54 protein-coding genes and 1 riboswitch (1 of these 55 running past the window's edge) are annotated in these 56,611 nt (G+C 53.6%); of the genes, 48 read left to right on the forward strand and 6 right to left on the reverse strand.

What is annotated here, in order from left to right; all coding sequences use genetic code 11:
* From Q5911_RS04770 to Q5911_RS04850, 17 genes are all read left to right on the forward strand, one after another.
* A protein-coding gene (locus Q5911_RS04770; protein WP_281724581.1) for an amino acid ABC transporter permease crosses the window boundary here: on the forward strand, positions 1–280 show its 3' portion. 371 nt of this gene lie to the left of the window's left edge; the window shows 280 of its 651 coding nt (coding positions 372–651); its start codon lies off the left edge, out of view; it ends in the stop codon at positions 278–280.
* A gap of 16 nt (positions 281–296) precedes the next feature.
* On the forward strand, positions 297–986 hold the full coding sequence (locus Q5911_RS04775; RefSeq protein WP_076777224.1) for an amino acid ABC transporter ATP-binding protein: 690 nt from the start codon (positions 297–299) through the stop codon (positions 984–986).
* Between the two features lie 222 nt (positions 987–1,208).
* Entirely contained in the window at positions 1,209–2,636 is a 1,428-nt protein-coding gene (purF, locus tag Q5911_RS04780; RefSeq protein ID WP_076777225.1) for an amidophosphoribosyltransferase, read from the forward strand.
* Between the two features lie 68 nt (positions 2,637–2,704).
* Entirely contained in the window at positions 2,705–4,138 is a 1,434-nt protein-coding gene (purB, locus tag Q5911_RS04785) for an adenylosuccinate lyase (protein WP_076777226.1), read from the forward strand.
* A gap of 261 nt (positions 4,139–4,399) precedes the next feature.
* Positions 4,400–4,510: riboswitch (glycine riboswitch) on the forward strand.
* Between the two features lie 189 nt (positions 4,511–4,699).
* Positions 4,700–5,080, forward strand: coding sequence for a GrdX family protein (locus Q5911_RS04790; RefSeq protein ID WP_076777227.1), 381 nt, complete (start codon positions 4,700–4,702; stop codon positions 5,078–5,080).
* 73 nt (positions 5,081–5,153) lie between these two features.
* A complete protein-coding gene (locus Q5911_RS04795) occupies positions 5,154–6,434 on the forward strand; it encodes a glycine/sarcosine/betaine reductase component B subunit (RefSeq protein WP_226394168.1) in 1,281 nt (426 codons plus the stop codon).
* Between the two features lie 19 nt (positions 6,435–6,453).
* A complete protein-coding gene (gene grdB, locus Q5911_RS04800; protein WP_303181384.1) occupies positions 6,454–7,764 on the forward strand; it encodes a glycine reductase complex selenoprotein B in 1,311 nt (436 codons plus the stop codon).
* A 32-nt stretch (positions 7,765–7,796) separates the two neighbouring features.
* Positions 7,797–8,741, forward strand: coding sequence for a thioredoxin-disulfide reductase (gene trxB / locus Q5911_RS04805; RefSeq protein WP_303181385.1), 945 nt, complete (start codon positions 7,797–7,799; stop codon positions 8,739–8,741).
* A 43-nt stretch (positions 8,742–8,784) separates the two neighbouring features.
* The gene (gene trxA / locus Q5911_RS04810) at positions 8,785–9,102 is read left to right on the forward strand and encodes a thioredoxin TrxA (protein ID WP_033124535.1); all 318 of its coding nucleotides are present in this window, start codon (positions 8,785–8,787) and stop codon (positions 9,100–9,102) included.
* A gap of 54 nt (positions 9,103–9,156) precedes the next feature.
* Entirely contained in the window at positions 9,157–9,627 is a 471-nt protein-coding gene (grdA, locus tag Q5911_RS04815) for a glycine/sarcosine/betaine reductase complex selenoprotein A (RefSeq protein ID WP_081957934.1), read from the forward strand.
* Positions 9,628–9,695: 68 nt separating this feature from the next.
* The gene (gene grdC, locus Q5911_RS04820) at positions 9,696–11,234 is read left to right on the forward strand and encodes a glycine/sarcosine/betaine reductase complex component C subunit beta (RefSeq protein ID WP_303181389.1); all 1,539 of its coding nucleotides are present in this window, start codon (positions 9,696–9,698) and stop codon (positions 11,232–11,234) included.
* 13 nt (positions 11,235–11,247) lie between these two features.
* Entirely contained in the window at positions 11,248–12,399 is a 1,152-nt protein-coding gene (gene grdD, locus Q5911_RS04825; RefSeq protein ID WP_076777230.1) for a glycine/sarcosine/betaine reductase complex component C subunit alpha, read from the forward strand.
* A 165-nt stretch (positions 12,400–12,564) separates the two neighbouring features.
* Complete coding sequence (locus tag Q5911_RS04830; protein ID WP_303181393.1) at positions 12,565–13,797, forward strand: GNAT family N-acetyltransferase; 1,233 nt, start codon at positions 12,565–12,567, stop codon at positions 13,795–13,797.
* Entirely contained in the window at positions 13,794–14,279 is a 486-nt protein-coding gene (locus Q5911_RS04835) for a threonine/serine exporter family protein (RefSeq protein WP_242957691.1), read from the forward strand. Before Q5911_RS04830 ends, Q5911_RS04835 begins: the two co-directional genes overlap by 4 nt.
* A gap of 84 nt (positions 14,280–14,363) precedes the next feature.
* The gene (locus tag Q5911_RS04840) at positions 14,364–15,119 is read left to right on the forward strand and encodes an SIR2 family NAD-dependent protein deacylase (protein ID WP_242957692.1); all 756 of its coding nucleotides are present in this window, start codon (positions 14,364–14,366) and stop codon (positions 15,117–15,119) included.
* Positions 15,112–16,572, forward strand: coding sequence for a glutamate--tRNA ligase (gltX, locus tag Q5911_RS04845; RefSeq protein ID WP_303181400.1), 1,461 nt, complete (start codon positions 15,112–15,114; stop codon positions 16,570–16,572). Before Q5911_RS04840 ends, gltX begins: the two co-directional genes overlap by 8 nt.
* A 3-nt stretch (positions 16,573–16,575) precedes the next feature.
* Entirely contained in the window at positions 16,576–18,438 is a 1,863-nt protein-coding gene (locus Q5911_RS04850) for an ATP-dependent helicase (RefSeq protein ID WP_303181401.1), read from the forward strand.
* Here Q5911_RS04850 and Q5911_RS04855 read toward each other — a convergent pair.
* On the reverse strand, positions 18,435–18,734 hold the full coding sequence (locus tag Q5911_RS04855; protein WP_226394164.1) for a DUF1292 domain-containing protein: 300 nt from the start codon (positions 18,732–18,734) through the stop codon (positions 18,435–18,437). The genes Q5911_RS04850 and Q5911_RS04855 overlap by 4 nt on opposite strands.
* A gap of 197 nt (positions 18,735–18,931) precedes the next feature.
* Here Q5911_RS04855 and Q5911_RS04860 point away from each other — a divergent pair, with 197 nt between their 5' ends.
* From Q5911_RS04860 to Q5911_RS04875, 4 genes are read left to right on the forward strand one after another with little or no spacing between them, the layout of a single operon-like run.
* Positions 18,932–19,954, forward strand: a complete 1,023-nt coding sequence (locus tag Q5911_RS04860; protein WP_281724591.1) for a sugar ABC transporter substrate-binding protein — start codon at positions 18,932–18,934, stop codon at positions 19,952–19,954.
* Between the two features lie 21 nt (positions 19,955–19,975).
* Positions 19,976–21,670 (forward strand): alpha-amylase family glycosyl hydrolase, encoded by a 1,695-nt coding sequence (locus Q5911_RS04865; RefSeq protein WP_303181403.1) that lies wholly within the window; start codon positions 19,976–19,978, stop codon positions 21,668–21,670.
* A gap of 3 nt (positions 21,671–21,673) precedes the next feature.
* Positions 21,674–22,354 (forward strand): TraX family protein, encoded by a 681-nt coding sequence (locus Q5911_RS04870; RefSeq protein WP_076777238.1) that lies wholly within the window; start codon positions 21,674–21,676, stop codon positions 22,352–22,354.
* A gap of 60 nt (positions 22,355–22,414) precedes the next feature.
* Positions 22,415–23,038 (forward strand): DUF5662 family protein, encoded by a 624-nt coding sequence (locus Q5911_RS04875; protein WP_242943643.1) that lies wholly within the window; start codon positions 22,415–22,417, stop codon positions 23,036–23,038.
* 46 nt (positions 23,039–23,084) lie between these two features.
* On the opposite strand, the gene Q5911_RS04880 is transcribed toward Q5911_RS04875, so the two are convergent.
* On the reverse strand, positions 23,085–23,564 hold the full coding sequence (locus Q5911_RS04880; RefSeq protein WP_076777239.1) for an S-ribosylhomocysteine lyase: 480 nt from the start codon (positions 23,562–23,564) through the stop codon (positions 23,085–23,087).
* A gap of 456 nt (positions 23,565–24,020) precedes the next feature.
* On the opposite strand from Q5911_RS04880, the gene Q5911_RS04885 reads away from it, so the two are divergent.
* The 3 genes from Q5911_RS04885 to Q5911_RS04895 are packed head-to-tail and all read left to right on the forward strand — an operon-like array spanning position 24,021 to position 26,264.
* Positions 24,021–24,656: a histidine phosphatase family protein gene (locus Q5911_RS04885; RefSeq protein ID WP_303181407.1), complete on the forward strand. Its 636-nt coding sequence runs from the start codon at positions 24,021–24,023 to the stop codon at positions 24,654–24,656.
* Positions 24,657–24,684: 28 nt separating this feature from the next.
* Entirely contained in the window at positions 24,685–25,689 is a 1,005-nt protein-coding gene (trpS, locus tag Q5911_RS04890; RefSeq protein ID WP_076777241.1) for a tryptophan--tRNA ligase, read from the forward strand.
* A gap of 44 nt (positions 25,690–25,733) precedes the next feature.
* Entirely contained in the window at positions 25,734–26,264 is a 531-nt protein-coding gene (locus Q5911_RS04895; protein WP_303181409.1) for a hypothetical protein, read from the forward strand.
* Between the two features lie 89 nt (positions 26,265–26,353).
* Here Q5911_RS04895 and Q5911_RS04900 read toward each other — a convergent pair whose 3' ends face one another.
* Positions 26,354–27,541, reverse strand: a complete 1,188-nt coding sequence (locus Q5911_RS04900; protein ID WP_303181411.1) for a ribose-phosphate pyrophosphokinase — start codon at positions 27,539–27,541, stop codon at positions 26,354–26,356.
* A gap of 122 nt (positions 27,542–27,663) precedes the next feature.
* Here Q5911_RS04900 and Q5911_RS04905 point away from each other — a divergent pair, with 122 nt between their 5' ends.
* The 4 genes from Q5911_RS04905 (at position 27,664) to Q5911_RS04920 (ending at position 32,131) form a co-directional block, all read left to right on the forward strand.
* Positions 27,664–28,977, forward strand: a complete 1,314-nt coding sequence (locus tag Q5911_RS04905) for a DUF512 domain-containing protein (protein ID WP_303181413.1) — start codon at positions 27,664–27,666, stop codon at positions 28,975–28,977.
* 65 nt (positions 28,978–29,042) lie between these two features.
* On the forward strand, positions 29,043–30,371 hold the full coding sequence (gene der, locus Q5911_RS04910; protein WP_076777245.1) for a ribosome biogenesis GTPase Der: 1,329 nt from the start codon (positions 29,043–29,045) through the stop codon (positions 30,369–30,371).
* Between the two features lie 2 nt (positions 30,372–30,373).
* The gene (gene plsY / locus Q5911_RS04915) at positions 30,374–31,021 is read left to right on the forward strand and encodes a glycerol-3-phosphate 1-O-acyltransferase PlsY (RefSeq protein WP_076777246.1); all 648 of its coding nucleotides are present in this window, start codon (positions 30,374–30,376) and stop codon (positions 31,019–31,021) included.
* Positions 31,022–31,120: 99 nt separating this feature from the next.
* A complete protein-coding gene (locus Q5911_RS04920; protein WP_442913474.1) occupies positions 31,121–32,131 on the forward strand; it encodes an NAD(P)H-dependent glycerol-3-phosphate dehydrogenase in 1,011 nt (336 codons plus the stop codon).
* A 279-nt stretch (positions 32,132–32,410) separates the two neighbouring features.
* Here the strand turns inward: Q5911_RS04920 and Q5911_RS04925 are convergent, their stop codons facing one another.
* Positions 32,411–33,301, reverse strand: a complete 891-nt coding sequence (locus Q5911_RS04925; RefSeq protein ID WP_303181416.1) for a LysR family transcriptional regulator — start codon at positions 33,299–33,301, stop codon at positions 32,411–32,413.
* A 193-nt stretch (positions 33,302–33,494) separates the two neighbouring features.
* On the opposite strand from Q5911_RS04925, the gene Q5911_RS04930 reads away from it, so the two are divergent.
* The 10 genes from Q5911_RS04930 (at position 33,495) to Q5911_RS04975 (ending at position 44,617) form a co-directional block, all read left to right on the forward strand.
* Positions 33,495–34,334: a sugar phosphate isomerase/epimerase family protein gene (locus Q5911_RS04930; protein WP_076777249.1), complete on the forward strand. Its 840-nt coding sequence runs from the start codon at positions 33,495–33,497 to the stop codon at positions 34,332–34,334.
* A 202-nt stretch (positions 34,335–34,536) separates the two neighbouring features.
* A complete protein-coding gene (locus Q5911_RS04935; protein ID WP_303181418.1) occupies positions 34,537–36,462 on the forward strand; it encodes an oxidoreductase in 1,926 nt (641 codons plus the stop codon).
* A 50-nt stretch (positions 36,463–36,512) separates the two neighbouring features.
* Positions 36,513–37,388: a shikimate dehydrogenase gene (locus Q5911_RS04940; RefSeq protein ID WP_226394155.1), complete on the forward strand. Its 876-nt coding sequence runs from the start codon at positions 36,513–36,515 to the stop codon at positions 37,386–37,388.
* 31 nt (positions 37,389–37,419) lie between these two features.
* The gene (locus Q5911_RS04945) at positions 37,420–38,697 is read left to right on the forward strand and encodes an MFS transporter (protein ID WP_076777251.1); all 1,278 of its coding nucleotides are present in this window, start codon (positions 37,420–37,422) and stop codon (positions 38,695–38,697) included.
* Between the two features lie 167 nt (positions 38,698–38,864).
* Positions 38,865–39,365, forward strand: coding sequence for a TRAP transporter small permease (locus Q5911_RS04950; RefSeq protein WP_076777252.1), 501 nt, complete (start codon positions 38,865–38,867; stop codon positions 39,363–39,365).
* Complete coding sequence (locus Q5911_RS04955; protein WP_303181419.1) at positions 39,366–40,658, forward strand: TRAP transporter large permease; 1,293 nt, start codon at positions 39,366–39,368, stop codon at positions 40,656–40,658.
* An 18-nt stretch (positions 40,659–40,676) separates the two neighbouring features.
* Positions 40,677–41,702: a TRAP transporter substrate-binding protein gene (locus tag Q5911_RS04960; RefSeq protein ID WP_087173200.1), complete on the forward strand. Its 1,026-nt coding sequence runs from the start codon at positions 40,677–40,679 to the stop codon at positions 41,700–41,702.
* Between the two features lie 123 nt (positions 41,703–41,825).
* Complete coding sequence (locus tag Q5911_RS04965; protein ID WP_303181422.1) at positions 41,826–42,500, forward strand: response regulator transcription factor; 675 nt, start codon at positions 41,826–41,828, stop codon at positions 42,498–42,500.
* Positions 42,500–43,849, forward strand: a complete 1,350-nt coding sequence (locus Q5911_RS04970) for a sensor histidine kinase (protein ID WP_303181424.1) — start codon at positions 42,500–42,502, stop codon at positions 43,847–43,849. The genes Q5911_RS04965 and Q5911_RS04970 overlap by 1 nt, the downstream gene beginning before the upstream one ends.
* 165 nt (positions 43,850–44,014) lie before the next feature.
* The gene (locus Q5911_RS04975) at positions 44,015–44,617 is read left to right on the forward strand and encodes a PepSY domain-containing protein (RefSeq protein WP_076777256.1); all 603 of its coding nucleotides are present in this window, start codon (positions 44,015–44,017) and stop codon (positions 44,615–44,617) included.
* 119 nt (positions 44,618–44,736) lie between these two features.
* Here Q5911_RS04975 and aroD read toward each other — a convergent pair whose 3' ends face one another.
* Positions 44,737–45,504 (reverse strand): type I 3-dehydroquinate dehydratase, encoded by a 768-nt coding sequence (gene aroD, locus Q5911_RS04980; protein ID WP_076777257.1) that lies wholly within the window; start codon positions 45,502–45,504, stop codon positions 44,737–44,739.
* Between the two features lie 18 nt (positions 45,505–45,522).
* The gene (locus Q5911_RS04985; protein ID WP_076777258.1) at positions 45,523–46,422 is read right to left on the reverse strand and encodes a shikimate dehydrogenase; all 900 of its coding nucleotides are present in this window, start codon (positions 46,420–46,422) and stop codon (positions 45,523–45,525) included.
* A gap of 175 nt (positions 46,423–46,597) precedes the next feature.
* Here Q5911_RS04985 and spoIVA point away from each other — a divergent pair, with 175 nt between their 5' ends.
* The 10 genes from spoIVA to Q5911_RS05035 all read left to right on the forward strand — a co-directional run bounded on the left by spoIVA (position 46,598) and on the right by Q5911_RS05035 (position 56,391).
* The gene (gene spoIVA, locus Q5911_RS04990; protein ID WP_303181426.1) at positions 46,598–48,070 is read left to right on the forward strand and encodes a stage IV sporulation protein A; all 1,473 of its coding nucleotides are present in this window, start codon (positions 46,598–46,600) and stop codon (positions 48,068–48,070) included.
* Between the two features lie 167 nt (positions 48,071–48,237).
* A complete protein-coding gene (locus Q5911_RS04995; RefSeq protein ID WP_226394151.1) occupies positions 48,238–48,936 on the forward strand; it encodes an ABC transporter ATP-binding protein in 699 nt (232 codons plus the stop codon).
* Positions 48,933–50,501, forward strand: coding sequence for a putative ABC exporter domain-containing protein (locus tag Q5911_RS05000; protein ID WP_303181428.1), 1,569 nt, complete (start codon positions 48,933–48,935; stop codon positions 50,499–50,501). The genes Q5911_RS04995 and Q5911_RS05000 overlap by 4 nt, the downstream gene beginning before the upstream one ends.
* Before the next feature lie 35 nt (positions 50,502–50,536).
* The gene (locus Q5911_RS05005) at positions 50,537–51,013 is read left to right on the forward strand and encodes a methylglyoxal synthase (RefSeq protein WP_076777262.1); all 477 of its coding nucleotides are present in this window, start codon (positions 50,537–50,539) and stop codon (positions 51,011–51,013) included.
* Between the two features lie 45 nt (positions 51,014–51,058).
* Entirely contained in the window at positions 51,059–51,769 is a 711-nt protein-coding gene (locus Q5911_RS05010; RefSeq protein ID WP_442913475.1) for a class I SAM-dependent DNA methyltransferase, read from the forward strand.
* A gap of 85 nt (positions 51,770–51,854) precedes the next feature.
* Positions 51,855–52,742: an Hsp33 family molecular chaperone HslO gene (gene hslO, locus Q5911_RS05015; protein WP_076777263.1), complete on the forward strand. Its 888-nt coding sequence runs from the start codon at positions 51,855–51,857 to the stop codon at positions 52,740–52,742.
* A 15-nt stretch (positions 52,743–52,757) separates the two neighbouring features.
* Positions 52,758–54,689: an NAD(+) synthase gene (locus Q5911_RS05020; RefSeq protein WP_303181432.1), complete on the forward strand. Its 1,932-nt coding sequence runs from the start codon at positions 52,758–52,760 to the stop codon at positions 54,687–54,689.
* Positions 54,686–55,579: a hypothetical protein gene (locus Q5911_RS05025; RefSeq protein ID WP_303181434.1), complete on the forward strand. Its 894-nt coding sequence runs from the start codon at positions 54,686–54,688 to the stop codon at positions 55,577–55,579. Before Q5911_RS05020 ends, Q5911_RS05025 begins: the two co-directional genes overlap by 4 nt.
* Positions 55,560–55,991, forward strand: coding sequence for a C-GCAxxG-C-C family protein (locus tag Q5911_RS05030; protein WP_226394148.1), 432 nt, complete (start codon positions 55,560–55,562; stop codon positions 55,989–55,991). The genes Q5911_RS05025 and Q5911_RS05030 overlap by 20 nt, the downstream gene beginning before the upstream one ends.
* 46 nt (positions 55,992–56,037) lie before the next feature.
* Positions 56,038–56,391 carry a hypothetical protein gene (locus tag Q5911_RS05035; protein ID WP_303181435.1) on the forward strand — a complete coding sequence of 118 codons (354 nt, stop codon included), beginning with the start codon at positions 56,038–56,040 and terminating at the stop codon, positions 56,389–56,391.
* Positions 56,392–56,611: the final 220 nt, after the last annotated feature.

Below are 56,611 nucleotides of genomic sequence, written 5' to 3' on the forward strand. Positions count from 1 at the left end.
GGGCTACAGCAAGTCCCAGACCTTTATGAGGATCATCCTGCCCCAGGTCATCAAGCGGGTGATGCCCTCCATCACGAACGAGGCCATCACGCTTGTGAAGGACACATCTCTTGCCTTCACCCTGTCTATCATGGAGCTGTTCAACCAGGCCAAGGCCCTTGCGGCCCGGGAGACCAACATGATCCCCTACGCCATAGCGGCCCTGATCTACTATGTGTTCTGTCTCCTTGTGGCCTTTGTCATGGAGCAGGCGGAGAAAAAGATGAGTTATTACCGGTAGGGAGAAGGAGGCAGTTATGAGTCTGTTGGAAATTAACAATTTAAAGAAGAGTTTTGACGGCCTGGAGGTGCTGAAAGACATCTCGCTCCAGGTCAGACAGGGGGAAGTGCTGGGCATCATCGGCCCCTCCGGGTCGGGAAAGTCTACCCTCCTGCGGTGCGCCACCGGCCTGGAGACACCGGACAGCGGCGAGATACACTATGAGGGGACCTTCGGGCTTGTCTTTCAGAACTTTAATCTGTTTCCGCACTATTCTGTTATAAAAAATATTACGGACGCTCCCATCAAGGTCCAGAAGAGGGATAAGGAGGAGGTCTTTGCGGAGGCCAGGGCCCTCCTTGCGAAGATGGGGCTCTCCGACAAGGAGAAAGCCTACCCCTACCAGCTCTCCGGCGGACAGCAGCAGAGGATCTCCATCGCCAGGGCGCTGGCCATGAATCCGGATATCCTCTTCTTTGATGAGCCCACCTCGGCCCTGGATCCGGAGCTGACAGGGGAGATCCTGAAGGTCATCCGGGATCTGGCAGCAGAGCACATGACCATGGTCATTGTCACACATGAGATGAATTTTGCCAGGAACGTGGCGGATCAGATCATTTTCATGGACAAGGGGGTCATTGCCCAGCAGGGGACGCCGGAGGAAGTTTTTGGTTCTTCTAACGAAAGAATGCAGGAATTCCTTGGAAAATTAGGAGAAAACTTATAAATCGCGGCTGATTGTTTAGTAATACTAATAAATATGCCGGAAAATAAATAATGAGTGCTTATCTTTGACGGGCGGGGAGGAATGTTGCTTTTCTCCCCGCCTTGTATTATACTTTTATGGGTAAATCAGCGGGATTTCCCGGAAACCTGACAATGTAAAACAACAGGCAGCGCCCGCCTGCGGTGCATGGCGCTGTGAGGATAAGGAGCGAGAGAAACATACATGGATAACTTTGAAAAAGTGACAACAGGTCTTGGAGAAGAATGTGGTGTTTTCGGTGCTTATGATATGGATGGGGGCGATGTAGCCCCCACTGTCTATTATGGGCTTTTTGCACTGCAGCACAGAGGACAGGAGAGCTGCGGCATCGCAGTGACAGACACCTGCGGAGAGCGGAAGATGCGGTCAAAGAAAGGGCTGGGGCTTGTCAATGAAGTGTTTGACGAGGAAGCCCTCCATGCCCTCCACGGCAATCTGGGCGTGGGCCATGTCCGTTACTCCACGGCAGGGGGATCCAGGGCGGAGAACGCCATGCCTCTGGTCATCAACTATGTGAAAGGTGTCCTGGCCATCGCCCACAATGGAAACCTGACCAATGCGGTGGAGCTGCGGCATGAGCTGGAGCACACCGGGGCCATCTTCCAGACCACCATCGACTCGGAGGTGATCGCCTACCACATTGCCAGAGAGCGCCTGCAGGCGCCCAATGTGGAGGGGGCAGTGAAAAATGCCATGAAGAAGATAAAGGGGGCCTACGCACTGGTGGTCATCTCGCCCAGAAAGATGATCGGGGCAAGAGATCCCTTCGGCCTGAAGCCCCTGTGCATCGGAAAGAGGGACAACACCTATATCCTGGCTTCCGAGAGCTGCGCCCTGGCTGCCGTTGACGCGGAATTTGTGCGGGACGTGGAGCCGGGCGAGATCGTGTCCATCACAAAGGACGGCATCTCCTCCGACAAGAGTATGGCCATCGATCCGGCCAGGCACGCCAGATGCATTTTCGAATATATTTATTTTGCCAGAATGGACAGCACCCTGGACGGTGTGAACGTGTACCATGCCAGGATCACAGCCGGCAGGGCGCTGGCCCAGTCCTACCCGGTGGAGGCGGATCTTGTGGTAGGGGTTCCGGATTCGGGACTTGTGGCCGCAAGGGGCTACTCAGAGCAGTCCGGTATTCCGGTGGGGATGGCCTTCCACAAGAACAGCTACGTGGGACGGACTTTTATCAAGCCAAAACAGAGCGAGCGGGAGTCCAGCGTGCGCATCAAGCTGAACGTGATCCCGGAAGTAGTACGCGGGAAAAGGATCGTCATGGTGGACGACTCCATCGTCCGGGGCACCACCTGCGCCAACATCATCCGCATGCTGAAAAAGGCGGGGGCCACGGAGGTACATGTGAGGATCAGCTCACCCCCCTTCCTGTATCCCTGTTACTTTGGAACGGATGTGCCCTCCAATGAACAGCTGATCGCGCACTCCCACACGACAGAGCAGATCCGGGAGATGATCGGAGCAGACTCCCTCGGCTACATGGAGATCGAAAAGCTGAAGGACATGGTGGGAGAGCTGGGATACTGTGATGCCTGCTTTACAGGAAATTATCCCATGGAAGTGCCCGGGCGGGATGTCTCCCTGGCATTTGAATAGAAGCTGTGCTAGAATGAGAGAAAGAGAACAGAAACTATTTTTATGAGCAGAGAAAGGAAAGAAAATCTATGAGTCACGACAGATATGTAAGCCCGCTCTCCGAGCGGTATGCCAGCAGGGAGATGCAGTACATTTTTTCTCCTGATATGAAATTCCGCACCTGGAGGCGCCTGTGGATCGCCCTGGCGGAGACGGAGAAGGAACTGGGACTTCCTATCACAGATGAGCAGATCGAGGAACTGAGGAGCCACGCGGACGATATCAATTACGATGTGGCAAAAGAGAGAGAAAAACTGGTGCGCCACGATGTTATGTCCCATGTCTATGCCTACGGCCAGCAGTGCCCCAAGGCAAAGGGCATCATCCACCTGGGAGCCACATCCTGCTACGTGGGGGACAATACGGACATCATCATCATGTCCGAGGCCCTGAAACTGGTCCGCACAAAGATCGTGAACGTGATAGCAGAGCTGGCTGATTTTGCTGAACAGTACAAAGATCTTCCCACTCTGGCCTTCACGCACTTCCAGCCGGCCCAGCCCACCACTGTAGGAAAGAGGGCAACGCTCTGGCTCCAGGAGTTTATGATGGATCTGGAGGATCTGGAGTACGTGCTGGGAAGCCTGAAGCTTCTGGGATCCAAGGGGACCACGGGAACACAGGCCAGCTTCCTGGAACTCTTTGACGGAGACCAGGAGACCATCGACAAGATCGATCCCATGATCGCAAAGAAGATGGGCTTTGAGGCCTGCTATCCGGTATCCGGCCAGACCTATTCACGGAAAGTGGACACAAGAGTGCTGAACGTGCTGGCGGGGATCGCTGCCAGCGCCCACAAGATGTCCAATGACATCCGGCTTCTGCAGCACTTAAAAGAAGTGGAAGAGCCCTTTGAGAAGAACCAGATCGGCTCCTCTGCCATGGCCTACAAGAGAAACCCCATGCGCAGCGAGCGGATCGCTTCCCTTTCCAGGTACGTCATGGTGGACGCGCTGAATCCGGCTGTCACCTCTGCCACTCAGTGGTTTGAGAGAACGCTGGATGACTCTGCCAACAAGCGTCTCAGCGTGCCGGAAGGCTTCCTGGCCATTGACGGCATCCTGGACCTGTGCCTGAACGTGGTGGACGGGCTTGTAGTCTACCCCAAGGTCATCGAGAAGCACCTTATGGCAGAGCTTCCGTTCATGGCTACAGAGAACATTATGATGGACGCTGTGAAGGCTGGAGGAGACCGCCAGGAGCTGCATGAGCGCATCCGGGAGCTCTCCATGGAAGCAGGAAAAAATGTGAAAGAGAAGGGACTGGAGAACAACCTTCTGGAGCTGATCGCGGCAGACCCGGCTTTCGGGCTTAGTCTGGATGAGCTGAAAAAGACTATGGATCCTGCAAAATATACAGGCCGTGCCTCTGTGCAGGTGGACAAGTACCTGGCAGATGTGGTCCGTCCTATGCTGGAGAAGAACAGAGACCTTCTGGGCGTGAAGGCAGAGATCAACGTATAAAGAGTGCAAAAAGGGTGGGAAACAGAGAAATTCCCGCCCACTTTTTACTTGCTGCGATCTCTCATGGCAAAAAAAGGAGATAGACAAAATAGTAACAAAAATTGAGTCTGAAAATTGTGCAAAACATACAAAAATAACTTCTTGTTCTTGAGGGTATTGCAAAAAAACCACAACTAAGGTAGTATAAATGTGTCATTGATAGACATGATAGATCATCCATATTTATAGATGAGATATATGAGACATACAACTGCATAAGGACGATCTCTTTCACGAGAGAGCTGACAGCGAGCAGCCGCCGAAGAGGCAAGCCGAGGGACAAAGCGCTGGTCCACTGGTGAAACTTTCAGGCAAAAGGATTGGAAGAGGGACGAATTCTGAATATGTTGCAGAAGGATGAGCAGAGGACAGCTGTTCAGACATCAGCAGGGTAGACAGAGCGGGGCGGCATACACAAGGAAGTGTTTGCGACGTCCCTTTTTTATTGGGCATATATCCGGCAGAGCGCGCCGGCGACGCCCCTGACCGGCTCTTGGCCGGGCAGATGAAAGGAGACAAAAGATGGACAGCTATATGATCCTGACTAACAATCCGCTTGCAGCCCGCAAACTGGAGGGGCGCAGGACGGTATGTTATATATCTGTTCCCTATGAGGAACTGCTCAGAGAGGCAGAGAAAAAGATCTGCCAGGGCCACAGGCTTTTGTCGCATCCTCTGTCAGGGAGCGTAAAGCCAAAGGAGACACCGTACAAATCGATCATGCTGAGCGGGAAAAAAGAGGAGGTGGACCCGCAGTCCGTCAGAATGATCGAGGCGGCCATACAGACCTGTGAGAAATTCACAGACCGTCAGAAAAGTTACGGGCAGGAAGTATATGAAGATTTTCAGCTCATTGACTGGACACTGCTGGAAAGCGCGATGGAGTCGGCGGACGTATGGTAGAACCGACAGTAAGAGGCAGGAAGAAGCTGCAGAGAAACACAGCATAAAAAGGATTGCAAGGAGGTAATGAGACGTGAGATTAGAAATGGGCCACATTTACATCAAGGATATCCAGTTTGCGGATGAGAGCAAAATTCAGGACGGTGTCCTTTATGTAGCAAAGGAGGAGCTGGAAAAGACAGCTCTGGAAGATGAGAAGATCAAGGGAGTGTCTTTTGACATTGCCCGCCCGGGCGAGTCTGTCCGCATCACACCTGTGAAGGACGTGATCGAGCCCAGAGTAAAAGTGGAAGGAAGAGGAGGCGTATTCCCGGGAGTGATCTCCAAGGTAGACACAGTGGGAAGCGGAAAGACATACGCACTCAAGGGCATGGCTGTAGTGACAGCGGGACGCATTGTCGGCTTCCAGGAAGGCATTATCGACATGACAGGGCCGGGAGCACAGTACACACCCTTCTCCCAGACACTCAACCTGGTGATGGTGTGCGAGCCGGTTGATGATATCAAACAGCATGACTATGAGAAGGCAGTCAGATTTGCCGGATTCAGAGTGGCGGCCTACATTGGGGAACTTGCCCGCAGCCTGACACCGGATGAGACAAAAGTATATGAGACATGCACCATCAAGGAGGGACTGGAGAAATATCCGGAGCTCCCCAGAGTTGCCTATGTGCAGATGCTGCAGAGCCAGGGGCTTCTCCACGACACCTATGTGTACGGAGTGGACGCAAAGAAGATCGTTCCCACGATCTTAAGCCCCACAGAGATCATGGACGGCGCTATCGTGTCTGGAAACTGTGTGTCCGCATGCGACAAGAATCCTACCTATGTACATCAGAACAACCCGGTTGTGCACGACCTGTTTGAAGAGCACGGAAAGACTCTGAACTTTGTGTGCCAGATCATCACCAACGAGAACGTGTACCTGGCAGACAAGCAGCGCTCCTCCGACTGGACGGCTAAGCTGTGCAAGATGCTGGATCTGGACGGCGTCATCGTATCCCAGGAAGGATTCGGAAACCCGGATACAGACCTGATCATGAACTGTAAGAAGATCGAGGCAGAGGGCGTGAAGACAGTCATCATCACAGACGAGTACGCCGGACGGGACGGAAAGTCACAGTCTCTGGCAGATGCGGACGCGGCTGCAGACGCCGTTGTCACAGGCGGAAACGCAAACGAAGTGATCATTCTGCCTAAACTTGACAAGGTGATCGGCACACTGGACTATGTGACAAAGATCGCAGGTGCCAGCGAGGAGACGCTCCGGGAGGACGGATCTTTGGAGGTGGAGCTCCAGGTTATCACAGGAGCTACCAACGAGACAGGATTTAACAAGCTGAGCGCAAGATAGAAGGGAGGACATACAGGAAATGAGTAAGATCAAAGTTGTACATTATATCAATCAGTTCTTCGCTAATATCGGCGGAGAGGAGAAAGCGGACTACCCGGCAGAGATCCGCGTGGGTGAGGTCGTAGGACCCGGACTTGCGTTCAATATGAACTTTAAGGACGAGGCGGAGATCATTGCAACGATAGTGTGCGGTGACTCCTATTTCAATGAGAACCTGGAGAAGGCAAAGGCAGACATCCTGGCCATGGTAAAGGAGCAGGCTCCGGACGTATTCATCGCAGGACCGGCTTTCAATGCAGGACGCTACGGCGTGGCCTGCGGCACCATCGCGGCAGCTGTCCAGGAAGAGCTGGGCATCCCTGCAGTGACAGGAATGTACGTGGAGAACCCGGGCGCGGATATGTTTAAGGATCAGGTCTACATGATCTCCACAAAGAACAGCGCAGCAGGCATGAGAGCGGCAGTGGGCAAGATGGCTCCCCTGGCCCTGAAGCTGGTAAGAGGCGAGAAGATCGGCGCTTCCTGCGAGGAAGGGTATATGCCGAACGGCGTCAGGGTAAACTTCTTCGAGAAGGAGAGAGGTTCAAAGCGCGCTGTGAACATGCTCCTTAAGAAGCTGGCGGACAAGCCTTTCGAGACAGAGTATCCCATGCCCAGCTTTGACAAGGTGGCTCCCAATCCGGCAGTGAAGGATCTGGCCCACGCAAAGATCGCCCTTGTCACATCCGGCGGTATTGTTCCCAAGGGAAATCCGGACCACATTGAGAGTTCCAGTGCTTCCCACTACGGTGAGTACGATATAGCAGGCGTCATGGATCTGACAGCCGAGACATACGAGACGGCTCACGGCGGATACGATCCGGTCTATGCCAATGAGGACGCAGACAGGGTGCTTCCTGTGGACGTGCTCAGAGACATGGAGAAGGAAGGAAAGATCGGCGAGCTTCATCATCTCTTCTATACAACAACAGGAAACGGTACAGCCGTTGCATCTGCCAAGGCTTTTGCGGACGAGTTTTCACAGAAACTGAAGGCGGACGGCGTGGATGCAGTTATCCTGACCTCCACATGAGGCACCTGTACTCGTTGCGGTGCAACGATGGTGAAAGAAATTGAGAGGGCTGGCATTCCGGTAGTACACATCTGTACAGTAACACCGATCTCCATGACCGTAGGAGCCAACAGGATCGTTCCGGCTATCGCGATCCCCCATCCCCTTGGTAATCCGGCCTTAAGCCACGAGGAGGAGAAAGAACTCCGCCGCCATATCGTGGAGAAAGCCCTGACAGCTCTCACAACAGAGGTGGACGGCCAGACCATTTTCGATTAAAATGAAAACAAAAAGAAAAGGAGATGTTACCGATGAGCAAAGTTTATGACGTGATCATCCTGGGCGCAGGCCCCGGTGGTCTGGCGGCAGGACTGTACGCAGGAAGAAGCCGCCTTTCCACACTGGTCATCGAGAAGGGCCAGGACGGAGGACAGATCGCCATCACGGATGACATTGAGAACTATCCCGGCCAGATGGTGGAAGGAGAGTCAGGACCTTCCCTGATCGCAAGAATGACGCAGCAGGTGGAGAAGTTCGGCGCAGAGCGCGTTGCCGACACCATCAACGCAGTGGATTTCAGCGGCGAGATCAAGATCCTGAAGAGTGCGAAAAATGAGTACCAGGCAAAAAATGTGATCATTGCCACCGGCGCTTACGCACGCCCCATCGGATGCAAGGGCGAGGCTGAGTTCAGAGGAAAAGGCGTATCCTACTGCGCTACCTGCGATGCCAACTTCTTTGAGGATCTGGAAGTGTTTGTCGTAGGAGGAGGCGACTCCGCAGTGGAGGAGGCCATGTACCTGACTAAATTTGCCAGAAAAGTTACCATCATCCACAGAAGAGACGAGCTGCGCGCAGCCAAATCCATCCAGGAGAAGGCCTTTGCAAACCCGAAGATCGAGTTCTTCTGGGACAGCGTTGTGGAGGAGTTAGGAGGAGACGACATCCTCCAGTGGATGAAGGTGAAGAATGTCAAGACCGGCGAAGTGAGAACTGTGGAGGCGGACGAGGAAGACGGCATGTTCGGCGTGTTCGGCTTTATTGGAACCGTTCCCAACTCCAAGCTGTTTGAGGGCATCCTGGATATGGACGAGAGAGGCTATATCCGCACCGATGAGGACACGCACACAAATATTCCCAATGTCTACGCAGTGGGAGATGTCCGCATCAAGAGCCTCCGTCAGGTTGTGACGGCAGCTGCGGATGGAGCCATCGCCGCTGTACAGGTGGAGAGAAGCCTGTCCGATTATTTTTAGAGACCAGGAAAAACATCTGGAAAGAAAAGGAGAGCAGAGAACAATGATTGATGTAGATAAGACCACATTTGAAGAAGAAGTGCTGAAAGCTGACGGATATGTATTCGTTGATTTCTATGGAGACGGCTGTGTGCCCTGCCAGGCTCTTATGCCGAAGGTACATGAGTTTGCAGACACATACGGGGACAAGATCAAATTCACATCCCTGAACACCACAAAGGCGCGCCGCCTTGCCATTTCCCAGAAAGTTCTGGGACTTCCGGTAATGGCCATCTACAAGGATGGAGAGAAAGTCGAGGAGCTTGTAAAAGACGACTGCACACCGGAGAGCATTGAAGCGATGATTAAGAAATATCTTTAATCATAAAAATTTTAAAGCAGCAAAAAACAACATAAGAAAGGAGAACGCATAATTATGGCTATTTTGGAAAACAAAAAAGTGATAGTTATCGGAGACCGTGACGGAATTCCGGGACCTGCCATTGCCGAGTGTGTAAAGACGGCTGGCGGGGAAGTGGTATTCGCGTCCACGGAATGCTTCGTCTGAACGAGCGCAGGCGCAATGGATCTGGAAAACCAGAAGAGAGTAAAGGAGTTTGCTGACGAGTACGGCCCGGAGAACCTTGTTGTAGTTCTCGGAGCTGCAGAGGGCGAGGCTGCAGGTCTTGCAGCTGAGACTGTTACAGCAGGAGATCCTACTTTCGCAGGTCCATTGACAGGAGTCCAGCTTGGACTTCAGGTTTATCACGTATGCGAGCCGGAGATGAAGGAAGAATTTGACGAGGCTGTCTATGATGAGCAGATCAGCATGATGGAGATGGTTCTCGATGTAGATGATATCATTTCCGAGATGACAGCTATCAGAGAGCAATATTGTAAATTCTAGGAGGGCGGGGCGGTGTCACCCCGCCGCTCTGCTTATTATGATAAAAAAAGAAGAAAGGGGAAAAACCCATGAACAGTGTGATCAAAGGGGCAAGCTATATTTTAGTACATACACCGGATATGGTTTTGTATAACGGAACAACACAGACGACAGAGCGCATCGTCAATCCTGAGTCGGAGTATCTGAAGGAAGTGCCGGAAAAACTCCGCTCATATGAGGAGGCGGTATCCTACTGGCCAAACCAGACCTATATCGGCAACGTCCATCCGGAGGAGCTGGCGGAAGTGGAATTCCCCTGGTACGACAAGAAGATGGAAGGGGCGGACCGCTACGGAAAATTTGGCGAGATCATGCCTGAGGAAGAGTTCCTCCTCCTTGTGCAGGCCAGCGACATGTTCGAGGTGGTAAGACTGGAGAAGGGATTTGTCGCAGCCCATAAGGAAGCGCTGGCAAAAGATCCGGTGATCACAGAAGATATCCTGGAAAGAGTGCACGAGGGTGTGGAGCTTTCCGAGATCGAGCAGTTTGTAAATGAAGAGCATGCAGAAGGACTGTATTTCGATGGAAAACTGGTAGGCTGTGTGAAGGCCGCCCACGACATTGACCAGAATCTGTCCGCTCATGTCATGCATGAGAACCTGATGAGCAAGGCATCCAGCGTGCTGGCGCTCCTCTACGCGGTCCGCAACGCGGGCATCAAAAAGGAGGACGTGGAGTACGTCATCGACTGTGCGGAGGAGGCCTGCGGCGATATGAACCAGAGAGGCGGCGGCAACTTCGCAAAGGCGGCAGCAGAGGTGGCAGGACTTGTGAACGCCACAGGCTCTGACGCCAGAGGCTTCTGTGCGGCGCCTACCCATGCTGTCATTGAGGCGGCGGCTCTGGTGAAATCCGGCGCATACAAGACTGTTGTCGTGACCAGCGGCGGCTGCACGGCCAAGCTTGGTATGAACGGCAAGGACCATGTGAAGAAGGGCCTCCCTATCCTGGAGGACTGCCTGGGCGGATTTGCCGTTGTCATCACAGAGAACGACGGCGTAAGCCCGGAGATCGACCTTGGCATGCTGGGACGCCACACAGTGGGCACAGGTTCTGCTCCCCAGGCTGTCATCGGCAGTCTTGTAGCGGATCCTCTGGACAGAGCGGGCATGAAGATCCCGGATATCGACAAGTATTCACCGGAGATGCAGAACCCGGATATCACCAAACCGGCGGGAGCCGGAGATGTGCCTCTTGCCAACTACAAGATGATCGGCGCTCTGGCTGTGAAGAGAGGAGAGCTGGACCGCAAGGAGCTGGCAGACTTTACAAAGAAGCACGGACTGACCGGCTGGGCGCCCACCCAGGGACATATTCCCTCCGGTGTGCCTTACATCGGCGTTGCCAGGGAGGATATCCTGGAAGGAAAGATCAAGAATGCCATGATCATCGGAAAGGGAAGCCTCTTCCTTGGCCGTATGACCAATCTTTTTGACGGCGTGTCTTTCGTGATCCACGGAAACACGGCAGAGCAGGAGAAGAAAGAGAGCGGCGTCTCCGAAGAGGAAGTAAAAGGGCTGATCGCAAAAGCTATGAAAGAATTTGCAGCAGCGCTTCTGGCAGAGTAAAGGAGGGTGGAACATGGCTGATCACATTGAAAAAATAATCGCCTCCACCTTTATGGAAATGGCAGAGGGGCTGGAGAGCGGCCGGTTCGGGAAAAAGCCCAAGATCGCTCTCACCGGTATGGGAAGCGAACACGGTGAGGAGAACGCTATGGAGGCAGCTGTGGCCGCCGCAAAGGAGGGGATCGATGTCTTCTACATCGGCACTCTTGAGGCGGAAGGCGTGACCACTGTCAAAGTGGCTGACGAGGAGGAAGGACACAAAAAGATGGAGGAGCTCCTGAAGAACAAGGAAGTGGACGGGGCTGTCACCATGCATTTTCCTTTCCCTATCGGCGTCTCCACTGTGGGCCGGGCCGTCACCCCCGCGAAGGGAAGGGAGATGTTTGTGGCCACCACTACAGGCACCTCCAGCGCGGACCGCATTGAAGGGATGATCAAAAATGCCATTTACGGCATCATTGCAGCAAAAGCCTGCGGAAAGAAGAATCCCACCGTCGGGATTCTGAATGTGGACGGGGCGCGCCAGACGGAGATCGCCCTGAAACAGCTGAAAGAGAACGGATATGATATTACATTTGCCGAGTCGGCGAGGGCAGACGGCGGGTGCGTCATGAGGGGAAATGACGTGCTCCAGGGATCTGCGGATATTATGGTATGTGACTCGCTGTCCGGAAATATCCTGATCAAGATGCTCTCCTCCTTCACAACAGGAGGAAGCTATGAGGCATCCGGATTTGGATATGGCCCTGGTATTGGGGAAAATTATGAGCAGCTGGTGCTGATCATTTCCAGGGCTTCCGGGGCGCCCCTCATCAAGGGTGCGCTGAACTATGCGGCTGATCTTTTGAGAGGAAAAGTCTTTGACATTGCGAAGGAAGAGTTTGCGGCAGCAGAAAAAGCGGGCCTGAAAGAGATACTGGCAGCGAGAAAAGCGTCTGCAAAGCCTGCGGAGCAGGAGGAAGTGAAGGCGCCGGCCAAGGAACCGGTGACATCACAGATCGCAGGGATCGAGATCATGGATCTGGAGGACGGCGTGCGGGCTCTCTGGAAGCTGGGGATTTATGCGGAGAGCGGCATGGGCTGTACAGGGCCTATCATCCTGGTGTCCGATGCCAACCTGGGCAGAGCTCAGGAGGAGCTGAAGAAGGCCGGATATATCAACTAAAAGTATAAAGAGAGGAGGCAGCGTCTGGTATGCCGGGACGCCGCCTCCTCTTTTGCTATTGTTTTTGTGTAAGAACAGTCCAAAATCCCTCTGTCATTTTTGAAAGGATGGTGTTATAATAGGCTGAACTTGTAAATGGAAGGATCAGATAGAGGGACGAAAAGGATGGAAATTCAACAGGTTACACTGCAGAAGACTGCATTTCTCGACTTACTGATGCTGGCAGATCCCCAGGAGGACATGATAGAGAAGTATCTGGACTCCGGGGATATGTTTGCGTTATACGATGACCAGGGGCAGGTGCAGTCTGTCTGTGTTGTCTGTCAGATTGGGAAAAGAAAATGTGAGCTGAAGAACCTGGCCACCAGGGAGGAGGCTCAGGGCAGGGGGTATGGCACGGCCCTTGTCCACTATGTGTGCGAGAAATACAGCTATCAGTGCGACACCATGTATGTGGGGACCGGGAATACGGAGAAGACAATCCGCTTTTACCAGCACTGCGGCTTTGTCCACTCCCACATTGTGCCCGGATTTTTTACAGCCAATTACAGGGAGCCCATCTGGGATGAGGGGGTGCTGCTGACGGACATGATCTACCTGAAAAAGGACCTGAAGACAGAGGCAGATCCCAAGAAGGTGCTGGATCTGGCCCTGGAGGCGGGGCGCATCCTTTTGAAAAACGGCGGTGAGATTTTCCGTGTGGAGGAGACGATCAAGTACATATGCGGGCGCTTTCACGTGGAGGACGTGGATATATTTACTCTCAGCCACGCCATTATCGTCAGCATCAAGATCGGTGACGGGGATACGTACACCCGGGTAAAGCATATCCCGCTGTCCTCCTCCCACCTTGGGATCGTGGCGGAGGTGAATGCCCTCTCCAGGGAGATCTCCGCCGGCCTCGTGGGGATAGACGAGGCCTTTGAGCGCCTGAAGGAGATTGAGGAGATCCCGCCCACGAAGGGCTATCTGCAGATCCTTGCGGCAGGCATGGGAAGCGGATGCTTCGGGTTCCTTCTGGGGGCGGGCGTGATGGACAGCCTGGCTGCCTTTCTCATAGGCTGCTTCCTGTATGTGTGGGTCCTGGCCTCCAAAAGGCTCCGTATATCCAAGATCATCGTCAACATCGTGGGAGGCGTGCTCATCACCTTTCTGGCCCTCCTGTTCCGGCATTTCTTCCCGGCTGTCCTTCACCTGGACGGCATGATCATCAGCGGTATCATGCCTCTGGTGCCGGGAATGGCTTTTACCAATGCCATCCGGGATATTGCGGACAGCGACTTCCTGTCTGGGACTGTGCGTATGATAGACGCGCTCCTGGTCTTTGTCTATATTGCTATCGGCGTCGGCTTTACGCTGGGAGCCTACACGAACATCATGGGAGGAGTGGGTATATGATGAGTGCTGTTCAGGATATACTGCTGAATTTTTTCTGCGCCTTTTTCGGGACCATAGGGTTCGCCGTCATGTTCAATGTGCCGAAGCGCTTCTATATCAGCTGCGGGACGACGGGAGCCATGGGCTGGATCGTCTACTGCCTGGCCGTGGAACACGCCTCGGCGGCGGTGTCCTCCTTCTTCGGGGCGCTGGTAGTGGTGCTCATCTCGCGGATGCTGACTGTGCGGCTGAAATGCCCTATCACGATCTTCATGATCTCGGGTATTTTCCCCCTCGTGCCCGGGGCGGGCGTGTATTACACGGCCTACTACCTGGTGACAGGCCAGCTGGGAGAGGCGGCCCAGAGAGGGATCGGCGCGGTGAAGGTTGCCTTTGCCATCGTGCTCGGCATCGTGTTCATCGTGTCCATCCCCAGGGAATTTTTCCAGCCTCTGTACTGGAAAAAGAGGTGGAAACTCCGCAAAGCCTCCAAAGAGGCTTGATTGTCATAAATCAAGTGTGGTACAATAAAACTATATTAGGATCCTTTTGCGGTCCGGATACAGATATAGAAGGAGGCGGAGACCATGTCAGGTATTGCGGGAACGATTTACGAGATGCTGCGGGACAGCAGATACACAGTGGTGCTGAGCGGGCGGAGCATGCTGGAGGAGAGCGGCTATCCGGTGGTGAGGGACGGCGGAGAGTCCTATGCCATCGAGGAAAAGTACGGGTATTCCGCCGAGGAGATTTTTTCCAGCTCCTTTTTTTCTACCCGGAAGCAGCAGTTTTATGATTTTTACAGGAATGAGCTCCTTTCAGCGGTAGACATACCGCCCGGGAAGGGGTATTATGAGATGGCCAGGCTGGAGCAGGCCGGAATCTTTCAGACTATCATCACAAGAAGGCTGTTCCATCTCCCCGGAAGAGCGGGCTGCCGGAATGTCATTGAGCTCCACGGCAGCATTTTCAGGAACTACTGCCCCCACTGCGGCAGGGAATACCCGATAGAGTACATAAGGAACTCGGAGAAGATACCTCTGTGCGAGACCTGCGGGCAGGCGGTGCGGCCGGATGTCATCCTCTTCGGAGAGATGGTGGACAACCAGGTGATCACCAGGGCGGCCACCGAGATGCAGAAGGCGGATGTGCTCCTCGTTCTGGGGACGAACCTGAAATCCTTCCTGTGCAGCCAGCTTACCGGCTACTATGAGGGGAATAAGCTGATCGTCATAGACGGAGAAGACCACTTTTCCAATAAAGACGCGGACATCTTCTGGCAGAGCCGGGTGGATGACGCGCTGGGAGAAATAATCACAGAAATGGAGAAAGACAATGAGTAAAGTAAGAACAAGATTTGCACCGAGTCCCACAGGCAGGATGCATGTGGGCAATCTTAGGACCGCGCTGTACGCCTATCTGATCGCGAAGCATGCGGGAGGCGATTTCATCCTCCGCATCGAGGACACAGACCAGGAGCGGTTCATGGAGGGTGCTCTGGATATCATATACCGGACGCTCGAAAAGACCGGGCTTGTCCACGATGAAGGGCCGGACAAGGACGGGGGCGTGGGCCCTTATGTCCAGAGTGAGAGAAATGCGACCGGCGTCTATCTGAAGTACGCGAAACAGCTCATCGAGCAGGGGGACGCCTACTACTGCTTCTGTGACAAGGAGAGACTGGAGTCTCTGCGCAGCAAGGTGTCTGAGACGGGAACAGAGATCGTGGTCTATGACAAGCACTGCCTCCATCTGAGCAAAGAGGAGATCGAGGCAAATCTGGCGGCCGGGAAGCCCTACGTGATCCGAATCAACATGCCGACAGAGGGGACTACCACTTTCCACGATGAGATCTACGGGGATATCACCGTACCCAACGAGGAGCTGGACGACATGATCCTGATCAAGTCCGACGGATATCCCACCTACAACTTTGCCAACGTGGTGGACGACCACCTGATGGGGATCACCCATGTGGTCCGGGGAAATGAGTACCTGTCCTCCGCCCCCAAATACAACCGCATTTACGAGGCTTTCGGCTGGGATGTGCCGGTGTACGTGCACTGTCCGCTGATCACAGATGAGAACCACAAAAAACTGAGCAAAAGGTGCGGACATTCCTCCTACGAGGATCTGCTGGAGCAGGGCTTTGTGTCAGAGGCCATCGTCAACTATGTGGCTCTTCTTGGCTGGTGCCCGGAGGGGACACAGGAGATCTTTTCCCTGGAGGAGCTGGTGGAGGCCTTTGACTATCGTCATATGAGCAAATCTCCGGCTGTATTCGACATTCAGAAGCTGAAATGGATGAACAGCGAGTACCTGAAGGCTATGGATTTTGACAGATTTTATGAGATGGCAGAGCCCTACATCAAAGAGGTCATCACAAAAGACATGGATCTTAAGAAGATTGCCGCTCTTGTGAAGACAAGGATCGAGATCTTCCCGGATATCAGGGAACACATTGATTTCTTTGAGGAGCTGCCGGAGTACGACACCTCCATGTACTGCCATAAGAAGATGAAGACCAATGAGGAGACATCTCTGGAAGTGCTGCGGGAGACGCTGCCGCTTCTTGAGAGACAGGAGGATTACAGCAACGACGCGCTCTACAATACGCTGAAGTCCTACGTGGATGAGAAGGGCGTCAAGATCGGCTATGTGATGTGGCCGCTGCGGACAGCCGTGTCCGGCAAGCAGAGCACACCGGGAGGAGCCACGGAGATCATGGAAGTCCTGGGAAAAGAGGAGTCTCTGGCCCGCATCCGCAAAGGGATCGAAAAACTGGAAGAGAGGTAGAAGATGCAGCTTAACAAAGCGCAGCAGGAGGCCGCCTGCCATAAGGAGGGACCCTGTATGGTCCTGGCAGGGCCGGGCTCCGGCAAGACACTCACCATCGCGGCGAGGATCAAATATTTAATAGAGAAAGAAAAAGTAAGACCAGAAGAAATTCTGGTCATTACTTTTACCAGATATGCGGCCCGGCAGATGAAACAGAGGTTTGAGGGGCTCATGGGAGGAAGGGGCATGCCTGTCACGTTCGGTACCTTCCACGGCATCTACTACGGCATCCTGAAGTGGGCCTACGGCCTGACGTCGGCCAATATCATGGCGGAGGAGGAGAAGAGGGAGCTGCTGCGGCAGATCCTGAGCCTGCCCCAGATGAGCCCGGACATGGAGATAGAGGACGAGAAGGACTATCTGGAGCGGCTCCTGTCCGAGATGGGGAAAGTAAAAAACAGCGGGATCAGGCTCTCCCAGTATGAGTCACAGGTCAGCCCCCGGCATTTCCAGGACATATGCACACTCTATGAGAATAAAAAGAAGCAGATGAAAAAGATCGACTTTGACGATATGCTGCTCCTGTGCTGGAAGCTCTTTAAGACCAGATCGGACATATTGGAGAGATGGCAGGGGAAGTTCCGCTATATCCTTGTGGATGAGTTCCAGGATGTGAACCGGGTTCAGTACGAGGTGCTCAGGATGCTGGCTCTTCCGGAGAACAACCTCTTTGTGGTGGGAGATGACGACCAGTCCATCTACCAGTTCCGGGGTGCCAGACCCGGGATCATGCTGGGATTTCCCAAGGATTACCCCGGTGCCAGGCAGATCCTGCTGGATGTGAACTACCGGTGTACTTCCTACATCCTGAAGGGGGCAGTCCGGGTCATCGAGCACAATAAAAAACGGTATCCGAAAAAGCTGCGCGCGGTGAAGGACAAGGGGGCTCTGGTTCATGTCCAGGAGGTGAAAGACCCCACGGAGGAGGCAAAGTACATTATCTCCTCCATACAGAAGCGCATGGAAGAGGGGAAGGATCTCAAAGATATGGCAGTCCTCTTCCGGACCAATCTGGATGCGGGCATCCTGGCCGGACAGCTGATGGAACATCGCCTGCCCTTCTCCATGCGGGAGTATGTGCGCAACGTGTTCGAGCATTTTATCGGGCGAAATATCCGCAGCTACATGGAGCTGGCGTTCGGCCGGCGGGACAGAAAGTATTTCCTGGACATTGCCAACTGTCCCAGGCGGTATATCAGCCGGGAGAGCATGGAACATCCGGCGGTCTCTTTTGAGGAGCTGCGGAAGTTCTACTGTGACAAGGACTGGATGCAGGACCGCATCGATCAGTTTGAGTGGGATATCAAAATGATGGAGAACAAAACGCCCTTTGCTGCCCTGCAGTACATCCGCAAGCGGATCGGCTACGATGAGTACCTGCGGGAGTGGGCTAAGACGCGCCGTGTAGGGGAAGAGGATCTCTTTGAGATCCTGGAGCAGATCCAGGAGAGCACAAAGGATTTTCAGACAATGGAAGAGTGGTTCCGCTATACGGATGAGTACGGGAGAAATCTGCGGGAGCAGCAGAGAAGAAAAAGTGATGAGAACAGGGAAGGCATCTCCCTTATGACCATGCACAGTGCCAAGGGGCTGGAATTTGACACGGTCTTTATCCTGGGCGCCAACGAGGGCGTGACACCCTACAAGAAGGCAAAGCTGGAGGAGGAGATTGAGGAGGAGAGACGCATGTTCTATGTGGCCATGACGAGGGCCAAGGAGAAGCTGGTCATCACTTACGTGAAAACAAAAAACGGAAAGGATGCGGATCCTTCCCGGTTTGTGGAGGAGCTGCTGCTCCGGGGCAAAAAGAAGAAGGACGCCTAGAAGGCGTCCAGATCTTCCTCAAATTCCTGCTCATCCAGCCACTCGTCAAAAGCGTCGGCTGCGATCTCGTACTCCTCGTCGTCCTCGATGTTCTCAAGATCCGGATTTTCCGGGTCTGTCTCAATGTAGCGGTAGATGTATACATCCCCCTCTTCTTCCCCGTTTTCATCCAGCGGAAGGAGAGCGATGTACTGACGGCCGCCTGCCTCGTAGATGGTGAGGACGGCACACTCGAGCACTTCATCATTGTCCAGAGTCAGTGTTACCGTGATCTCTTCATTCTGCTGTTCTCTCATAGTCATTTTCTCCTTTTTTCTCTGTCATGTTTTAAGAGAGTTCCTCTTTCTTTACTCTACCAGAGAGCGGCGGTAAAAGCAAGACATATCGGGTCGCCATATTCCCCCCGCCATACGGGACTGGTCAAACGGTGTAAAATGTTGTAAAATACTAAATATGTATGAGATTATTTAGATGACATGAAGGAGGAACATATATGAGAAACCGAAAGTTCATGGCTGTCCTTGCCATGATCCTTATCTGCGTCCTGTCAGCGGCAGGCTGCAGCAAAAAGAACGTGGGCAGTCCGGAGGACAACCCGGTGCAGGAAGAAGACGAGGAGGGACAGGGAGAGGACGGACAGGCTGAGGGGGAAGGATATACATTCGGCTTCAGCGCCATCGATATGGAAAATCCTTATTTTATCACGCTGGAAAATTCTATCCGCGAAACCCTGACAGAGCAGGGCCATGAGCTGATCACCATGGATCCGGGGACCGATGCGGCTACCCAGGAGTCCCAGATCGAACAGATGATAGATTCCGGCATAGACGCTATTTTCCTGAGCCCTGTCAACTGGGAGAGCATTACGCCGTCCCTGCAGGCGCTTCAGGAGGCGGGCGTGAAGATCATCAACGTGGACACCCAGGTGAAGGAGATGGACTACGTGGATGCCTACGTGGGCTCTGACAATGTGGAAGCGGGCAGGATCTGCGGACAGGCTCTGATGGAGCGGTGCCCGGAAGGCGGAAAGGTGCTCATCCTTGAGTGTCCCACGCAGAATTCTATCAATGACCGGATCACCGGCTTTGAGGAGGTGATCTCAGATGCGGATCCAGGATTTGAGATCGTGGCCAGAGAGAACACAGACGGAAAGTTTGAGAAATCCCTGGAGGTGGCCCAGACAGCGCTGGAAGCGCACCCGGATGTGACTGCCATCATGTGCGGCAATGACCAGATCGCCGTGGGAGCACAGACAGCGGTCAATCTTCTCGGGATGGACGACGTGATCATCTATGGCGTGGACGGATCCCCGGATATCAAAAAGGAGCTTTTGAAATCTGACACACAGATTGCCGGCACTGCGGCCCAGTCTCCCATCAATATGGGGAAAACAGCTGTGGAAGTAGGACTGGCTATCCTGAATGGAGAGGACTACGAGAAGGAAAACTATGTGGAGATCATTGATATGATCACAAAGGACAATGTGGAAATGTATGGAGCAGACGGCTGGCAGTAGGAGCAGCAGGAAGGAAGAGTAATGACAAAAAAAGAGGGAAGGCCTACGCCTTTAGGTGCGGAAGTGAAAAGGGAGCAGGTGAATTTTGCAGTGGAGGCGCCCCAGGAGAAGACGTGTGAGCTTCTGCTGTACAGAAAAGGGGAGCCGGAGCCGGCATTTTGCTTTGATATGCCCTATAGAGAGGAGACCGGGGACGTGCGCTTTCTGGCCCTTGCAGATTTCCCGGCACAGGAGTACGAGTACAACTACCGGATCGGGGAGGAGATCTTCGTGGATCCCTATGCCAGGAAGCTGGCTGGTACGGAGAAGTTCCACGATATATGCGACGCCCGGGACTGCCAGGTCAGAGGAGTGCTCTACGTGGATGACTATGACTGGGAGGGGGACAGAAGACCCCGCATTCCCATGCACAGAGTGGTGGCTTACAGCCTCCATGTGAGAGGGTTTACAAAGCACACATCCTCCCGGGTAAAACACAAGGGAACATTTGCCGGCCTTGTGGAGAAGATCCCCTATATGCTGGAACTGGGGATCAATCAGATCCACTGTATGCCGGTGTACGAGTTTGCCCCGTCTCCCAAGTACGTGAATTACTGGGGGTACGGGCCGGGATATTATTTTGCGCCGAAGGCGGCCTACGCGGCGGCAGATCCGGTCACGGAGCTGAAGGACATGGTCAAAGCCTGCCATAAGGCCGGGATTGAGGTGATCCTGGAAATGCCCTTTGAGGGGACCACGCCCAGGATCTATATGGAGGCCTGCCTGCGCCATTATATGCTGGAGTACCACGTGGACGGGTTTATCCTGAATCCCGATGTGACGCCTGTGGACGGGGTGTACAGGGATCCCATGCTGCAGGGGATGAAGCTTCTGAAGCATCAGACCGGGTTCCAGAATGTGATGCGCCGTTTCCTGAAAGGGGACGAGGGCATGGTGGGGGATGTGATCTACTGGCTCCGCCGCCAGGCAGGCGCAGAAGGATACTACAACTATATTGCAAACCAGAACGGATTTACACTGAATGACCTTGTCTCCTACGACGCCAAGCACAATGAGGCAAACGGGGAGAACAACCAGGACGGGCCGGACTACAACTACAGCTGGAACTGCGGGGCAGAGGGACCCAGCCGGAAGAAGGCGGTGGTGGCCTTAAGAGAGGGGCAGAGAAGAAATGCCTTCTTTCTGGTGCTGCTGGCACAGGGGACGCCCTGCATCCTGGCGGGCGATGAATTTGGCAACACCCAGAAGGGAAACAACAATGCCTACTGCCAGGACAATCCGACAGGGTGGCTGGACTGGAGCCGCCTGGAGCGCGAGAAGAAGCTGTTCGCTTTTGTGAAAGATCTGATCGCCCTGCGAAAAGCCCATCCGGTGCTGGCGCAGGAGAAGGAGCTGCTTGGCATGGACCAGATCAGCTGCGGTGTGCCCGATGTGTCCTACCATGGCGCCTGTGCGTGGCAGACCCCCTCGGAAGTGTCCAGCCGTCAGCTGGGTGTCTATTACTGTGGGAAGATGGCGGAGGATGAGGACTGCTTTGTCGCCTACAACATGCACTGGCTGGAGCACGGCTTTGCTCTCCCGGCTCTGCCCAAGGGAAAGAAGTGGTATCTGGCCGCTGACACAAAAGAGGGCATCCTTCCGGAGACAGTGCTTCTGGACAGCCAGAGGGAAGCTGTGCTTAAAGACAGGACCATTGCCGTCTTCATAGGCAGGTAGGGGATGAGCGGGACAAAGATCGGAGAACTGTTTAGGAGAGCCTCCGTATTTGACGCATTTTCTCTAAAGTGCCTTGCCATTCTCTGTATGGCGGCAGACCATGCAGGGCGGATCCTCTTCCCGGAGGAGCTGAACCTGGTCAGGATCGGGAGACTTGCCTTTCCCATATTCGCCTTTCTCCTGACGGAGGGGTTCTTCCATACAAGAGACATATACAGGTACCTTGCAAGGCTGGGAATCTTTGCGATTCTGTCGGAAATCCCTTTTGACCTGGCCTTTCATCAGAGTATCTGGTATCCCCGGAGCCAGAATGTATTTTTTACGCTTTTTATCAGCGTGGCTCTGATGGCGGCGCTGGAGCGCTGCAGGGAGTGGCCGGAGCGCATTCTTGAGATCTTCATTGCTATGTGGTTTGCAGAGGCCCTGGGCAGTGATTATGGTTTCCGCGGCGTCCTTCTGGTGCTGATCTTCTATATAGGGCGTGCGCGGCCCTGGGCAGGGCTGACCTTAGGAGGACTGTGGAACTTTCTGTGGCAGTCTCCGGTGCAGCGCTTTGGAGTCCTGTACGTTATACCTGTGGGGCTCTACAATGGGAAAAAGGGAAGGAGTATGAAATACTTTTTCTATGTGTTTTACCCGGCCCATCTGCTTCTGCTCTGGGCGATAAAATATCTGTGCGGATAGGGCGGCAGAGGGCAGAATAGGTATAGAAAAGGAATGAATTTGAGAAGGAAGTATAAAAAGATGAAGGCATGGAAACATTTTTGCACAATTACTCATCACAAGATCCTTGTCATGAAGGGCTGCTTTAAGCTGGGGCTCTACCGTCAGGGGCTGCTCCACGATATGTCCAAGTATTCGCCGGTGGAGTTTTTTGTGGGCTGCAAGTACTATCAGGGGACGAGAAGTCCCAACAATGCAGAGCGGGAGGCGAAGGGATATTCCTCTGCCTGGCTTCACCACAAGGGCCGGAACAAGCATCACTATGAATACTGGATCGATTACGGGATGCACAAAGAGGACGGGATCATCGGCATGAAGATGCCTGCCCGGTATGTGGCGGAAATGTTTGTGGACCGGATCTCCGCTTCCAAGACATACCAGAAGGACAAATACGAGGACTGGCATCCCCTCCAGTACTACGAGAAGGGTGCAGCCATGCTGGGAAAGATGATCCACCCCGAGACAGCGCAGCTTCTCCACGACCTGCTGAAGCGGCTGGCCCGGGACGGAGAGGAGAAAACCTATGCCTACATCCGTAACGTGGTGCTGAAGAAAGACTTTCCCTACAATAGAAAGTGGGAGCCTGAGAAGTCAGGGGAACACAAAAGTCATCCGCAGAAAAATGAAAAGAGCTGGAATTGGTAAAAGGGACCCTTTCTGAGTCCCTTTTTTCGCTGTGTGCAGGATTTTTTTATTCCGGATAGACAAGCCGCTCTTTTGTGATCCCCTCCAGCACCTCTTTTAAGTATCTCTCTGCCAGGTATTTTGCCATGGGAAGGTTCATATCCAGATAATTGCCGCAGTCTTTTGGTGACGCGCCCGGAACTTCCCCCTCAAATTCTGCGATAAAGGAGAACATCTTTTTCATAAGAGGGACAATGTCCTCAGATTCATAGTCGCCGGCCAGCAGAAGGTAAAAGCCGGTGCGGCAGCCCATGGGCCCAAAATACAGGACCTTGTCTTTAAAGTCCGGGTCATTTCTCAGGAAGGTGGCGCCCAGGTGCTCGATGGTGTGGACTTCGGCCGTGTTCATGACCGGCTCATCGTTGGGGCTTGTCATGCGCAGGTCAAAAGTGGTCACCACACAGTCTCCGGCCATGTCTTTTCTGGAGACATACACGCCCGGGACCAGTTTTATGTGGTCAATGGTAAAACTTGTAATCTTTTCCATGTAAGATCATCCTTTCCAATATAATATGTCAGTCAGGGCAAAACAGATTTTGCCTTTGCCAGAGTATGCCAGGCAAAAATGCCCTATACTTCAGTCTACCACTTTTTTCATGGATTTTCTATGGCAAAACAACACAGGTGTGGTATAATGTGTGAGATAGGCCTGAGCCGTGCGAAAAGAAAAGGCGGCAGGCCGGCTGCTAGCAGACGGGGATGCGGCCTTTTCTTTTCATAGGGCGAAGCCCGGGACACTGAGGGGAGCGAAGCGCCCCGAAGTGTCCGGCACGGCGAGGAGAGGGGGAGCGAAGCGCCCCGAAGTGTCCGGCGCGGCGAGGAGAGGGTATGCGAAGCGCCCCGAAGTGTCCGGCGCGGCGAGGAGAGGGGGAGCGAAGCGCCCCGAAGTGTCCGGCACGGCGAGGAGAGGGCGTGCGAAGCGCCCCGAAGGGAGGCACAACAGATGAAATTATACATTGTCCGTCACGGAGAGACGGACTGGAACAAAGCGAGAAAGATACAGGGACAGTCAGACATTCCTCTTAATGAGTTTGGGAGGTACCTGGCCAGGGAGACGGCCAAAGGTCTTGCGGATGTGCATTTTGATCTCTGTTTTACCAGCCCTCTTTCCAGGGCAAAGGAGACAGCGCAGATCATACTGGATGGAAGAGATGTCCCCATCATAGAGGAACCGCGGATCGAGGAGATGGCCTTTGGAGAGTACGAGGGAAAGTTCTGCTCCAGTGAAGGCTGGGAGCTGCCGGAAGAGTTCCGCCGCTTTTTCGACGGCCCGGACAGGTACAGAGCTCCTGCGGGAGGAGAAGATTTTGGACAGGTGAGGGACCGGACGGGAGAGTTCCTGGAGGATTTGGCTCGTGATCCGAAATACGAGGGAAAGCAGATCCTGCTCACCACTCACGGCGCCGCGCTGGCGGGGTTGCTCTGCTACATAAGAAAGGCTCCTCTGTCCCAGTATTGGGGCGCGGGGGTGCACAAAAACTGCGCAGTCACGGAAGTGGACTGCAGAGATGGAAAATTCCAGATTTTGTCCGAAAATGTGGTGTACTACAAGGATGAAGTAGAACCCTGGGCAAAATGATCGATTATAAAAATGGGAGGACACAGACATGATCAATGACAAGAAAGTACTATTCAGCGGGATGCAGGCGACAGGGAACCTGACCCTTGGAAATTATCTGGGAGCGCTGAAGAACTGGGTGACGCTGAGTGACGAGTATGAATGTTTCTACAGCGTGGTGGACATGCATTCCATCACAGTGCGGCAGGACCCGGCAACTCTGAGAAAGAGGGCGAGAGCGCTTCTCATCCTCTACATCGCGGCCGGCCTGGATCCGAAGAAGAACTGCATCTACTACCAGTCCCACGTGTCCGGGCATGCGGAGCTGGCCTGGATCCTGAACTGTTTCACCTACATGGGTGAGCTGAACCGGATGACCCAGTTTAAGGACAAGGCGGCCAAACACGCGGACAATATCAACGCCGGACTTTTCACTTACCCGGTGCTGATGGCGGCGGACATCCTTCTCTACCAGGCAGACGTTGTGCCAGTGGGAGTGGATCAGAAGCAGCATCTTGAGATCACAAGAGACATTGCGGAGAGGTTCAATAATATTTACGGGGATGTGTTTACCATCCCGGAGGCCTATATAGGAAAAGTGGGGGCAAAAATTATGAGCCTCCAGGATCCTGTAAAGAAGATGTCCAAATCAGATGAAAACCCCAATGCCAGCATTTACCTCATGGACGATCCGGATACGATCATGCGCAAATGCAAGCGGGCCGTGACGGACTCTGAGGCACAGATCCTTTACAGGGACGAGCAGCCGGGAGTCAAGAACCTGATCAACATCTACAGCGCCTGCACCGGAAAGACACCGGAGGAAGTGGTAAAAGAGTTTGACGGCAGAGGATACGGCGATTTTAAGGTGGCTGTAGGAGAATCTGTTGTCTCTGTGCTGAAACCTCTGCAGGAAGAGGCGGCAAGACTTACAAAGGACAAGGCATACATTGACGGCATTATCAAGGAGAATGCGGAGAAAGCAGGATACTACGCAAATAAAACGCTGCGCAAGGTGCAGAAAAAAGTGGGATTCCCGGAGCGCATCCGCTAAATCTTCTGTGACGGCGAAAAAATGGAGATACGGAGGCTTACGTGATGGCAATACAGACTGCGGGAGAGCAGAAGTATTATGATTTTATAGAGGAGAGGGCAAAGAGCCTGCGCACAGGGATGATCGTCTGGATCAGCCTGCTGGCGGTGGCGCTCATTGCTGCCCTCAACAGTCCGGTCATCGGCGCTGTGCTGGCGGCGGCAGGGGTCGTGCTGGCTGTGCTGAATGTGAGGAGCCAGAGAGCGCTGCGCGCAAAACTTTCAGGGATCGAGGACAAGGCTGCCTTTTTTAATCAGCTGATCGCCCCGGATGTGGTGGAGGTACCTGCCTTCCGCCTGCTTGTGGCAAGAGAGTACGTACTCTCCTTCCGGGCAGATGTGTTTGTCTACCGCCTCAGCGACATGGCAAAGGTGGAAGTAGGACTGGGAAAAGGCGAGGAGAAGGCTTTATTTCTCACGGACAAAAGCGGGGAAAGGCATGAGATCGCAAGAGACAGAGGCAGAGAAACAGCTGACTTTGACAGGGCCTACGAGGCGCTGAGAGAGAAGCTGGCGCAGGCAGGGCAGCATGTTTAAGAGAGATTTTTCCCAAGAAGAAAACTCCCGGAACTGTGGACAAAATGAGATGTCCCCAGTTCGGGAGTTTTTTGCTGTCAGTTTTGCTGCTACTTTCTTGCAGCCAGTTCTTTTTTGTGTTTTTCTACCAGCGCGTGAATTCTCTTTGTCGGATCAAGGACAGCTCCAATGGAGATGTCGTGGTTCAGTGAGTCGATGATCAGCGCGATGAACTTACTCATATCTGCCACAGTGAAGTAAGGCTTATTCAGTGTCTCGGGCGGCAGATAGGTGAGGTTGGTGGTGATCAGGTGATCGATGTAGCCCTTGTTGTAATAGTCGTCAAAGATCTCCATGCCGTTGGTGAAAAGCCCGAAGGTGGTGCACACAAAGACGCGGGCAGCTCCTCTGTCTTTCAACTGTTTTGCCACATCCAGCATGCTCTCTCCGGAGGAGATCATGTCATCTACAACGATCAGATCCTTGCCTTTGACATCAGCCCCCAGGAATTCATGGGCCACAATGGGGTTTTTGCCGTTCACGATGGTGGAGTAGTCACGGCGTTTGTAGAACATGCCCATCTCCACGCCCAGCACATTGGAGAAATACACGGCTCTGTGCATGGCTCCCTCGTCCGGGCTGACGATCATCAGGTGCTCCTTGTCCAGCACCAGGTCAGGCTCAGCCCTGAGCAGCGCTTTCATAAACTGGTAGGGCGGGTTAAAGTTGTCAAAGCCTATGAGCGGGATGGCGTTCTGCACTCTGGGGTCGTGGGCGTCAAAGGTCATAATGTTGGACACACCCATTTCCACCAGCTCTTCCAGCGCCAGGGCGCAGTCCAGGGACTCACGCTTTGTGCGCTTGTGCTGGCGGCTTTCGTATAAGAAAGGCATCAGCACATTGACCCTGTGGGCTTTTCCGTTTGCCGCGGAGATGATGCGCTTCAGGTCCTGGTAGTGGTCGTCCGGGGACATGTGGTTTACGTGGCCGTTCACCGAGTAGGTCAGGCTGTAGTTGCACACATCTACCATTACAAAGAGATCCTTGCCCCGGACAGTCTCTTTGATCGTACCCTTTGCCTCGCCGCTTCCAAAGCGGGGACAGTGGCACTCGATCAGATAGTTGTCCATCTGATAGGAAGAATAGACGGGAGAGCTGAGTGTCTCCTCTGATGTGTCCTTCCGAAATTGCACGATATAGTCATTTACCTTTTTCCCCAGCTCTGTACAGCTCTCAAGAGCTGCGATCTTTAAGGGAGCCACGGGCAGGGCACGTTCCAGTACTTTTAAATCTGACATAGGTTCCTCCAGTCATATATGTTTTTCCTCTATTATTTATAGCACTTTTATGGTAAAATGGTCAACTAATCGGTCAAAATATGTTATACTTTATTAGATAAGAAACAGCAGAGGTATTTTATATGGCACACAGACATATCATCAAGAGCATAGAGCCCGGCAGCATTGCAGAGGAGCTGGGCATAGAGAAGGGGGACATTCTTCTGGCCATCAACGACCAGGAGGTAGAGGATGTCTTTGATTATCATTTTTACGTCAATGACGAGCAGCTTGTGCTTACTATAGAGAAGCCGGACGGGGAAGAGTGGGAGCTGGAGATTGAGAAGGACTATGAGGAGGACCTGGGGATTGAGTTTGAGCAGGGCCTCATGGATGAGTACCGCTCCTGCAGAAATAAATGTATTTTCTGTTTTATCGACCAGATGCCGAAGGGGATGCGGGACACGCTCTACTTCAAAGACGACGACTCAAGACTCTCCTTTCTGCAGGGAAACTATGTGACACTGACCAATATGAGCGACCATGACATTGACAGGATCATCCGGTATCACCTGGAGCCTATCAATATTTCTTTCCATACTACCAACCCGGAGCTGCGCTGCCAGATGCTCCACAACCGATTTGCCGGTGAGGCGCTGAAGAAGGTGGACAGGCTGTACGAGGCGGGGATTGAGATGAACGGACAGATCGTTCTGTGCCGGGGGATCAACGACGGTGAGGAGCTGGAGAGGACCATCCGGGATCTGTCCGGGTATCTTCCCTGCCTGCAGAGTGTGTCCGTGGTACCGGTGGGGCTGACGAAATACAGGGATGGCCTGTATCCGCTGGAGCCCTTCACCCCGGAGGATGCCCGAAAGGTGCTGGAAGTGGTCCACCGCTGGCAGGATGAGCTGTACGAAAAGTGGGGGATCCATTTCATCCATGCCGGAGATGAGTGGTACCTGCTGGCCGGGGAGGAGATGCCGCCACAGGAGCGGTACGACGGGTATCTGCAGCTGGAGAACGGCGTGGGGATGATGCGGCTTCTGGAAAATGAGTTCCAGGAGGCTTTTGACGGACTCCCAGGGGATGACCTTTCGCGGGAGGTGTCTGTGGCCACGGGGAAACTGGCCTATCCGCTTATATGCAGTATGGCGGAGAAGCTGAAGAGCCGGTATCCCGGGACAGTGATCCACACGTACCAGATCGAGAACCGCTATTTCGGCGAGAGGATCACAGTGGCCGGCCTGATCACAGGGCAGGATCTGAAAGAGCAGCTGGCCGGGAAAGATCTGGGGAAGGCGCTTCTTCTCCCCTGCAATATGTTTCGCAGCCAGGAGGAAGTTTTCCTGGACGATGTGACCCTCACAGAGCTGAAAGATGCTTTACAATCAGAAATAGATATTGTAAAATCAAGCGGGCAGGATTTTATTGATGCTGTGCTGAAACTTAGATAAAAAGATCCGGTCAGTCAGAGGCCGGGCGAGAGATAAAATGTCAGTAATTTGAGAAGGAGAGCAATATGAGCAAACCAGTAGTAGCCGTCGTGGGGCGGCCAAACGTGGGAAAATCCACTTTATTTAATGTGCTGGCCGGTGAGAAGATCTCCATCGTAAAAGACACGCCGGGCGTGACAAGGGACCGCATCTATGCGGAGGTGTCATGGCTGGACCGTGAATTTACGCTGATCGACACCGGAGGGATCGAGCCGGAGAGCAAAGATGTGATCCTCTCCCAGATGCGGGAGCAGGCGCAGATTGCCATAGATACAGCGGATGTCATTCTTTTCCTGACGGATGTGCGCCAGGGACTTCAGGACGCGGATGCCAAGGTGGCGGATATGCTGCGGCGGTCCGGCAAGCCGGTGCTTCTTGTAGTAAATAAAGTAGACAATTTTGATAAGTTCATGGCAGATGTCTATGAGTTCTATAATCTGGGGATCGGGGATCCCATTCCGATTTCTGCATCTTCCAGGCTTGGACTGGGAGATATGCTGGATGCCCTGATCGCTCATTTCCCGGAACACGCAGGGGAAGAGGAGGAGGACGAGCGGCCCAGGGTGGCCATTGTAGGCAAGCCCAATGTAGGCAAGTCTTCCATTATCAATAAGCTTCTGGGCGAGCAGAGAGTGATCGTGTCCGATATTGCCGGAACCACCCGGGATGCCATTGACACAGAGGTGGTCCATGACGGAAAAGAGTATGTGTTTATCGACACAGCGGGCCTTCGACGGAAGAACAAGATCAAGGAGGAGCTGGAGCGGTACAGTATCATCCGTACAGTGACAGCTGTGGAGAGGGCGGATGTGGTGCTGGTCGTCATTGACGCCACAGAAGGAGTCACAGAGCAGGATGCCAAGATCGCAGGCATTGCCCACGAGAGAGGAAAGGGCATCATTATTGTGGTGAACAAGTGGGATGCCATCGAGAAAAACGACAAGACCATGCGGGAGTACGAGAACAAGGTGCGCCAGGTTCTCTCTTTCATGCCCTACGCAGAGATCATGTATGTGTCCGCCAAGAGCGGCCAGAGACTTCACAAGCTGTTTGAGAAGATCGATATGGTGATCCAGAACCAGAACCTCCGGGTGGCCACGGGCGTTCTCAATGAGATCATGATGGAGGCTGTGGCCATGCAGCAGCCGCCTTCAGACAAGGGAAAGAGACTGAAGCTTTTCTATATCACTCAGGTGGCGGTGAAGCCGCCCAGCTTTGTCATTTTTGTCAATGATAAAGAGCTGATGCATTTTTCATATACCAGGTATCTGGAAAATAAAATCCGGGAGGCCTTTGGATTTAAGGGGACGTCTCTTAAATTCTTTATCCGCCAGCGGAAGGAGAAGGAGCAGTAATCATGTTAGAACGAGTTATTTGTCTGGCCATCGGATATGCTTTCGGGCTGATCCAGACAGGATATCTGTACGGAAAGACGCAGCATATTGACATCCGCACAAAGGGGAGCGGAAATGCGGGAACGACCAACGCTCTGCGCACGATGGGCTGGAAGGCGGGTGTCATTACTCTCCTTGGAGACTGCCTCAAATGCGTGTTCGCTGTTCTTGTCGTGCGACTGATCTTCGGAGGAGCGCACGGCGATATCATGCCGGTCCTCTCCCAGTATGCAGGCCTGGGAGCTATCCTGGGGCACAATTATCCGTTTTATATGAAGTTTAAGGGCGGAAAGGGCATTGCGGTTACTGCCGGCATTATCATCACTACATGGAATATCTGGATCATGCTGATCTGCCTGGCTGTATTTCTCATCAGCGTGGCAGCCACCAAGTATGTATCCGTGGGGTCCCTCGTGGTTGTGGTTACATATTTTATCTGCGTGGTCGTGTACGGGCAGATGGGAGGTTTCCATGTGGACGGCAGTCATCTGACGGAAATGTACGTGCTGGCGGCGCTTGTGGTTGTCTCAGCATTTTACAAGCACAAAGCCAACATCGGACGCCTGATGAACGGCACAGAGAACAAGCTGAGTGTGGGCAGGAGCAAATAATAGCGAGCGAATAGAACGGTCCAGTGAACCGTCTTTATAAACAGAGTATGCGGCCCTGCCCCGTCAGGATATGCAGGCGGGCCGGGAAGGAGGAAGATTATGGCAAAAGTTGGGATTATGGGAGCCGGAAGCTGGGGGACAGCCCTGTCGCTTCTTCTCCACAAGAATGGGCATGAGGTGATCGTCTGGTCCATCAATGAGGAGGAAGTGGAGATGCTCTCCAGGGAGAGGGAGCACAAGAGCAAGCTGCCTGGGGTGAAGATCCCGGAGGATATGGAGTTTACCACAGACATGGAGAAGACTGTGACGGACAAGGATTTTGTCGTCCTGGCAGTGCCTTCTACTTTTACGAGAAGCACAGCCAGAAACATGTGTCCCTATGTAAAAGAGGGGCAGATTCTTGTGAATGTGGCAAAGGGGATTGAGGAGTCCACGCTGATGACCCTCTCCGAGCAGATCGAGGAGGAGATTCCTCAGGCCAATGTGGCTGTCCTGTCCGGACCCAGCCATGCGGAGGAAGTGGGACGGCAGATCCCCACAAGTGTGGTTGTGGGCGCAAAGACAAAGGAGACCGCAGAGTACCTCCAGGAGATGTTTATGAACGAGGTGTTCCGCGTCTATACAAGCCCGGATATCCTGGGCATTGAGCTGGGCGGTTCCCTGAAAAATGTCATCGCCCTGGCAGCAGGTATGGCCGACGGCCTTGGATACGGGGACAACACAAAGGCAGCCCTCATCACAAGGGGGATCCACGAGATCGCACGCCTGGGTGTCAAGATGGGCGGAGCCCTGGAGAGTTTTATGGGACTTACCGGCATCGGTGACCTGATCGTGACCTGCGCCAGTGTCCACAGCCGGAACCGCAAGGCCGGCTACCTGATGGGGCAGGGCAAGACCATGCAGGAGGCCATGGATGAGGTGAAGATGGTGGTGGAGGGCGTTTACTCCACAAAGGCCGCTGTAGCCCTCGGAAAGAAATACGGTGTGGACCTTCCCATTATCGAGCAGGTCAATGCCATCCTCTTTGAAGATAAGGATGCAAAAGAAGCCGTGTACGATCTGATGATGCGCAAAGGCAAGGCAGAGCACAACGCAAAACCCTGGAGTTAGATGGGGACGTAATATTCTTTAAAAGTGTTACGTCCGGATTTAAACCAACTGGTGTGTAATTGTGTCAGATGAACCAATGCAGTGTTTGGTTTCGTTTGACGGATCATAAAGAAAAAGCGAGAGTTTCTCCCGTGTTTTACGGAAGAGGCTCTCGCTTTTTTTGATAGATAAATCATCACTTTTTATGGGAAATGTGTAAAAAGATAGTTGTGGGTTTGCACAATTACACACCAGTTAAAGTGATTTCGGACGTAATACTTTTTAAAAGGATTACGTCCCCTAATAAACAGTTGCGTGGCGTTTTACAAATTCTTTGAAGTCGTTGATGGCGGGCGCCTGGTACACGTCCTTCAGAGTGCACATGTAGAACATCCGCTCCCAGGTGGGATTGACGATGCGGATGATCTGCACCGGCATGTAGGCAAGGAGAGCCATGTGGGGCACCACAGCGATGCCGAAGCCGGCGGACACAAGACCTGCCACAGCCTGGTCCTCCTCCACCTCGTAGGTATACTGGGGCTGGCCTTTGCACTCCTTGAACAGCTTGTCAATGATAGGGCGCAGACCGCTTCGCCGGGAAAAACCGATATGGGGATAGGGCAGCGTGTCAGCCAGGTCGATCTCGTCCCGGGTGCACAGCGGATGACCGTTGGGGACGATCAGTACCAGTTCCTGCTTGGACACGGGAATGAATTCAATAGCCGGCTCATTTTCCATTTTGGAGCAGAAGGCAATATCGTACTTCCGGTTCTTCAGCCCCTCGATCATGTCCGGTGTAAGTCCGGTGGAGTTGTGAAAGCGGAAATCAATGTTCTGCTTGGGATGCTCCTTAATATAGTCCCGCACCAGGCCGGGGACGAGCTGTGTGCTCAGAGTGCGCAGGACGGCGATGTCGATCTGCCCCTCGCCGCTGCCTGTCATCTGCAGCTTGTTTACACTGGAGTCCAGAATGCTCAGAGACTGCTCCACATCCTCGAGAAAGGCCTGCCCGCACTTGGTCAGGACGACATTGCGCCCCTCCTTTTCGAACAGCTTTACCCCAAGCTCGCTTTCCAGAGACGAGATGGCGTGGCTGAGGCTGGGCTGTGTGATAGACAGCAGCTCCGCTGCCCTTGTGTAGTGCTCCAGATGAGCAAGTGTCACAAAATACCGTAAATGATATAGGTTCATCGAGGTTCCTCCTGTGTATATATTGGATATATTTTATCACAAACCATAAATAGTTTCTATGAATTCGTGCTATATTATGAATTTGTTTTTATTTTAACAATAGAATATAATAAAGGCATAGTAAATATCACAAGATTGAACGAAGAAAAAGTAAGAGAAGTGTTCAATTTTAACAACGGAAGGAGAAAAAACTATGTCAAAGAAAAATCCAATCACAGTCAGCTCATGGACATTAGGCGACCAGTGCAAATTTGAGGATCGTGTGATCGCTGCAAAAGAAGCAGGATACGAGGGTATCGGCCTTCGCGCAGAGACATACGTGGATGCGCTGAATGAGGGACTCTATGATGAGGACATCCTGGCAATCCTTGACAAGCACGGCATGAAGGTGACAGAGGTTGAGTATATTGTGCAGTGGGCAGAGGACAACCGTTCCTACGAGCAGAAATACAAAGAGCAGATGTGCTTCCACATGTGCGACCTGTTCGGCGTGAACCACATCAACTGCGGACTGATGGAAAACTACTCTGTTGAGCACACAGCACAGAAATTAAAAGAGCTCTGCCACAGAGCCGGCAAGCGGATCATCGGCGTAGAGCCAATGCCCTACAGCGGAATCCCGGATCTGAAAAAAGCATGGGATGTAGTGAAAGCCTCCGGCGCTGAGAACGCATACATGATCCTGGATACATGGCACTGGGTAAGAGCAGATCAGCCATACGACATCCTGACAGAGGAGATGGCGAAGAAAGTCATCTCCATCCAGATCAACGATGCCTATGACAGACCGTATGCAAAATCCATCCTGAGAGATGAGTCCATGCATGACCGTCTCGCTCCCGGAACAGGCGCGAAAGACACAGCTGGTTTCGTGAAGATGATCAAGGATGCCGGAGTTGACCCGAAGGTTATCGGTGTGGAAGTCATCTCTGATGAGATCCTTTCAAGAGGACTGAAAGAAGCTGCTGCTTATACATATGAAAACACAGAAAAAGTGTTAAAAGAAGCATGGCCGGAAATGGTTGAGGACTAAGAAGAATAAAAGGAAACAGTAACGCAGACATTCGGACTTATCTTTTTGACTTGCGCGGCACGATTTCGAGGTTACGTATGATCGGAGAGATAAGTCCGATGTGCGCAGCCAGAGAATGTTAAAAATAAGACAGGAATGACAAGAACCTGTCGGAGCGACCGCAAAGTAAAAATATGAATAGTTGAGAGTGAGGAAAAAAAGTATGAAATTTAGGACAATGTTCTCCCCGATCCAGGTTGGACCTATGACAGTAAAAAACCGCTTTGTTGTCCCGCCCATGGGCAATAACTTTGCCAACACAGACGGAACATGGAGTGACCAGTCTGTTGCCTACTACGCAGAGAGGGCCAAAGGACAGTTCGGACTGATCACTATTGAGGCGACAGTGGTACATAACAACGCAAAAGGCGGACCGAGAAAGCCCTGCCTCTATGACGACAACAGCATTGAGAGCCTGAAGAAGATCACAGATGCCTGTCACGCTGAGGGGGCAAAGGTCTCCATCCAGCTGCAGAACGCAGGCCCGGAGGGAAATGCGGTGAACGCAGGCGCACCGATCGTGGCAGCTTCTGCCATCCCTTCTGTATATGGAAAGGACACACCGGTGGAGGTGCCGACAGAGACAGTATATGAGCTGGTAAAAGGCTACGGCGATGCCGCTGAGCGCGCCATGAAGGGCGGAGCCGACGCGGTGGAGATCCATATGGCTCACGGCTACCTTGTGAATTCTTTCATTTCCCCGAGAACCAACAAGCGTACCGATGAATTTGGCGGAAACTTTGAGAACAGGATGCGCTTCCCGCGTCTGATCGTGGAGGAAGTAAAGAGAAGAGTGGGCGGCAAAGTTGCCATCCTGGCCCGCATCAACAGCTCCGACGAAGTGGAAGGCGGAGATGACGTACACGACAGCGCAGCCATCGCAGCATATCTGGAAGACTGCGGCGTGGAGGGACTTCATGTATCCCGTGCCGTGCATATCAAAGACGAGTATATGTGGGCTCCAACAGCTGTACATGGAGGATTTTCCGCTGACCTTGTGACAGAGATCAAAAAGGCTGTGTCCATCCCGGTCATCACAGTGGGACGCTACACAGAGCCCTATTTCGCAGAGCTGATGGTAAGAGAAGGACGTGCGGACCTGGTGGCTTTCGGACGCCAGTCACTGGCAGATCCCCGCATGCCTGAGAAGGCCATGAACGATAAGCTGGAGGATATGTTCCCCTGTATCGCATGTCTCCAGGGATGTGTGGCAAACATGTACAAAGGCGAGCCGATCTGCTGTCTTGTAAACCCCTTCCTGGGCCATGAGGCAGAGGGCCTGAAAAAGGCTGAGAAATCCAAGAAAGTCATGGTCATCGGCGGCGGTGTGGCCGGCATGTGCGCAGCTTTTATCGCAGCGGAGAGAGGACATGATGTGTCTCTGTACGAGAGCACAGACAGACTGGGCGGAAATATGCGTCTGGCTGCTTACCCGCCCGGAAAAGGTGACATCACAAACATGATCCGCAGCTACATCGTAAGATGTGAGAAGGCAGGCGTGAAGATCCACAAAAACACAACCGTTGATCTGGACTTTGTGAAAGCAGAGAAACCGGATGCAGTGATCGTGTCAACTGGTTCCCGCACACTGATCCTTCCTATCGAGGGCATCGACAACCCGGCTATCATCCACGGCTCCGACCTGCTGGACGGCAAGAGAGCTGCCGGCAAGAAAGTCCTTGTCGTAGGCGGCGGTATGGTGGGCTGCGAGACAGCTGCCTTCTTAGGAGAGCAGGAGCATGATGTGACAGTCATCGAGTTCCGCGACACAGTGGGCGCTGACGTGATCCACGAGCACAGAGTATTCCTTATGGAAGACTTTAAGAACTATGATATCAAACAGATCACAAACGCAAAGGTATGCAAGTTCTATGAGGACGGCGTGGCATATGAGTCCCCGGACGGAACCATGCATGAAGTGAGAGGATTTGACTCTGTTGTCCTTTCCATGGGATTCAGAAACTACAATCCTTTTGCCGAGCAGCTGGAAGAGCTTGGACAGGAAGTCTATGTGATCGGTGACGCCACAAGGGCAAGAAGAGCTCTGGACGCCACAAAAGAAGCCTACGCAGCCGCGATCCAGATCTAAGCGGAGCAGGGCAGAGGCACAGTGCAAGAATGATTGAGGAGGAAAAGATCATGGAAAAAAGAATTTCTGGACATACAGGACTGATGGCATTATTTGGAAGCCCGGTGGGACATTCTGGTTCCCCGGCCATGTACAACTTCAGCTTCCAGCACGACGGACTGGACTACGCGTACCTGGCGTTCGACGTGACGGTGGAGCAGATGCCGAAAGTATTTGAGGCCATCCGCCTTTTCAAAATGCGGGGCGGAAACTTCACCATGCCCTGCAAGAACATTGCTGCAGAGCTGGTGGACAAGCTGTCACCGGCGGCAGAGATCATCGGTGCCTGCAACACCTTTGTCAATGATGACGGTGTTATCACAGGACATATCACAGACGGTATTGGCTTTGTGAACAACCTGGCTCTCAACGGTTTTGACGTGAAGGGCAAAAAGGCAGTGATCCTGGGAGCAGGCGGCGCTGCCACAGCCATCCAGGTGCAATTTGCCCTGGACGGAGCAAAAGAGGTGCACATCTTTAATATCAAAGACGAGTTCTATGCAAGAGCAGAGGGAACAAAAGAGAAACTGGCGCAGAAATGCCCGGACTGCCTTGTCACAGTAGATGACCTGGACGACAAGGAGAAGCTGGCAGAGGCTGTAAAAGACTGCGACATCGTGATCAATGCCACCATCATGGGCATGAAGCCCTACGATGACGTGACGCTCATCGACAAGTCCCTTTTCCGCAAGGACCTTGTAGTAGCTGACACAGTCTACAATCCGGAGAAGACAAAGATGATCCTGGAGGCTGAAGAGGCAGGATGCAAGGCCATCGGCGGCGTGGGCATGCTCCAGCAGCAGGGCGTTGTCAACTACGAGCTCTTTGTAGGAAAGAAAATGCCTCTGGACGAGTACAACAAGTTCCAGGCAGAGCAGGCAAAATAATACAGTTTGAACGAGAAAAGGAGTAAGAGAAGTGAAGGCGAAAAAGTATATCTTATCACTGGCAATGGTATACATGGCGTACTTTACCCATGGTATCCAGGCGATCATCCTGTCACAGAACCAGGTAAACTTCTACACCCAGTGGGGGTACACGGACGCAGTGGAAGGTGCGGCGGCCGTGTCCCTGGCGATCACAGCGACAGGTTTCGGTAAAATGCTGACTGTATGGCTGGGCGGAGAATTCTCAGACCGCATTGGCCGTAAAAAGATGGCAGTTGCGGGCGGCGTGCTCTATATCATCTGCTTTGCGGGACTTCTGTTCACGGCAAGCTTCCCCATCGCATGTGTATGTGCATTCCTCTCAGGAGCAGCTACGTCCGGTTTCTGGGATGCATCCCTGTATCCGGCAGCTCAGGAGTCTGTAAAACCGAGATACGCAGGAAGTGCTCTGATCGGTATCAAATTCTTCGTGTCTCTGTCCGGCATCATTTATCCGCTGTTGGCTGTGCAGTTCTCAGCAGCAGGAAACTGGCACATCAACATCTGGATTCCGCTTGTTATGTCCATTGTTGCGGTTGTGCTGGCAGTGATCGCACCCTTTGCCTATGACGATCAGATGAAAGAGACCGTACAGACAGCAGACGGCAAGACAGAGAATGCGGCACAGGCTGAGATCGAGGCTGCAAGGGCAAGAATGCTTGTAAAACCAAGCGGACTGGTAAACTTCTTTACCATGTTCTACGGATTTGTATGTATGTTCATCATGTACGGCGCGCAGCAGTACACAAAGGCCTTCGGTATGAGCAACTGCGGTCTGACTGAGGCGCAGGCGGCGGGCATGACATCGATCTACACAGTAGGATCAGTTATTGCCGTTGTATTCTGGGCAGTTATGATGGGTAAACTGCAGTGGAATCCGCTGAAGGTAGTCCTGATCGACTCCATCTTTACGGCAGTGGCCCTCGCCATTGTTCTCCTTGTGAGCAACGTGGCTGTGATCTATGTGGCCATCGCCCTGCTTGGCTTCTTCGCAGCAGGCGGAGCACTCCAGACAGGTCTTGGAATCCGTCAGGAGATGTGCCCCGGCCCGAAGGGAAGAAACACTGGTATCTACTATACATGGATGGGACTTGCAAGCTGCTTCCTGCCCTACATTGTATCAGCCATGACCACCTCTATCGGAGAGGCTGCAGCTGTATACACTATGATGGGACTTCTCCTTGCAGCAGCAGTCATTGCCATCCTGATGATGCTCTACCTTGTATCTCAGTATAAGAAGATCTTTGGTAAGAGCGCTCTGACGAAATAGTATATACTGTGCATAAACAGTACAGTAAGGCTGAGTGAAAAGTGACCCGCTAGAATGGACACAATAATCATAGAATGTATCCTGACTAGCGGGTCATTTTATATACAAATCATAGATAAAAAGAATAGATAATGCTGTGAAAAGCTATAAAATAGGGAGGTTTCAACATGAAAGTACTCAGATGGCTGGACCAGTATCTGGAGGAAGCCCTTCTCCTCATCATGCTGTGCGCCATGACGCTGGTCATGGGCGTGCAGGTGGCGGCAAGGTATGTGCTGGGCTCATCGCTTTCCTGGTCTGAAGAGATCACAAGATTTCTCTTTATCGTTTCCGGGTTTATCAGTGCCAGCTTCTGCATCAAAAAAGGCGCGTCGGTGAAGATCGACCAGCTGGTGGGCATGCTGCCGGGAAAGGGCGTGCATATTTTCCGGCTCATCAGCTACTCTGTACAGCTTGTATTTTTTGCGTACCTGATCCCCTTTGCCTGGAAATATGTCGCGGCGGGCATGGAGAGCGGGCAGCGCAGCCCTGCCTGCGGTATCCCCATGTACATCATCCAGTCTTTTACCGTGATCAGTTTTGTCCTCTGCGTGATCCGGCTCATCCAGAAATGGCTGTACCGGCTGCAGATCATCCTTGGAGTAAGAGATGGAAAGGAGGAGGAGTAGATGTCATCAGCAGTTGTTATGATCTTATTTTTTGTCTGCCTGCTCATAGCCATACCGATTTCGGTGTCTCTGGGCATCGTTTCTGTGCTGCCGGGAGTTTTTGACTCTTCCTTTACAGCCAGCGCCAGCTACGTGATCCGGTCTATGTTCGGCGGACTGGACAGTTTTCCGCTCCTTGCGGTCCCCATGTTCATCCTGTCGGGCATTATCATGGCGCGGGGAGGCATTTCCAAGAGGCTCTTTGACCTGTTTGCCTATTTTATAGGAAAGCGGACAGCGGGACTGCCCTGCGCGGCAGTGGTGACCTGTCTCTTTTACGGAGCCATCTCCGGGTCCGGCATTGCCACGGTGGCAGCCGTGGGGAGCATGACCATCCCCCTTCTTGTCCATCTGGGCTATGACAAAAAGTTCTGCACAGCTCTTGTGGCTGTGGCGGGGAGCCTGGGAGTCATCATACCGCCAAGCATTCCCTTTATCATGTTCGGTATGGCCTCGGGCGTGTCTGTCAGCGATATCTTTATTGCGGGCATCATCCCCGGCATCCTGATCGGTGTCCTTCTCATGGTCTATGCGGTGTACTACTGCAGGAAGAACGGGGAGGACAAGGAGAAGATCAACGAGGAGATAGGGAAACTCCGGGAAAAAGGCCTGTGGAGGGTGTTCAGGAGCAGCTTTTTTGCTGTCCTCTCGCCGGTGATCATCCTGGGATGCATCTACTCCGGCGTGGCGTCCCCCACGGAGGCGGCGGTCATCTCCGTGTTCTACTCCCTGATCATCAGCCTGTTTGTGTACAGGTCACTGCAGTGGAGAGAGCTGTACGCAGTCTTTTCCGAGGCGGTGAAGACCTATGCGCCCATCCTCTTCATCCTGGCAGCGTCCATCGCTTTTTCCAGGGTGCTGACCCTGATGCAGGTGCCTCAGACCATCAGCACGTGGATACTGGACAGCTTTGCGGGAAATAAAGTGCTGATCCTGATCGTGGTCAATATCTTCCTGCTGTTTGTGGGAATGGTCATGGACACCACACCGGCTATCCTGATACTGACTCCCATCCTCCTGCCCATCATGAACGGAGTGGGAGTGGACTCCATCCATTTCGGAGTCATGATGGTGGTGAACCTTGCCATCGGCTTTGTGACCCCGCCTATCGGCGTCAACCTGTTTGTGGCAAGCTCCCTCACAGATATTCCGGTGGTGCAGATCGCGAAACGGGCCCTTCCCATGATCGGCTATTTCCTGATCGCACTGATCCTGATCACATTTATACCCCAGATCAGCCTTGCGCTGCTCTAGAAAAGGAGGATGAAGAAGATGAAGAAGATATGGAGTGCAGTGACAGTTGTCCTCCTTACGGCTGTCAGCGCGGGCGTCATAGTCTACGGCTCTTCTGTGTCTGACAGAAAAATAGATACGTCCGGGAAGCAGACCTACGCCTGGCCCCTGGCCACCTGCAGCACAGAGGACACCATCACCCATGTATTTGCGCAGACCTTTGCGGAGGAAGTGGAGCGCCTGAGCGGAGGAGAGATGGAGATCCAGGTGTACCCCCAGAGCACGCTGGGAGGGGACAGAGAGCTGATGGAGAGCTGCAAGGACGGGGATATCCCCTTTGTGGTCCAGTCCCCGGCGCCTCAGGTGAGCTTTATGCCGGAGCTGTGCGTCTTTGACACGCCCTGCGTGTTCGACGACATAGAGGAAGCCAGGGCGGCCATCGATGATCCGGAATTTTTTTCTGTCATACAGGGGATCTACGAGGACGCCGGCTACCAGATCCTGGGCATGGCGGACCAGTGTTTCCGCGTCATGACCAGCAGCGAGCCCTTCACAGGCATGGAGAGCTTTAAAGGACAGAAGATACGGACCATGGAGAACACCTATCACATCCAGTTCTGGAACGCGGTGGGCGCCAGCCCCACGCCCATGACTTTCAGCGAGGTCTACATCGGCCTGCAGCAGGGCACCATCGACGCCCAGGAAAACGCCTATGAACTCATTGTCAGCGCCAAGCTCTATGAGCAGCAGGAAGTGCTGGTACAGACCAACGCGGTCCCCGACTATATCACCCTCATTGTCAGCGACGACTTTTTCCGGGACCTGGACAAGGAACAGCAGCAGATCGTCCGGGAGGCAGCTGCTATCGCCCAGGAGAAGGCCCGGGAATCCGCGGACGAGAGAAGAGAGCAGCGGGAAGAAGAGCTGGCGGCAGAGGGCATGGAGATCGTGGAGATCGACCAGCAGACCTGGGAGGAAATGCAGGAGGCATGCCAGCCGGTGTATGAAAATATAAGAAAACAGGCGGGAGATGAGCTTGTGGACCTCTACATGGGAGTGGAGTAAAACGTCCGCTGAGAGAGCCGTCCGGCTGACACATTTAGTGAGGATCTGTCTGCTTGACGGATCCTCTTTTGTCATGTAAGGTTAAGAGAAAAGAGAAATATGACAGCGGATGGAGGGAAGGACATGCGCATTTTGATAGCGGAGGATGAGAAAAGTTTAAACAAGATACTGGTTTCCAGGCTGACAGCGGAGCACTACAGCGTGGACGCCTGCTTTGACGGGCAGGAGGCCCTGGACTACCTGGCAGGGGCGGAGTATGACGCGGTGGTGCTGGACATTATGATGCCGGTCATGGACGGGCTGACCGTGCTCCGGAAGATCCGGGCCAGGGACAAGTCCCTGCCTGTGCTCCTTTTGACTGCCAGGGACAGCATTGAGGACCGGGTGGCAGGGCTGGACGCGGGCGCCAACGACTACCTTGTAAAGCCCTTTGCGGTGGAGGAACTGCTGGCCCGGATACGGGTCATGCTGCGAAAACCGGATCAGAGCGGAGAGGGGAATTGCCTGACGGTGGGGGATCTGACCCTGTGCACGGACACCCACAAGGTGACCCGGGCGGGGAGAGAGATCAGCCTGTCCGGGAAAGAGTACACGCTGCTGCGGTATATGATGCAGAACCAGGGCATCGTCCTCTCCCGGGATAAGCTGGAGCAGCATATATGGAACTATGATTTCGCAGGAGGGTCCAACGTGATTGATGTGTATATCCGGTATCTGCGCAGGAAGATAGACGAGGGACATGAGAAGAAACTGATACACACAGTCCGGGGAGCCGGCTATGTACTGAGGGCAGAGTGATGAAGAGATGGTCGATCAAACTGAAACTGACGTGCCTGTACGGAGGATTTATGATCCTCCTTATCGTGGCGGCTCTTGCAATCCTGTTTTCCCTCAGCAACCAGGAGGTCCTCTCCTCTGTCCAGTCAGATCTGCGGGAGCAGGTGCAGGGCAGTGTGGAGGAGTTGGAAGCAGAGGGCGGATATCTGGAGGTGGACTCTGATTTTTACAACATGGAGAATGGGGTCTATCTGTCTGTGTACGGTGTGGACGGCACGTTCCTGTACGGGCGGATCCCCACCGGCTTTGGCAGCCAGCCGGATTTTGAGCATGACACCCTGCGCACGGTCCGGGAGGGACAGGAAACCTTCTATGTATTTGATATGAGCCAGGATATAGAGGGGTACGGCCCTGTCTATATCCGGGGTATCACCTCGGTCACAAGAGCGGAGAACAGCTTTACCGTGACGTTGCGGTTTGCCCTCATCCTCCTGCCCGGCCTGGCGGTGGTGCTGGTCCTCCTGTCCTATTTCTTTGTCAGGAGGGCCCTCCTGCCCGTGCGGCGTATCACGGATACTGTGAAGGAGATACGGGAGGAGGCGGACCTGTCCAGGAGAGTGGACCTGCCCGGCGGAAGGGACGAGATCTACCATCTGGCGGACACCTTTGACCATCTGCTCTCAGAGCTGGAGGAGGCGTTTGCCAGGGAGAGGCAGTTCACCTCCGACGTGTCCCACGAGCTGCGCACGCCGGCTGCAGTGATCCTGCTCCAGAGCGAGGAGCTGCTGTCAGACCCTTCCCTGTCTGAGCCGCAGAGAGAACAGCTGGAGGCCATCCGGAAAAAGGCCGGGGACATGTCTGCCATGATCTCCCAGCTCCTTCTTCTGTCCCGGGCGGACCAGGGGCGCCAGGTGCTCCAGAAGGAGCCTCTGGATATCAGCGAGCTGACCCTGATGACGGCGGAAGAACAGCAGCTGCTGGCAGATGAGAAGCACATCTCCATTGTGACGGACATTGAGCCGGGGATCGTGATGGAGGCGGACGAGAGCTTTTTTATCCGGCTTCTCGTGAACCTTATCTCCAACTCCATCTCCTACGGGCGGGAGGGGGGCACCACAAAGGTGTCCCTGCACCGGGAGGAGAAGGCGGCGGTCCTCTCCGTGGCAGATGACGGGCAGGGCATGGAGGAGAAGGACCTTCCCCGCATCTGGGACCGGTTCTACCGCGCGGACGCCTCCCGCAGCGACGCCGGCCACTCCGGGCTTGGCCTCTCCATTGTAAAATGGATCGCCGGGGAGCACGGCGGTGAGGTGGCCGTGGAGAGCGAGAAGGGAAGAGGGAGCACGTTTACTTGCAGATTTCCTCTGTAAAAAGAAGAAAGGGAGCAGAAGCCTTATAAAAATCCTGAAAAAATCTGTTTCATTTTAATGTTGTTTTAATCTTTTCTGGTTATAGTAAATACAACAAAGGAACACAACTATAAAAAATAAGCAGGAAAGGACCGGCAGACAAAAGGCCGGGAGAGGAAAAATAAGATGAAAAGATATAAGAGATTGACAACAGCAGTATTGGCAGTGGCACTGGCAGCAGGCATCGTGACAGGGTGCGGCTCCTCGGGACAGGATATAGGACAGGACGAGGCCAAGAGGATTGCCTTCGAGGATGCGGGCGTGAGCGAGTCCGATACATCCAGACTGAAGGTGGAAAAAGACAGGGATGATGGGATGCTTCAGTATGACGTGCAGTTCAGCGTGGACGAAAAGGAGTACAGCTATGACATCAACGGTGCCAACGGTGAGATACTGAGCGCGGATGTGGAGACAAACGGTACGGCAGCGCAGAACAATACAGCCGGCAAAACAGATGATACAGCTGGTACAAACAGCGGAACCGATGATACGCCCAGCACAAACAGCGGGACAGCAGCGGCGGATGTGGCAGTCAGCGAGGCAGATGCCAGGGCTGCAGCACTGGAGAGAGTGCCCGGGGCAACGGACGCCGATATCCGTATGGAGCTGGAGTACGATGACGGTTACTACATCTATGAGGGAGATGTCATCTACGACCAGAAAGAATATGAATTTGAGATCGACGCACAGACTGGAAATTTCCTGAAATGGAGCGAGGAGAGACATTAAGTCCCCTGACAGGAAACGATAGAAAAGTGTGAGAAGAAAGGCAGGGCAGGAGCCGGACGAAAAGAGAAAGTCCGGTTCCTGCCCTGTACTTATATACTTATATGTTTTATGCCTGGGATCTAGTTGCCCAGCGCATTGTGTACGGAAGTCAGGACCTCTTTAAGTTCCTGCGCGCCAATCTGCCCCGGGGCGGAGGCCATGGAACCGGAGCCAAAGGTGAGGCAGGAGCCGAAAACCTCGCAGGAGAGACGGCTGATGCTGCCAAGGCCTGCCATGGACATGGTGATGATGGGGCGGTCCGCATAGTCGGAGGCCATCTCCTCCGTGGCGGACAGGAGAGTCAGCACATCCCTTTTGCTTCTTGGCATGACGGCGATCTTGGGGATGTCCGCTCCCATATCCTGCATCTTGCGCAGCCGGTAAACGATGTCGGACTTGGCAGGCGTCCGGTCAAAGTCGTGGTTGGAAGCAACCACCTTTGTGCCGGATGCGTGGATGGCGCGGATCAGTTCAGAGACGATCTCGTCTCCTGTGAAGATCTCAACATCGATCAGGTCCGCCAGCTTTGTGGCTGCCACTGCCTTGTTCAGGGCAATGTACGCTGCAGTGTCCATATCGTGGACGCCGCCCTCCTTTTTTGTGCGGAAGGTGAAGAGGAGAGGAGTGTCTCCCAGCTTTTCTCTGATGCCGGACAGCACATCCAATACGGCCTGGGTGTCCTCCACGCCCTCAAACCAGTCCACCCGCCATTCCATCAGATCCATGGGCATGGACTTGTACTGCTCTGTGAGTGTGAGGATCTCCTCCTTTGTCTTACCCACATTGGGGATGCACACAGCCGGGATGCCGCCTCCCAGTTCCAGATTTCTTACTTTTACTGTATTCATGATCTTTTCTCCTCCTGATCAGTCTTCGTCATCATCTGTGTAGACATAGGAGATGCCCAGCTTTTCTTTCATGTACTCGCTGTCCACTCGCTGTCCCAGCATCAGCTCAATGGCTGCGATAGCCTGGAAGAGCATCATGCCCTGGCCGTTCATGGTCTTGCAGCCGGCTTTTCTTGCCATCTTCAGCATGGCTGTCTCGTGGGGAGAGTACACAACATCGGTCACGATCAGGTCCGGGCGGAAGAAGGAGGCGTCCGGTATATAGGTGATGCCCTCCAGAGGTTTCATGCCCACGCCGGTGGCATTAGTAAACAGGTAGCTGGAAGCCATCTCTTCTTTTAAGCGGTCCAGATCCTCCAGAGGATAGAAGACTGCTTTACAGTTTGTGTTCTCATTGATCTTTTTCACAGTTTCAATGGCGTTGTCTTTAAACTTATCATCCCTTGCAAAGATAGACATCTCGGCCACGCCGTCCAGGGCGGACTGGATCTGCACGGCTGTGGCTGCTCCGCCGGATCCCACGATCGTGACTTTCTTTCCGGTGGGATCGATCCCGTTGTCTTTCAGGGACTGCACATAGCCAATGCCGTCCGTGTTGTGGCCGATCAGATAGCCGTCTTTGTTTACGATGGTGTTGACCGCCCCGCAGAGTTTGGCGGCGGGAGATACCTCATCCAGATATTTGTGGACAATGGTCTTATTTGGCATGGAGATATTGGAACCGCGCAGTTTCAGAGCTCTCAGCCCTTTGATGGCGTCCTCCAGGTCGTCTGCATCCACCTCAAATGCAAGGTTGACAATGTCCAGGCCCAGCTTTTCGTAGGCGGCATTGTGGGTGGCAGGCGACTGGGAATGGCGGATCGGATACGCCATCAGTCCGATCAGTTCTGTATGCCCGGTGATCTGGTGTCTTTCCATAATTCATCGCTCCTTTTGATAAAAACTTTTGTATGTCTTTATTTTAACAAAACAGACACGGTCAATCAAATACTTAATATGCACAGAACCCATAGATGAAATCTATTGAATGAAAATTCTAAAAAGGACAGCACCTGCATATATTCTAACAGCACATGTGGAAGGGGCAGGATATATGGATCATTATGAGTTATACAAGGACATACAGGTCAGGACAAAAGGAGAGATATACATAGGAGTCGTGGGCCCGGTGCGGACCGGAAAATCTACCTTCATCAAGAGGTTTATGGATGTGCTGGTCCTTCCCCATCTGGAGGACGAAAATGTAAAAGCCAGGACCGTGGATGAGCTTCCCCAGTCCGCTTCCGGCCGGACCATCATGACCACAGAGCCCAAGTTTGTTCCCAAAGAGGCGGCGCAGGTCGATCTGACAGAGGATGTGTCGGTGAAGATCCGGCTCATCGACTGTGTGGGCTACATGGTGGAGGGGGCGTCCGGCCACGAGGAGGAAGGACAGGAGAGAAAGGTGAAGACGCCCTGGTTTGACTATGAGATCCCCTTTACAAAGGCGGCAGCTGTGGGGACGGAGAAGGTTATCCATGAGCACTCTACCATAGGCATTGTGGTGACCACTGACGGCAGCATCGGCGAGATCCCGCGGAGCAGTTACGAGGAGGCGGAAGGGCGGACTATCCGGGAGTTGCAGGGGATCGGGAAGCCCTTTGTGGTGCTGGTGAACAGCCGCCGTCCGGCGGGGGAGGAGGCGAAGCGGGTTGCTCAGCATATCCAGGAGACTTATAAGGTGCAGGCTCTTCCGGTGAACTGCGAGCAGCTGAAAGAGGAGGATATCCACCGGATCATGGAGGCAGTGCTCTTTGAGTTTCCTGTGTCGGAGATACAGTTCTTTATCCCTAGGTGGGCTGAGATGCTGCCGACGGACCACAAGATACGGCAGGACTTGACAGCCTGTGTCAGGGATCTTCTGGAGCAGATACACCAGATCCGGGATGCAGCGCATGGGATCGAGACGCCGGAGAGCCCCTACATAGAGGAAATGCGGCTGGAAAAGATCGAGATGGACACAGGATATGTGAAGATACGCATGGACATTGGGGAGGCATTCTACTATGAGATGCTCAGCGAGATGACCGGAGCCCGGATCAATGGACAGTATGGACTGATCTGTGAACTGAAAAAACTCTCCGCCATGAAAAACGAGTACGAGTGCGTCAGAGGGGCCTTCGACAGCGTCAGGATGAAAGGTTACGGGGTGGTGAAACCGGGGCGGGAGGAGATCACTCTGGATGAGCCGGAGATCATACGCCAGGGAAATAAATTCGGAGTGAAGATCCGGTCCCACGCCCCCACGATCCACCTTATAAAGGCCAATATTGAGACGGAGATTGCCCCCATCGTGGGCAGCGAGCAGCAGGCGGAAGACCTGATCCGCTATATTAAAGACAGGAGGGAGACGGAAGGGGGGATCTGGGAGACAAATATTTTCGGGAAGACCATCGAGGAGCTGGTCATGGACGGCATGCAGAGCAGGATCGCCATGATCGGCGACGACAGCCAGGCCAAACTGCAGGATACCATGCAGAAAGTGGTGAATGACATCAACGGGGGGATGGTCTGCATTATTATCTGAGAAAAAGCGGATCTGTCAGGAAAGAGCGGCTGTCTGCCAGCTTGCGTGCGCCGCATATTGACAGATCCGCCTTCTGCATGTATAATTGTACTATAATACTAATACAAAACAAGAGTATACAGGCAGAAGAACCAAGACTAGAGCCTGGGAATAAAGAGGAGAAGAAGATGTTAGAGGTACAGGGACTTAGAAAAATGTATGGAAAAAATCTGGCGGTGGACCAGGTCAGCTTTTTTGTGCCGGACGGGAGCGTGGGGATCCTTCTGGGGCCCAACGGAGCGGGAAAATCCACCATTATCAAGAGCATAGCAGGTCTTCTGCGCTACGAGGGGATGATCCGGGTGCAGGGCATTCCCTCCAGAGAGCTGGAGGCAAAGCGGATCTTTGGCTACGTGCCGGAGATCCCCTCCATGTTCGAGGCGCTGTCTGTGCGGGAACATATCGAATATATCCGGATGGCCTACAAAAGCAGGATCACAGACCAGGAAGTGGAGCGTCTTATGGAGCGGTTTGAGATGACGGACAAGGCAGACAAGCTGGGAAATGAGCTGTCAAAGGGAATGATGCAGAAAGTCAGCATCCTCTGCGCTCTGGCGGTGAAACCGCAGGTCATCCTCTTTGACGAGCCCATGGTAGGTCTGGATCCCCAGGCGATCCGGGAGCTGAAGGAGGTCATCCTGGAGCTTAAGAGCCAGGGGGTGACCGTCCTTATCAGCACCCACATGCTGGAGATGGTGGAGGACCTTTGGGATATCATGTTTGTCATGGAAAAAGGCCATGTGAAGGCCTCTTTCCGGAAGGAAGATGTGGGGAACAGAGATCTGGATGATCTGTTCTTTGAAGTGACAGGTGGTGAGAAGAGATGAGAGCGCTTTTGTATATGACGAAGAGAAGCTTTATCAACCGGGCAAGGAAGGCTGTGAGAAAGCCGGTAACTTACCTCTATATAGCGCTGGGCATCTTCTATGTGGTGGGGATCCTGGCCGCCTTTGCCTCTCTGGCGGCGGCTGGGGGTATTGCCTACAAGGAGGGGATCGTCTATGTTATGACAGTGTGGCTCTACTTTATCTTCTGCAGCAATTTTTTGTCCTATGCAAAGCTGAAGGGAGTACTCTTTCGGCCCAGCCACGCGCACTTTATCTTCACTGCGCCTATCAGCTCCAAGCTGGTTCTGCTCCACGGGGCAGTGCTGAATTACACCCTGTCCTTTGTGGCAGACCTTCTCTTCTCCATAGCGGCGGTGACAGTCTTTCATGTGGAGCCTTTAAGAGGCGTCCTGCTTTTTGTCTTCTGTTTTGTGTTTGAGACAGTATTTGAGACAAGCCTGATGGTCTTTCTCTATTCAGGAGAAGAACGGTTTAAAAAAGTGATCCGCTCTCTGCGCCTTTTAATCTACGTTCTGATCGGGACAGTGCTGGGAGTCATTGCCTGGCATTTTATGACTCAGGGTCTGAGCGGTGCAGCGGTCCTTTCCTTCTTCCGCTCCCCTGTGATCCGTCTTCTGCCGGTGGCCGGATGGGAAGTGGCTGCAGTTAGCCTTCTTGTGACCGGCCCGGACCTGTGGAATGTCATCGGAACGGTGCTCTTCCTTCTGGCCTGTACGGGGATGTTTCTTGTGGCCTGGAAGATCCGCTGCACGGGAGCCTACTACGAGGATGCAGCCAAATTCGCGGACGACTACGCGGAGCTCAGAAAGAGGAACCAAAAGGGTGAGAGCAGCTTAGGCTTTGGGAAAAAGAAACTGAAGAAGGCATCCATCTCAGGCTGGGGGAGCGGTGCCAGAGCCATCTTCAGCCGACAGCTTCTGGAGTACAAAAAGGAGCGTTTCTTCATCTTCACAGGCTTTACGCTGGCCGCCCTCATCGGAGCGGTGGTCTGCATCTTCTTTGTGGGACGGCCCCAGGAAGACCTGCCGCCGGAGCTGGTGCTCATGGGCGTGGCGGTCTACATGGTATTTGTGGGCACCGGATACATGGGGAAATGGGGGAAAGAGCTGGAGCTTCCCTACATTTACCTGATCCCTGAGCCGGCTGCGAAGAAGCTGTGGTATGCCACCTGCCTGGAGCACCTCAAAGCCCTTATCGATGCCGTACTCTTTGTGGTTCCCACAGGCCTGGCCTGGGGACTGGCCCCGTACCAGATCGCCGGCATCATCCTGTCTTATGTCGTACTTCAGGCCAACAGGCTCTACATCAAGGTGCTGGGGGACAGCCTTTTGGGGGACACCCTGGGAACAACGGGAAAACAGTTCTTTCTCCTGGCAGTCCAGGGCGGTATCCTGGGGATCGGCGCCCTCGTCAGCATCCCGGCGGCCTACTTGATAAATACAAATTTACTCTTTTTAATCGTGCCGATTTATAGTATGATAATTACAGTGCTGATCGCTGCTCTTACCGTTCCAAGATTTGAGTGCATGGAGCAGTGGGATTAGGAAAAATAAGGACAACATGCAAGGAGGGCCACAAAATGTTGGAGGAAGAATTTGTCACTCTTGAGATCGGAAAGACAAAACACATCGCGCTGGTAGCACACGACGGGAAGAAGCAGGAGCTGGTGGACTGGTGCGACAGGAATAAAGAGATACTGAAAGGCCATTTTCTCTGCGGGACAGGGACCACGGCAAAACTCATCGCAGAGAAGACCGGACTGCCGGTGAAAGGATTCTGCAGCGGCCCCCTGGGAGGCGACCAGCAGATTGGGGCCAAGATCGTGGAGGGGCAGATCGATTTTATGATCTTTCTGTGGGATCCTCTGGAGGCACAGCCCCACGACCCGGATGTAAAGGCGCTGCTGCGCATCGCCGTGGTCTACGACATCCCCATTGCCAACAATCTTGCCACGGCAGATTTCATGCTCAATTCTAAATATATGTCTGAGCCCTACGCCAGAAAGATCGAGAATTTTAACAGGACGATCCAGCAGAGAGTGGAGAGGATGAAATAAGTGGGGGAAGCATACGGGACTTTTGCGGAAGTCTATGACACGTTTATGGACAATGTGCCCTACCGGGAGTGGGCCGGGTACATAGAGAAAACGCTGCGGCAGCAGGGCATAGAAGACGGCCTTGTCCTGGATCTGGGATGCGGGACAGGGAGCATGACCGAGGAGCTGGCAGGTGCCGGGTATGACATGATCGGCGTGGACAGCTCGCCGGAGATGCTGGAGGCGGCCTTTGAGAAAAAGGAAAAGAGCGGACACGATATCCTATACCTGCTGCAGGATATGCGCGAGTTCGAGCTCTACGGCACTGTCAGGGCGGCAGTGAGCGCCTGCGACTGTGTCAACTACATTACGGAGCCGGAAGAACTGCTGGAGGTGTTCCGGCTTGTGAATAATTATCTGGATCCGGGAGGCATCTTTCTCTTTGACTTTAACACAGAGTACAAGTACAGGGAGACCCTTGGAGAGCAGACCATTGCCGAGGACAGGGATGACTGCAGCTTTATCTGGGACAACTATTACGATGAGGAGGAGAGGATCAACTCCTACGAGCTGACCCTGTTTATACAGGAGGAGGACGGCCTTTATCGGAAGTACAAAGAGCAGCATTTCCAGAGGGCCTACACCCTGGAGGAGATAAAGGAACTGCTGGACAGGAGCGGGCTGGTCTTCCAGTCGGCGCGGGAGGCTTACACAGACAGGGAAGCCGGCCCGGAGAGCGAGAGGATAACCATCATAGCAAGGGAGTGCGGAAAATGATCCGCGCTCCCTTGTCAAGTATGGGAAAAAATATTAAAATGATACATGAGTCAAAAAAGATGAGAAGAGAAAGGATCAAAGATAGATGACACAGGAGAAAGACTATATTGTAAGGGCAACTGCCGCGGGAGGACAGATCAGGGCTTTTGCGGCCACCACAAGAGAGCTGGTGGAGGAGGCGAGAAGCCGCCATGGCACAAGCCCGGTGGCCACGGCGGCCCTGGGGCGCCTTCTGACAGCGGGCGCCATGATGGGAAGCATGATGAAAAATGACACGGACGTGCTGACCCTTCAGATCAATGGGGACGGTCCCTTAGGGGGGATCACGGTGACAGCAGACAGCCGCGGAGATGTGAAAGGATACGTGCAGAACCCGGACGTGATCCTGCCTCCCAAGAACGGGAAGCTGGATGTGGGAGGAGCCGTGGGCATTGGCCTTCTCACGGTCATCAAAGACATGGGGCTCAAAGAGCCCTACTCAGGTCAGACTATCCTCGTGACCAGCGAGATCGCGGAGGATCTGACCTACTATTTTGCAAATTCAGAGCAGGTGCCCTCCTCTGTGGGGCTGGGCGTGCTCATGGAGAAAGACAATACTGTGAAGTGCGCGGGTGGTTTTATCGTGCAGCTCATGCCTTTTGCCGAGGAGAAGGTGATCAGCCGCCTGGAGGAGAATGTGGGAAAGATCACGTCCGTGACCAGACTCCTGGAGGAGGGGTACACGCCCCAGCGTCTCCTCGAGGATCTCACAGAGGGACTGGATCTGGAGATCACAGACACTATGCCGGCCCGTTTTTACTGCAACTGCTCTAAAGAGAGGGTGGAGCGTGCTGTGGCCAGCATCGGTGCCAAAGATATCAGGGAAATGATCGACGAGGGAAAGGACATTGAAGTGAAATGTCATTTCTGCAACACAGCCTACAGCTACTCGGTGGATGAGCTGAAGAACATACTGAAAAGAAGCAAAAAATAGAGAGGAGTGTAGACCTTGAGACACGGTTTTGTAAAAGTAGCGGCAGCCACACCGGATATCCGGGTGGCGGATGTGGCTTACAATCAAGAACAGATCTGCCGTCTGATCGACGAGACGGCGTCGGAGGGGGCTAAGATCGTGGTGTTTCCTGAGCTTGCCCTCACCGGTTACACTTGCGGAGATCTCTTTACCCAGGACGTGCTCCTTGCGCAGGCCAGAAAGGCGATCTGCCAGGTGGCGGCGGCCACAGAAGAAAAGGATGCGCTCATTTTCGTGGGAATGCCCCTGGCGGTAGAGGGAGAGCTCTACAATGTGGCGGCGGCTCTGAACAGGGGAAAGATCCTGGGATTTACCACAAAGACGTTCCTGCCGAATTACGGGGAGTTCTACGAGATGCGTCAGTTCCGGGAAGGCCCCGAGGAGGTGCGCTGCATCTGTTTTGAGGGGGAGAAGGTCCTGTTCGGTCCTCGGATCCTTTTTGAGGCAGATGTCATGCCGGACCTGATCGTGTCGGCGGAGATCTGCGAAGATGTCTGGTCTCCCGTGCCTCCCAGCATCCAGGCAGCCAGAGAGGGGGCCACGGTCATTGTCAACTGCTCTGCCAGCGACGAAACCATCGGCAAGGCGGCGTACAGAAAGAGTCTTATCGAGGGGCAGTCGGCCCGTCTTATGGCGGCCTATATCTACGCCAATGCCGGGGAGGGAGAGTCCACCACGGACCTGGTCTTCGGAGGACACAATATCATCTCTGAGAACGGCACCACCCTGGCGGAGGGAGAGCGGTTTAAAAATGGCGTGGCCTACGCCCAGATCGATGTGAAGCGGCTGATCAGTGAGCGCAGGAAGAACACTACGTTTAAGGCGGCCCGGGAGCGCCATCTTGCCAGGGTTCCCTTCCGGCTGGAGCTGACAGAGACTAAGCTTACAAGGAAGTTCCCCTCCAGGCCATTTGTGCCGGACGCAAAGGAGGAGAGGGACAGAAGATGCGAGGAGATCCTGACCATCCAGGCCATGGGCCTGAAGAAGAGGCTGGCCCACACCCACGCAAGGAGTGCAGTGGTGGGGATTTCCGGCGGGCTGGACTCCACGCTTGCGATCCTGGTGACAGCCAGGGCCTTTGACATGCTGGGAATGGACAGAAGCCAGATCATCGCTGTCACTATGCCCTGCTTTGGAACCACAGACCGGACTTACAACAATGCCTGCCAGATGGCCCTGAAGCTGGGGGCGCAGCTGCGGGAAGTGCGGATCGCTGACTCCGTTGAAAGCCATTTCAGGGACATCGGACACGACATAGAGGATCACAGTGTCACCTACGAGAATTCCCAGGCCAGGGAGAGGACCCAGGTGCTTATGGATATTTCCAACCAGACAGGAGGACTTGTGGTCGGTACAGGGGACATGTCGGAGCTGGCTCTCGGGTGGGCCACCTACAACGGGGATCACATGTCCATGTACGGGGTCAACGCCTCCGTGCCCAAGACGCTTGTGCGCCATCTGGTGCAGTACTGTGCGGACACAGAAAAGGACCGGGAGATGAAAGACGTGCTCTACGATGTGCTGGACACACCGGTGAGCCCGGAGCTCCTTCCGCCGAAGGACGGCCAGATCGCCCAGAAGACGGAGGATCTGGTGGGACCCTACGAGCTCCACGACTTCTATCTGTATTATTTCCTCCGCTTCGGCTACGAGCCTTCCAAGATCTACCGGATCGCCAGGGAGGCTTTTGCGGGCGAGTATGACGAAGAGACTATCTATAAATGGCTGCAAACCTTCTGCCGGAGGTTTTTTAGCCAGCAGTTCAAGAGATCCTGCCTTCCGGACGGCCCCAAAGTGGGTACGGTGGCACTCTCGCCAAGAGGCGACTGGCGGATGCCAAGTGATGCCTGTGCGGATGTGTGGCTCCGGGATCTGGAGCAGGCGGCAAAAGGAGGCACGAACGTATGACAGTAGAAGAAATGGCGGGAGTTGACCAGAGGGAGGTTGACAGGCGGGTGCGCCGCTGCCGCATCAGGCAGTGTCTGGGCTGGGCGGCTTACGCGCTGGTTGTTATCCACCTTCTTTATATGATCTTTGGCGTGTTCCCTATGCAGGCCTGGATGCGGGCATACGGGAGAGGGATGATGCAGATCTGCGTCATCGTCGTGCATTTTGCCGTTCTGGGCATTCTGGCGCTGGTGGCAAAGACAGGAATTTCCTGGATCTACGGGGCGCTGCAGAAAGAATGCGACCCCTACCTTTTTGAGGCCTGCGTCTACCATATAGGCTTTATGGGGAACGAAAATCTGAAGCAGCTGAACCTTGCCATAGCCCAGTATTACCAGGGGAATTTTCAGCAGGCGATGGATACCATCATGCACACAGATCCGGGGTCATTTAAAAAGACCAACCGGCTGAATTACTATATGCTCAAAAGCAGTCTGTACTTTCGCTTTGGCATGGGCGACAAGGTAAGAGAGCTGGAAAACGAGTTTCAGCGTAGGATCAGCAGCAAACAGGACGCAAAAAATATGCAGATCCTCTGTGCGGTGAACAATCTGAAGCGGGCGAGAGCCAACAAGGACTATGAATCCGCCTGGCGGTTTTATCAGGAGTGGCTCCATCTGTCTGACAAAGGCGGCGCGGATCTGTGGACCAAGGTGGGAAGAGCCTGGCAGCAGGCGGTGCTGGAGCAGGACTGCGGAAATGAAGCCGCTGCCCGGGCAGCCTTTACCTTTGTGGAAAAATATGGGAACAGGCTTTTCTTTGTAAAGGATGCGGCTCAGTTCCTGCATCCACGGGAGACGGCAAAAACGGAAGAGGAAGGAGAGGAGCAAAGTGGAGGAACTGAGGCTTAGAGAGAAGGCAGCAGAAAATTTTAACAAGATCTATAACTGCTGTCAGTCCGTTGCCTGCACGGTCTGTGAAAAGTACGGGGTGAGCAGGGAGGACATGTTCCGCCTGACAGAGGGTTTCGGGTCCGGTATAGGCGGACTGAAAGACACATGCGGGGCTGTCATGGGCATGTTCCTCATCATCAGCCTGGCAAACAGTGCCGGGGATATGGAGGATCCAACCCGCACAAAGCTGGATACATACGCTAAATTTCAGGAGGCTGCAGAGCTCTTCAAAGAGAAGAGGGGTTCTCTGTACTGCCGTGACTTGAAGACAGAGGATGGCCCCCAGCCCCTTCCCTGCTGTATGGCATGTGTGGAGGATGCGGCGCAGATACTGGAAGAACTTTTGAAAAAATGGGAGATCGTGTCATAAAAGATAAAACAGGCGCATATATATGATCACAGGAGGATGTTGGATCATGAAAATGGAGAGAAAAGTACAAGCTGTTGTATGCCTGCATCACGTTGCCACCTGCATCTCTGTGGCAGCCAGTGGATGGGCGGTCATAAAGGGAACAGGGAGCAGGGTCAGAGATACCCTGGCGGGGGTCTTTTTGGCAGTCCAGCTTTTTGCCCTTGTCAAAGTTGTCCTGGAGACAGCTGGCAAGAGGAAAGAGACGCTGGAGGACAGGGTCATACAGCTGAGAAATCAGATCGGAAAGACCAGGGGCGGCAAGATGGCTGCATCTGCATGTACAGCGCTGCTGCTGTTCGCCTCTCTCCTCTTTAAGATCGGCATTCCTCTCTGTCTGCTGGAGCGGAAAAAACGATGAGGGAGCAGCTGGAAGGGCATGAGCTGTCCTACTTTCTGACAGCCTACGCGAAAAATATTTCCAGGATGTACAGGCTTGTCCTGGAGCAGCGGACCGGAAAGTGAGCAGATGGGATTTTAGATACAAAAAAGACAGCGGAAGAGTACGATCCGCTGTCTTTTTGCCGTATGACGGGCATGCCGTCAGTCTGTGGTGAAAGTCCACAAGGGGCGTAGTTGCC

The sequence above is a fragment of the Lachnoclostridium phocaeense genome, assembly GCF_959599685.1.
GTDB classification, from domain to species: Bacteria; Bacillota; Clostridia; order Lachnospirales; family Lachnospiraceae; genus Claveliimonas; species Claveliimonas monacensis.

What these genes read in the sequence shown, in the direction of transcription:
- Q5911_RS04950 (WP_076777252.1), top strand. Translation starts at nt 38,865, where the DNA reads ATGAAAGTACTCAGATGGCTGGACCAGTATCTGGAGGAAGCCCTTCTC.
- Q5911_RS04960 (WP_087173200.1), top strand. Translation starts at nt 40,677, where the DNA reads ATGAAGAAGATATGGAGTGCAGTGACAGTTGTCCTCCTTACGGCTGTC.
- Q5911_RS04775 (WP_076777224.1), top strand. Translation starts at nt 297, where the DNA reads ATGAGTCTGTTGGAAATTAACAATTTAAAGAAGAGTTTTGACGGCCTG.
- plsY (WP_076777246.1), top strand. Translation starts at nt 30,374, where the DNA reads ATGTTAGAACGAGTTATTTGTCTGGCCATCGGATATGCTTTCGGGCTG.
- grdD (WP_076777230.1), top strand. Translation starts at nt 11,248, where the DNA reads ATGGCTGATCACATTGAAAAAATAATCGCCTCCACCTTTATGGAAATG.
- trpS (WP_076777241.1), top strand. Translation starts at nt 24,685, where the DNA reads ATGATCAATGACAAGAAAGTACTATTCAGCGGGATGCAGGCGACAGGG.
- Q5911_RS04970 (WP_303181424.1), top strand. Translation starts at nt 42,500, where the DNA reads ATGAAGAGATGGTCGATCAAACTGAAACTGACGTGCCTGTACGGAGGA.
- trxB (WP_303181385.1), top strand. Translation starts at nt 7,797, where the DNA reads ATGAGCAAAGTTTATGACGTGATCATCCTGGGCGCAGGCCCCGGTGGT.
- Q5911_RS04835 (WP_242957691.1), top strand. Translation starts at nt 13,794, where the DNA reads ATGATGAGTGCTGTTCAGGATATACTGCTGAATTTTTTCTGCGCCTTT.
- Q5911_RS04975 (WP_076777256.1), top strand. Translation starts at nt 44,015, where the DNA reads ATGAAAAGATATAAGAGATTGACAACAGCAGTATTGGCAGTGGCACTG.
- Q5911_RS04840 (WP_242957692.1), top strand. Translation starts at nt 14,364, where the DNA reads ATGTCAGGTATTGCGGGAACGATTTACGAGATGCTGCGGGACAGCAGA.
- der (WP_076777245.1), top strand. Translation starts at nt 29,043, where the DNA reads ATGAGCAAACCAGTAGTAGCCGTCGTGGGGCGGCCAAACGTGGGAAAA.
- Q5911_RS04860 (WP_281724591.1), top strand. Translation starts at nt 18,932, where the DNA reads ATGAGAAACCGAAAGTTCATGGCTGTCCTTGCCATGATCCTTATCTGC.
- Q5911_RS05000 (WP_303181428.1), top strand. Translation starts at nt 48,933, where the DNA reads ATGAGAGCGCTTTTGTATATGACGAAGAGAAGCTTTATCAACCGGGCA.
- Q5911_RS05035 (WP_303181435.1), top strand. Translation starts at nt 56,038, where the DNA reads ATGAAAATGGAGAGAAAAGTACAAGCTGTTGTATGCCTGCATCACGTT.
- Q5911_RS04870 (WP_076777238.1), top strand. Translation starts at nt 21,674, where the DNA reads ATGAGCGGGACAAAGATCGGAGAACTGTTTAGGAGAGCCTCCGTATTT.
- purF (WP_076777225.1), top strand. Translation starts at nt 1,209, where the DNA reads ATGGATAACTTTGAAAAAGTGACAACAGGTCTTGGAGAAGAATGTGGT.
- Q5911_RS04865 (WP_303181403.1), top strand. Translation starts at nt 19,976, where the DNA reads ATGACAAAAAAAGAGGGAAGGCCTACGCCTTTAGGTGCGGAAGTGAAA.
- Q5911_RS04920 (WP_442913474.1), top strand. Translation starts at nt 31,121, where the DNA reads ATGGCAAAAGTTGGGATTATGGGAGCCGGAAGCTGGGGGACAGCCCTG.
- Q5911_RS04850 (WP_303181401.1), top strand. Translation starts at nt 16,576, where the DNA reads ATGCAGCTTAACAAAGCGCAGCAGGAGGCCGCCTGCCATAAGGAGGGA.
- Q5911_RS04985 (WP_076777258.1), bottom strand. Translation starts at nt 46,422, where the DNA reads ATGGAAAGACACCAGATCACCGGGCATACAGAACTGATCGGACTGATG.
- Q5911_RS04935 (WP_303181418.1), top strand. Translation starts at nt 34,537, where the DNA reads ATGAAATTTAGGACAATGTTCTCCCCGATCCAGGTTGGACCTATGACA.
- Q5911_RS04885 (WP_303181407.1), top strand. Translation starts at nt 24,021, where the DNA reads ATGAAATTATACATTGTCCGTCACGGAGAGACGGACTGGAACAAAGCG.
- grdC (WP_303181389.1), top strand. Translation starts at nt 9,696, where the DNA reads ATGAACAGTGTGATCAAAGGGGCAAGCTATATTTTAGTACATACACCG.
- Q5911_RS05010 (WP_442913475.1), top strand. Translation starts at nt 51,059, where the DNA reads ATGGACAATGTGCCCTACCGGGAGTGGGCCGGGTACATAGAGAAAACG.
- Q5911_RS05005 (WP_076777262.1), top strand. Translation starts at nt 50,537, where the DNA reads ATGTTGGAGGAAGAATTTGTCACTCTTGAGATCGGAAAGACAAAACAC.
- Q5911_RS04830 (WP_303181393.1), top strand. Translation starts at nt 12,565, where the DNA reads ATGGAAATTCAACAGGTTACACTGCAGAAGACTGCATTTCTCGACTTA.
- Q5911_RS04875 (WP_242943643.1), top strand. Translation starts at nt 22,415, where the DNA reads ATGAAGGCATGGAAACATTTTTGCACAATTACTCATCACAAGATCCTT.
- trxA (WP_033124535.1), top strand. Translation starts at nt 8,785, where the DNA reads ATGATTGATGTAGATAAGACCACATTTGAAGAAGAAGTGCTGAAAGCT.
- Q5911_RS04955 (WP_303181419.1), top strand. Translation starts at nt 39,366, where the DNA reads ATGTCATCAGCAGTTGTTATGATCTTATTTTTTGTCTGCCTGCTCATA.
- spoIVA (WP_303181426.1), top strand. Translation starts at nt 46,598, where the DNA reads ATGGATCATTATGAGTTATACAAGGACATACAGGTCAGGACAAAAGGA.
- Q5911_RS04995 (WP_226394151.1), top strand. Translation starts at nt 48,238, where the DNA reads ATGTTAGAGGTACAGGGACTTAGAAAAATGTATGGAAAAAATCTGGCG.
- purB (WP_076777226.1), top strand. Translation starts at nt 2,705, where the DNA reads ATGAGTCACGACAGATATGTAAGCCCGCTCTCCGAGCGGTATGCCAGC.
- Q5911_RS04905 (WP_303181413.1), top strand. Translation starts at nt 27,664, where the DNA reads ATGGCACACAGACATATCATCAAGAGCATAGAGCCCGGCAGCATTGCA.
- Q5911_RS04930 (WP_076777249.1), top strand. Translation starts at nt 33,495, where the DNA reads ATGTCAAAGAAAAATCCAATCACAGTCAGCTCATGGACATTAGGCGAC.
- Q5911_RS04855 (WP_226394164.1), bottom strand. Translation starts at nt 18,734, where the DNA reads ATGAGAGAACAGCAGAATGAAGAGATCACGGTAACACTGACTCTGGAC.
- Q5911_RS04790 (WP_076777227.1), top strand. Translation starts at nt 4,700, where the DNA reads ATGGACAGCTATATGATCCTGACTAACAATCCGCTTGCAGCCCGCAAA.
- Q5911_RS04895 (WP_303181409.1), top strand. Translation starts at nt 25,734, where the DNA reads ATGGCAATACAGACTGCGGGAGAGCAGAAGTATTATGATTTTATAGAG.
- Q5911_RS04900 (WP_303181411.1), bottom strand. Translation starts at nt 27,541, where the DNA reads ATGTCAGATTTAAAAGTACTGGAACGTGCCCTGCCCGTGGCTCCCTTA.
- Q5911_RS04880 (WP_076777239.1), bottom strand. Translation starts at nt 23,564, where the DNA reads ATGGAAAAGATTACAAGTTTTACCATTGACCACATAAAACTGGTCCCG.
- Q5911_RS04925 (WP_303181416.1), bottom strand. Translation starts at nt 33,301, where the DNA reads ATGAACCTATATCATTTACGGTATTTTGTGACACTTGCTCATCTGGAG.
- hslO (WP_076777263.1), top strand. Translation starts at nt 51,855, where the DNA reads ATGACACAGGAGAAAGACTATATTGTAAGGGCAACTGCCGCGGGAGGA.
- Q5911_RS04940 (WP_226394155.1), top strand. Translation starts at nt 36,513, where the DNA reads ATGGAAAAAAGAATTTCTGGACATACAGGACTGATGGCATTATTTGGA.
- Q5911_RS04965 (WP_303181422.1), top strand. Translation starts at nt 41,826, where the DNA reads ATGCGCATTTTGATAGCGGAGGATGAGAAAAGTTTAAACAAGATACTG.
- aroD (WP_076777257.1), bottom strand. Translation starts at nt 45,504, where the DNA reads ATGAATACAGTAAAAGTAAGAAATCTGGAACTGGGAGGCGGCATCCCG.
- Q5911_RS05025 (WP_303181434.1), top strand. Translation starts at nt 54,686, where the DNA reads ATGACAGTAGAAGAAATGGCGGGAGTTGACCAGAGGGAGGTTGACAGG.
- gltX (WP_303181400.1), top strand. Translation starts at nt 15,112, where the DNA reads ATGAGTAAAGTAAGAACAAGATTTGCACCGAGTCCCACAGGCAGGATG.